Origin of the sequence: Streptomyces spinosisporus, from assembly GCF_022698145.1 — a bacterium.
GTDB classification, from domain to species: Bacteria; Actinomycetota; Actinomycetes; order Streptomycetales; family Streptomycetaceae; genus Streptomyces; species Streptomyces spinosisporus.
Genome location: NZ_JALDAX010000024.1, coordinates 1 through 56,728 on the forward strand (window position 1 = coordinate 1; position 56,728 = coordinate 56,728).

At 68.6% G+C, this 56,728-nt stretch carries 52 protein-coding genes and 7 pseudogenes (1 of these 59 cut by a window edge); 37 read left to right on the forward strand and 22 right to left on the reverse strand.

Going from position 1 to position 56,728, the window contains the following annotated elements; all coding sequences use genetic code 11:
- The 4 genes from MQN93_RS38940 to MQN93_RS38955 all read left to right on the forward strand — a co-directional run.
- A partial coding sequence (locus tag MQN93_RS38940; protein ID WP_242713198.1) for a CoA transferase occupies positions 1-706 on the forward strand: 706 nt, incomplete at its 5' end.
- Between the two features lie 16 nt (positions 707-722).
- Entirely contained in the window at positions 723-1,619 is an 897-nt protein-coding gene (locus MQN93_RS38945) for a fumarylacetoacetate hydrolase family protein (RefSeq protein WP_242713199.1), read from the forward strand.
- Positions 1,616-2,428: an enoyl-CoA hydratase-related protein gene (locus tag MQN93_RS38950; RefSeq protein WP_242713200.1), complete on the forward strand. Its 813-nt coding sequence runs from the start codon at positions 1,616-1,618 to the stop codon at positions 2,426-2,428. Before MQN93_RS38945 ends, MQN93_RS38950 begins: the two co-directional genes overlap by 4 nt.
- 32 nt (positions 2,429-2,460) lie before the next feature.
- Positions 2,461-3,663, forward strand: coding sequence for an FAD-dependent monooxygenase (locus MQN93_RS38955; protein ID WP_242713201.1), 1,203 nt, complete (start codon positions 2,461-2,463; stop codon positions 3,661-3,663).
- 66 nt (positions 3,664-3,729) lie between these two features.
- Here MQN93_RS38955 and MQN93_RS38960 read toward each other — a convergent pair whose 3' ends face one another.
- The gene (locus MQN93_RS38960) at positions 3,730-4,212 is read right to left on the reverse strand and encodes a MarR family winged helix-turn-helix transcriptional regulator (protein WP_242713202.1); all 483 of its coding nucleotides are present in this window, start codon (positions 4,210-4,212) and stop codon (positions 3,730-3,732) included.
- Between the two features lie 563 nt (positions 4,213-4,775).
- Here MQN93_RS38960 and MQN93_RS38965 point away from each other — a divergent pair.
- Positions 4,776-5,001, forward strand: a pseudogene (locus MQN93_RS38965) (IS481-like element ISMva2 family transposase); the annotation flags it as partial.
- Here the strand turns inward: MQN93_RS38965 and MQN93_RS38970 are convergent.
- The 3 genes from MQN93_RS38970 to MQN93_RS44315 form a co-directional block, all read right to left on the reverse strand.
- A complete protein-coding gene (locus tag MQN93_RS38970; RefSeq protein WP_242713302.1) occupies positions 4,935-5,171 on the reverse strand; it encodes a hypothetical protein in 237 nt (78 codons plus the stop codon). The pseudogene MQN93_RS38965 and the gene MQN93_RS38970 sit on opposite strands and share 67 nt — an antisense overlap.
- Before the next feature lie 1,109 nt (positions 5,172-6,280).
- Positions 6,281-8,401 (reverse strand): NACHT domain-containing protein, encoded by a 2,121-nt coding sequence (locus tag MQN93_RS38975; protein WP_242713203.1) that lies wholly within the window; start codon positions 8,399-8,401, stop codon positions 6,281-6,283.
- Between the two features lie 309 nt (positions 8,402-8,710).
- Positions 8,711-10,969 (reverse strand): ATP-binding SpoIIE family protein phosphatase, encoded by a 2,259-nt coding sequence (locus tag MQN93_RS44315; protein ID WP_242713204.1) that lies wholly within the window; start codon positions 10,967-10,969, stop codon positions 8,711-8,713.
- A gap of 569 nt (positions 10,970-11,538) precedes the next feature.
- Between MQN93_RS44315 and MQN93_RS38985 the strand changes: the two genes are divergently transcribed.
- The 3 genes from MQN93_RS38985 to MQN93_RS38995 all read left to right on the forward strand — a co-directional run bounded on the left by MQN93_RS38985 (position 11,539) and on the right by MQN93_RS38995 (position 13,818).
- A complete protein-coding gene (locus MQN93_RS38985; protein ID WP_242713205.1) occupies positions 11,539-11,877 on the forward strand; it encodes a ferredoxin family protein in 339 nt (112 codons plus the stop codon).
- Positions 11,874-12,842, forward strand: a complete 969-nt coding sequence (locus MQN93_RS38990; RefSeq protein WP_242713206.1) for an amidohydrolase family protein — start codon at positions 11,874-11,876, stop codon at positions 12,840-12,842. The genes MQN93_RS38985 and MQN93_RS38990 overlap by 4 nt, the downstream gene beginning before the upstream one ends.
- 145 nt (positions 12,843-12,987) lie before the next feature.
- Entirely contained in the window at positions 12,988-13,818 is an 831-nt protein-coding gene (locus tag MQN93_RS38995) for an IclR family transcriptional regulator (RefSeq protein ID WP_242713207.1), read from the forward strand.
- Positions 13,819-13,891: 73 nt separating this feature from the next.
- Here the strand turns inward: MQN93_RS38995 and MQN93_RS39000 are convergent, their stop codons facing one another.
- Positions 13,892-14,731, reverse strand: coding sequence for a 2-keto-4-pentenoate hydratase (locus MQN93_RS39000; protein WP_242713208.1), 840 nt, complete (start codon positions 14,729-14,731; stop codon positions 13,892-13,894).
- 403 nt (positions 14,732-15,134) lie between these two features.
- Between MQN93_RS39000 and MQN93_RS39005 the strand changes: the two genes are divergently transcribed.
- The 10 genes and pseudogenes from MQN93_RS39005 to MQN93_RS39050 all read left to right on the forward strand — a co-directional run bounded on the left by MQN93_RS39005 (position 15,135) and on the right by MQN93_RS39050 (position 24,928).
- Positions 15,135-16,589 carry an aldehyde dehydrogenase gene (locus MQN93_RS39005; protein ID WP_242713209.1) on the forward strand — a complete coding sequence of 485 codons (1,455 nt, stop codon included), beginning with the start codon at positions 15,135-15,137 and terminating at the stop codon, positions 16,587-16,589.
- A 241-nt stretch (positions 16,590-16,830) separates the two neighbouring features.
- Positions 16,831-17,829 carry an NAD(P)/FAD-dependent oxidoreductase gene (locus MQN93_RS39010; protein ID WP_242713210.1) on the forward strand — a complete coding sequence of 333 codons (999 nt, stop codon included), beginning with the start codon at positions 16,831-16,833 and terminating at the stop codon, positions 17,827-17,829.
- Positions 17,830-17,938: 109 nt separating this feature from the next.
- Positions 17,939-18,721 carry a 2-keto-4-pentenoate hydratase gene (locus MQN93_RS39015; RefSeq protein ID WP_242713211.1) on the forward strand — a complete coding sequence of 261 codons (783 nt, stop codon included), beginning with the start codon at positions 17,939-17,941 and terminating at the stop codon, positions 18,719-18,721.
- Positions 18,718-19,518 (forward strand): 2-keto-4-pentenoate hydratase, encoded by an 801-nt coding sequence (locus MQN93_RS39020; protein ID WP_242713212.1) that lies wholly within the window; start codon positions 18,718-18,720, stop codon positions 19,516-19,518. The genes MQN93_RS39015 and MQN93_RS39020 overlap by 4 nt, the downstream gene beginning before the upstream one ends.
- A 24-nt stretch (positions 19,519-19,542) precedes the next feature.
- Positions 19,543-19,767 (forward strand): annotated as a pseudogene (locus MQN93_RS39025) (tautomerase family protein); the annotation flags it as partial.
- Positions 19,764-20,504, forward strand: a complete 741-nt coding sequence (locus MQN93_RS39030; RefSeq protein ID WP_242713214.1) for an alpha/beta fold hydrolase — start codon at positions 19,764-19,766, stop codon at positions 20,502-20,504. The pseudogene MQN93_RS39025 and the gene MQN93_RS39030, both read left to right, overlap by 4 nt.
- Entirely contained in the window at positions 20,501-21,055 is a 555-nt protein-coding gene (locus MQN93_RS39035) for an aromatic-ring-hydroxylating dioxygenase subunit beta (protein ID WP_242713215.1), read from the forward strand. The genes MQN93_RS39030 and MQN93_RS39035 overlap by 4 nt, the downstream gene beginning before the upstream one ends.
- 33 nt (positions 21,056-21,088) lie before the next feature.
- On the forward strand, positions 21,089-22,369 hold the full coding sequence (locus MQN93_RS39040; protein ID WP_242713216.1) for an aromatic ring-hydroxylating oxygenase subunit alpha: 1,281 nt from the start codon (positions 21,089-21,091) through the stop codon (positions 22,367-22,369).
- 101 nt (positions 22,370-22,470) lie between these two features.
- The gene (locus MQN93_RS39045) at positions 22,471-23,535 is read left to right on the forward strand and encodes a DODA-type extradiol aromatic ring-opening family dioxygenase (protein ID WP_242713217.1); all 1,065 of its coding nucleotides are present in this window, start codon (positions 22,471-22,473) and stop codon (positions 23,533-23,535) included.
- 25 nt (positions 23,536-23,560) lie between these two features.
- Positions 23,561-24,928 carry an aldehyde dehydrogenase family protein gene (locus tag MQN93_RS39050; RefSeq protein WP_242713218.1) on the forward strand — a complete coding sequence of 456 codons (1,368 nt, stop codon included), beginning with the start codon at positions 23,561-23,563 and terminating at the stop codon, positions 24,926-24,928.
- A 105-nt stretch (positions 24,929-25,033) separates the two neighbouring features.
- On the opposite strand, the gene MQN93_RS39055 is transcribed toward MQN93_RS39050, so the two are convergent.
- Together MQN93_RS39055 and MQN93_RS39060 are read right to left on the reverse strand one after the other, a co-directional pair.
- Complete coding sequence (locus tag MQN93_RS39055) at positions 25,034-26,572, reverse strand: ISKra4 family transposase (RefSeq protein ID WP_242713219.1); 1,539 nt, start codon at positions 26,570-26,572, stop codon at positions 25,034-25,036.
- Between the two features lie 73 nt (positions 26,573-26,645).
- Positions 26,646-27,173 carry a hypothetical protein gene (locus MQN93_RS39060; RefSeq protein WP_242713220.1) on the reverse strand — a complete coding sequence of 176 codons (528 nt, stop codon included), beginning with the start codon at positions 27,171-27,173 and terminating at the stop codon, positions 26,646-26,648.
- A 268-nt stretch (positions 27,174-27,441) separates the two neighbouring features.
- Between MQN93_RS39060 and MQN93_RS39065 the strand changes: the two genes are divergently transcribed.
- On the forward strand, positions 27,442-28,341 hold the full coding sequence (locus MQN93_RS39065) for a hypothetical protein (protein ID WP_242713221.1): 900 nt from the start codon (positions 27,442-27,444) through the stop codon (positions 28,339-28,341).
- Positions 28,342-28,668: 327 nt separating this feature from the next.
- On the opposite strand, the gene MQN93_RS39070 is transcribed toward MQN93_RS39065, so the two are convergent.
- Entirely contained in the window at positions 28,669-29,304 is a 636-nt protein-coding gene (locus tag MQN93_RS39070; protein WP_242713222.1) for a TetR/AcrR family transcriptional regulator, read from the reverse strand.
- A gap of 335 nt (positions 29,305-29,639) precedes the next feature.
- Between MQN93_RS39070 and MQN93_RS39075 the strand changes: the two genes are divergently transcribed.
- From MQN93_RS39075 to MQN93_RS39085, 3 genes are all read left to right on the forward strand, one after another.
- Positions 29,640-30,995 (forward strand): aldehyde dehydrogenase family protein, encoded by a 1,356-nt coding sequence (locus MQN93_RS39075; RefSeq protein ID WP_242713223.1) that lies wholly within the window; start codon positions 29,640-29,642, stop codon positions 30,993-30,995.
- 289 nt (positions 30,996-31,284) lie between these two features.
- Positions 31,285-32,217: an alpha/beta hydrolase gene (locus MQN93_RS39080; protein ID WP_242713224.1), complete on the forward strand. Its 933-nt coding sequence runs from the start codon at positions 31,285-31,287 to the stop codon at positions 32,215-32,217.
- Positions 32,218-32,447: 230 nt separating this feature from the next.
- The gene (locus MQN93_RS39085) at positions 32,448-33,311 is read left to right on the forward strand and encodes a helix-turn-helix domain-containing protein (protein ID WP_372504524.1); all 864 of its coding nucleotides are present in this window, start codon (positions 32,448-32,450) and stop codon (positions 33,309-33,311) included.
- Between the two features lie 484 nt (positions 33,312-33,795).
- Here the strand turns inward: MQN93_RS39085 and MQN93_RS39090 are convergent, their stop codons facing one another.
- Complete coding sequence (locus MQN93_RS39090; protein WP_242713226.1) at positions 33,796-33,963, reverse strand: NAD(P)H-dependent oxidoreductase; 168 nt, start codon at positions 33,961-33,963, stop codon at positions 33,796-33,798.
- Positions 33,964-34,278: 315 nt separating this feature from the next.
- Between MQN93_RS39090 and MQN93_RS39095 the strand changes: the two genes are divergently transcribed.
- Entirely contained in the window at positions 34,279-34,491 is a 213-nt protein-coding gene (locus MQN93_RS39095; protein WP_242713227.1) for a hypothetical protein, read from the forward strand.
- A gap of 268 nt (positions 34,492-34,759) precedes the next feature.
- Here the strand turns inward: MQN93_RS39095 and MQN93_RS39100 are convergent, their stop codons facing one another.
- Both MQN93_RS39100 and MQN93_RS39105 read right to left on the reverse strand, forming a co-directional pair.
- Positions 34,760-35,155, reverse strand: coding sequence for a winged helix-turn-helix transcriptional regulator (locus tag MQN93_RS39100; protein ID WP_242713228.1), 396 nt, complete (start codon positions 35,153-35,155; stop codon positions 34,760-34,762).
- A 119-nt stretch (positions 35,156-35,274) separates the two neighbouring features.
- Positions 35,275-35,478, reverse strand: coding sequence for a hypothetical protein (locus tag MQN93_RS39105; protein WP_242713229.1), 204 nt, complete (start codon positions 35,476-35,478; stop codon positions 35,275-35,277).
- On the opposite strand from MQN93_RS39105, the gene MQN93_RS39110 reads away from it, so the two are divergent.
- From MQN93_RS39110 to MQN93_RS44085, 3 genes and pseudogenes are all read left to right on the forward strand, one after another.
- The gene (locus MQN93_RS39110) at positions 35,479-36,606 is read left to right on the forward strand and encodes an amidohydrolase family protein (protein ID WP_242713230.1); all 1,128 of its coding nucleotides are present in this window, start codon (positions 35,479-35,481) and stop codon (positions 36,604-36,606) included.
- Between the two features lie 53 nt (positions 36,607-36,659).
- Positions 36,660-37,121 (forward strand): annotated as a pseudogene (locus tag MQN93_RS44470) (MFS transporter); the annotation flags it as partial.
- A gap of 113 nt (positions 37,122-37,234) precedes the next feature.
- Entirely contained in the window at positions 37,235-38,014 is a 780-nt protein-coding gene (locus tag MQN93_RS44085; RefSeq protein WP_308404515.1) for an MFS transporter, read from the forward strand.
- Positions 38,015-38,123: 109 nt separating this feature from the next.
- On the opposite strand, the pseudogene MQN93_RS39120 reads toward MQN93_RS44085, so the two are convergent.
- Together MQN93_RS39120 and MQN93_RS39125 are read right to left on the reverse strand one after the other, a co-directional pair.
- Positions 38,124-38,647: pseudogene (locus MQN93_RS39120) on the reverse strand (GmrSD restriction endonuclease domain-containing protein); the annotation flags it as partial.
- Between the two features lie 327 nt (positions 38,648-38,974).
- Positions 38,975-39,667 carry a GntR family transcriptional regulator gene (locus tag MQN93_RS39125; protein ID WP_242713231.1) on the reverse strand — a complete coding sequence of 231 codons (693 nt, stop codon included), beginning with the start codon at positions 39,665-39,667 and terminating at the stop codon, positions 38,975-38,977.
- Positions 39,668-39,898: 231 nt separating this feature from the next.
- Between MQN93_RS39125 and MQN93_RS39130 the strand changes: the two genes are divergently transcribed.
- From MQN93_RS39130 to MQN93_RS39150, 5 genes are all read left to right on the forward strand, one after another.
- Positions 39,899-40,078, forward strand: coding sequence for a hypothetical protein (locus MQN93_RS39130; RefSeq protein ID WP_242713232.1), 180 nt, complete (start codon positions 39,899-39,901; stop codon positions 40,076-40,078).
- Positions 40,044-41,300, forward strand: coding sequence for an iron-containing alcohol dehydrogenase (locus MQN93_RS39135; protein ID WP_242713233.1), 1,257 nt, complete (start codon positions 40,044-40,046; stop codon positions 41,298-41,300). The genes MQN93_RS39130 and MQN93_RS39135 overlap by 35 nt, the downstream gene beginning before the upstream one ends.
- Before the next feature lie 103 nt (positions 41,301-41,403).
- Positions 41,404-42,873: an NAD-dependent succinate-semialdehyde dehydrogenase gene (locus MQN93_RS39140; RefSeq protein ID WP_242713234.1), complete on the forward strand. Its 1,470-nt coding sequence runs from the start codon at positions 41,404-41,406 to the stop codon at positions 42,871-42,873.
- Positions 42,874-43,023: 150 nt separating this feature from the next.
- Positions 43,024-43,218: a hypothetical protein gene (locus MQN93_RS39145; RefSeq protein WP_242713235.1), complete on the forward strand. Its 195-nt coding sequence runs from the start codon at positions 43,024-43,026 to the stop codon at positions 43,216-43,218.
- A gap of 54 nt (positions 43,219-43,272) precedes the next feature.
- Complete coding sequence (locus MQN93_RS39150; RefSeq protein ID WP_242713236.1) at positions 43,273-44,049, forward strand: GNAT family N-acetyltransferase; 777 nt, start codon at positions 43,273-43,275, stop codon at positions 44,047-44,049.
- A gap of 66 nt (positions 44,050-44,115) precedes the next feature.
- On the opposite strand, the gene MQN93_RS39155 is transcribed toward MQN93_RS39150, so the two are convergent.
- A complete protein-coding gene (locus MQN93_RS39155; RefSeq protein WP_308404516.1) occupies positions 44,116-44,718 on the reverse strand; it encodes a LysR substrate-binding domain-containing protein in 603 nt (200 codons plus the stop codon).
- Between MQN93_RS39155 and MQN93_RS39160 the strand changes: the two genes are divergently transcribed.
- The gene (locus MQN93_RS39160) at positions 44,717-45,415 is read left to right on the forward strand and encodes a fumarylacetoacetate hydrolase family protein (RefSeq protein ID WP_242713298.1); all 699 of its coding nucleotides are present in this window, start codon (positions 44,717-44,719) and stop codon (positions 45,413-45,415) included. The genes MQN93_RS39155 and MQN93_RS39160 overlap by 2 nt on opposite strands.
- Positions 45,416-45,504: 89 nt before the next feature.
- Here MQN93_RS39160 and MQN93_RS39165 read toward each other — a convergent pair whose 3' ends face one another.
- On the reverse strand, positions 45,505-46,437 hold the full coding sequence (locus MQN93_RS39165) for an SDR family NAD(P)-dependent oxidoreductase (RefSeq protein ID WP_242713237.1): 933 nt from the start codon (positions 46,435-46,437) through the stop codon (positions 45,505-45,507).
- Between the two features lie 109 nt (positions 46,438-46,546).
- On the opposite strand from MQN93_RS39165, the gene MQN93_RS39170 reads away from it, so the two are divergent.
- Positions 46,547-47,212, forward strand: coding sequence for a TetR/AcrR family transcriptional regulator (locus MQN93_RS39170; RefSeq protein WP_242713238.1), 666 nt, complete (start codon positions 46,547-46,549; stop codon positions 47,210-47,212).
- A gap of 178 nt (positions 47,213-47,390) precedes the next feature.
- Here the strand turns inward: MQN93_RS39170 and MQN93_RS39175 are convergent, their stop codons facing one another.
- Positions 47,391-47,657 (reverse strand): hypothetical protein, encoded by a 267-nt coding sequence (locus MQN93_RS39175; protein ID WP_242713239.1) that lies wholly within the window; start codon positions 47,655-47,657, stop codon positions 47,391-47,393.
- 25 nt (positions 47,658-47,682) lie between these two features.
- Entirely contained in the window at positions 47,683-47,829 is a 147-nt protein-coding gene (locus MQN93_RS39180; protein ID WP_234024496.1) for a hypothetical protein, read from the reverse strand.
- A 326-nt stretch (positions 47,830-48,155) separates the two neighbouring features.
- On the opposite strand from MQN93_RS39180, the pseudogene MQN93_RS39185 reads away from it, so the two are divergent.
- Together MQN93_RS39185 and MQN93_RS39190 are read left to right on the forward strand one after the other, a co-directional pair.
- Positions 48,156-49,252, forward strand: a pseudogene (locus MQN93_RS39185) (flavin monoamine oxidase family protein).
- Positions 49,253-49,398: 146 nt separating this feature from the next.
- A pseudogene (locus tag MQN93_RS39190) lies at positions 49,399-49,872 on the forward strand (dihydrofolate reductase family protein); the annotation flags it as partial.
- Between the two features lie 99 nt (positions 49,873-49,971).
- Here MQN93_RS39190 and MQN93_RS39195 read toward each other — a convergent pair.
- Positions 49,972-50,628 (reverse strand): TetR/AcrR family transcriptional regulator, encoded by a 657-nt coding sequence (locus MQN93_RS39195; protein ID WP_372504528.1) that lies wholly within the window; start codon positions 50,626-50,628, stop codon positions 49,972-49,974.
- A gap of 55 nt (positions 50,629-50,683) precedes the next feature.
- On the opposite strand from MQN93_RS39195, the gene MQN93_RS39200 reads away from it, so the two are divergent.
- Positions 50,684-51,577: an SDR family NAD(P)-dependent oxidoreductase gene (locus tag MQN93_RS39200; RefSeq protein ID WP_242713241.1), complete on the forward strand. Its 894-nt coding sequence runs from the start codon at positions 50,684-50,686 to the stop codon at positions 51,575-51,577.
- Between the two features lie 420 nt (positions 51,578-51,997).
- Positions 51,998-52,123, forward strand: a complete 126-nt coding sequence (locus MQN93_RS44090; protein ID WP_278191675.1) for a hypothetical protein — start codon at positions 51,998-52,000, stop codon at positions 52,121-52,123.
- 153 nt (positions 52,124-52,276) lie between these two features.
- On the opposite strand, the gene MQN93_RS39205 is transcribed toward MQN93_RS44090, so the two are convergent.
- The 4 genes and pseudogenes from MQN93_RS39205 to MQN93_RS39220 all read right to left on the reverse strand — a co-directional run.
- Positions 52,277-54,091: a leucine-rich repeat domain-containing protein gene (locus tag MQN93_RS39205; RefSeq protein ID WP_242713242.1), complete on the reverse strand. Its 1,815-nt coding sequence runs from the start codon at positions 54,089-54,091 to the stop codon at positions 52,277-52,279.
- Positions 54,092-54,567: 476 nt separating this feature from the next.
- Entirely contained in the window at positions 54,568-55,431 is an 864-nt protein-coding gene (locus MQN93_RS39210) for an SDR family NAD(P)-dependent oxidoreductase (RefSeq protein WP_242713243.1), read from the reverse strand.
- 68 nt (positions 55,432-55,499) lie between these two features.
- Positions 55,500-55,934: a MarR family winged helix-turn-helix transcriptional regulator gene (locus MQN93_RS39215; RefSeq protein ID WP_242713244.1), complete on the reverse strand. Its 435-nt coding sequence runs from the start codon at positions 55,932-55,934 to the stop codon at positions 55,500-55,502.
- Positions 55,935-56,687: 753 nt separating this feature from the next.
- A pseudogene (locus MQN93_RS39220) lies at positions 56,688-56,728 on the reverse strand (heavy metal translocating P-type ATPase); its annotated part runs 223 nt beyond the window's last position; the annotation flags it as partial.

The following is a 56,728-nucleotide window of genomic DNA, read 5'->3' on the forward strand; positions in this document are numbered from 1 at the left end:
CGGTGGCGGCGGCGCCTACATCGACGTGGCCCTGGCCGACTCGGTGGCGGCGTGGTCGTTGTGGGAGGTCGCCGACTACGTCGCGACCGGGGTGGAGCCCGCGCCGCTCGGTACGGCGCACCGTCTGGCCGCGCCGTACCAGGCGTTCCGCTGCTCTGACGGGAACATGCTGGTCATCGGCGCGGTCGACCGCGCCTGGGTGGCGCTGTGCGGGGTGCTGGGCATCGACCTCTCCGGCGACGCGCGCTTCGCGACGGAATACGAACGCTTCGTGCACCGCGAGCCCCTCGCGGACATCCTCCAGAAGCAGTTCGCCACCGCCGACCGTGGACACTGGATGGCGGCCCTGCGAGCGGCCGGGGTGCCGTGCGGGCCGGTGAACGGAGTCGGTGACATCGTCGGCGACGAGCAGTTCCTCGCACGGGGGCTGTTCGTCCACGACGAGCGGCGCCACGGCCAGCAGACCATCGTCAACACGCCGATCGTCTCCGACGGGGCACCCCGGGCGCGTGGAGCGGCGCCGGCACTGGGCCGGGACACCCTCAGGGTCCTCACCGAACTCGGCTACGACGAGCAGCACGCCAGGGCTCTGATCGAGGCGGGCGTGGTCACCGCGCCTCCGCACGAGATCGACGCCGGCCCACAACCCGACCCGTCCGCCACCGACGCGACAATCGAGCCGGTCACGCCCACCACGACCCGATGACACAGGAGACACAGCGATGACTGCACCTTCCGCCGTCGACTGGACCGGTGGCCTGGGACTGGCGCGGACCGCCACCGACGACGGGCCGGTCGTCGTGCTGCGCCGCGACGCCGATCCCGCCGCCGCGATCGCGCTCGTCGACGGCCAAAGGCACCCGGACCTGCCGGCCCTGCTCGATGCCGCCGCGGGCGATCCGTCGCGCATCACGGCCGGGGAAGTACTCGACGCCCCCGACCGGTCCCTGCTGAGCCCGGTCGGCCGGCCAGGAAAGATCATCTGCATCGGCCAGAACTACCTCGACCACGTCCGCGAGGGCGGCCGTACCGGCGGACCCGCGTACCCGGACCTGTTCCCCAAGTGGCACACGTGCCTCAGCGGCCCCTACGCCGACGTGCCGCTCCCACCGGAATCCGACCAGATCGACTACGAGAGCGAGCTGGCCGTGGTCATCGGCCGGCGGGTGCGTCGGGTCACCGCCGAGAGCGCCTCGGACGTGGTGTTCGGGTACACCGCCGCCAGTGACGGCTCGGTTCGCGACTACCAGGTCCACACCGGCCAGCGCACGGCCGGAAAGGCGTGGGACTCCCTCACCCCGCTCGGGCCGGTCGTCGTGCCCGCCGAAACGCTGGGCGGAGACCGCCCCGATCTCGCCATCACCGGGGTGCTCGACGGCCAGGTCGTGCAGGACGACCGGACGGCGAAGCTGCTCTTCGGCGTGCCCGAGCTCATCGCCTACATCACCACGGTGATGACGCTCGAACCAGGTGACCTCATCCTGACGGGGACCCCTTCCGGGGTCGGCGTCGCCCGTAAGCCGCCGCTGTGGCTCAGGGACGGTTCGGAGTTCGAGGTGCGCATCGAGGGCATCGGCTCGCTGCGCAACCGCTACGTCGCCGAGCGGGTGTCCCCGTGACCGCCACGACCGCCGCCGGGCCGGCGATCACGACCACGGTCCACGGCGGCGTCGGCACCATCGAGATCAGCAATCCGGACCGTCGCAACGCGCTGTCGGTATCGATGATGTTCGATCTCGCCGACACCGTGCACGCCCTGAACTCCGACGCCGACGTCCGTGTCGTCGTCCTGCGCGGCGCGGGCGAGGAAGCGTTCGTCTCCGGGGCCGACCTCAGCGAGTTCGGCGGACGGACGCAGGAGGCGCAGCAGCACTCCGATCAGGCGTCGGAGAGCATGTTCGCCCGCCTTTCGGAGGTGTCCGTCCCGTTGATCGCCCGCATTCACGGCTACTGCCTGGGAGCCGGCGTCGCCATCGCGCTCAACGCGGACCTGCGATGCGCCGACACCCGTGCGGTCCTGAGCATCCCGGCCGCCAGGCTGGGCATCGGCTATCCGCTCGCCCAGACCGCCGACCTCGTCCACACGGTCGGCCCCTCGGCGGCGGCCGATCTGCTCTACACCGGTCGCCGCGTCCCCGCCGTAGAAGCCCAGGCGCTCGGCCTGCTGGATCGCGTCGTCGAGACGGAGGGGCTCGGCGAGGTCGTCGACGAACTCGCCGCGACGATCGCCGGCAACGCACCGTTGTCGGTCCGTGCGGCCAAAGCGGCCATCAGATCGGTGCGCCGTACGACGGAGTCGGCGCCGGACCACGACGAGATCCGACGCGGCGCCCTGGCCGAGATCGCCCGCTGTGGCACCTCCGGAGACCTGCGCGAGGGGACCGCCGCGTTCCTCGAGAAACGCGCACCCCGATTCACCGGCCGCTGACCGGCCAATACCAACGACGAGCGGGAGTACTGATGCACATTGTCGTGATAGGTGCCGGAGTGGGCGGGATCGCGGTGGCGCTCGGCCTCCAGCAGCGCGGCCTGGACGTCTCGGTGTACGAGCAGGCATCGGCCGTGACGGCCGTCGGCGCGGGGGTCATCATCGCCCCCAACTCCCACCGCCTGCTCACCGACGAGTGGGGTATCGACGCGGTGCCGGGCGGTGTGCAGCCGCCCACGCTGCACCTGCGCCGCTGGCAGGACGGCACCACCATCAGCGAGCAGCAGCTGGGAGCCGTCGCGGTCCAGCGCTTCGGAGCCCCCTACGTCGCCATGCATCGGGCGGATCTGATCGACGCGCTCGCCGCCGGACTCGAGCCCGGCACCGTGAGCCTGCGCAAGCGGCTGACCGGTCTCGTCCAGGACGACAAGGGCGTCACCGTCTCCTTCGAGGACGGCAGGGTCGAGCGGGCCGATCTCGTGATCGCCGCCGATGGGACACGCTCCGCGTCGGCCGCCGCCCTCGGGGAATCGACGGTGGCGCGCCCGAGCGGCTTCGCCGCCTACCGAGGCTTCGCCCCCAAGCAGCTGATCGCGGAGATCGGCGAGTCGCACAACACCTGGCTGGGTCCGAACCAGCACTTCGTCCACTACCCGATCAGCGGCGGCGAGCTGCTGAACTTCGTCGCCATCGTGCCGACCACCCGCCAGGAGACGGAGGCGTGGAGCTCACCGGGCGAGGTCTCCGACGTCCGCCGGGCGTTCACCGGGTGGGACCCACGGGTGCGGCGGATCCTCGACGCGACCGAGGAGGTCACCCTGTGGGGCCTCTACGACCGTCCCGTCCGGGACCGGCTCGACTTGGGCCGGGTCGTCCTGCTCGGTGACGCCGCCCACCCGGTGCTGCCGTTCTTCGCGCAAGGCGCGAGTCTCGCGCTCGAGGACGCGGCGGTGCTCAGCGCCCTGGTAGTCGACGCACCGGCCCTCGGCCTGGACCGGGTGCTGTCGGCCTACTCCCGCGTACGGGTGCCACGCATCCGGAAGGTCCAGGACGCCTCGTTCCGCAACGCCACGATGTTCCACCTCCCCGATGGCCCGGAACAGCAGCAGCGCGACGCCTTCCTCGGCGACCCGGCCAGCCCGAGCCCGCTGCGTGCCAACGCCTGGCTGTTCGGCCACGACGTCCGCGACGACGCCGCCGCCGCGCGCGCGGATCTGTCCACCGTCGGGCCGTAGACGAGAGGCACGACACCTTCAGGGCATCGTCCCGGACACGTGGACGCCCGCGGCACCCGGCCCGGCTCAGGCCGTGTCCGGGGGCGTCCAGCCGGGCAGGCCGTCGATGACCTCGCCCAGCAGTTCGCGCAGCTGGCGGTAGCGCTCATCGCCCAGGGACCGGCGAATGTGCTGCTCAAGATCGCTGACGATGCGCTCGGCCTTGGTCAGTTCGTCCCGGCCACTGTCGGTCAGGTGCAGTTCCTGGATGTTGCGGTGACGTGGATGGGTACGGCGTTCGATGAGCCCCCGCTCGCTCAGCTTGCCGACGAGGAGAGCCACCGCCTGCGGGGTGACGCCCATGAGGCGGGCGAGTTCCGCGCCGGTCACCCCCGGAGTGGCCTGAAGGCTGATCAGGACCGAGTAGTGGGAGCTGGGCACCCCGACCTCGCGCAGCGGGCGCTCCTTCGCGCTCCGCACGCTCAGGTCGGCGCGGTGCAGGGCCCACGCCACGCGGGCGAAGACGTCCTCACTGGAGGGGGGCGCGTCATGCGCCGGACTGCCACTCATGAGGATGAGCCTACAGCCGTTAAAGCACATCAAGCGCTTGACGTGCAGCAAGCGCAGGGCGGTGTGCTCGCCGCCCTGCATCTGTTGGAAATGGGACATCGTCACATCGCACCAGTGAACGGGCCGATGCGCCCCGCGCCCGCACTCACGTGGCTGGGCGAGTCGCACGGAAGGCATTGGACCCATCCGCATGGCAAAGTTCACCAGAGCGCTCCCGAGGGGACCGGCTGGCGGCCCGCTCCGTTCACGAGGGCCCTTCGATCTCACCCCCGCTCACCGCGACTGCCGCATGATCCAGTCGCGCATCTCGGGACCTGGGCTGCAAGGAGTACGCGCCATGGGCTCACGACGATGACGAAAGGCTCAACCGGCCTTCTGAGCAGGCTCGCGAAACGGCGGCCACAGCCGGGCTCAGAGAACGCCGTCAGCAGGCGCGCTGGAGGAGAGTGAAGGCCGCATGGGCGGAGTCGTGACGTGCGCAGTCCCACGACTTCCTTGACCTGGATGTCGCTGGAGTCGCTTGACGGTCGCAGAGGATCCCGGTCGAAGTCGAGCTCGTGATCTGCCAATTGCGGCAGACCTATCCGAAGTGGGGAGCCCGGAGGTTCGCACACGAGCTGACCCTTCGGGGTGTCGCCAACGCGCCCGGCCGGTCGACCGTGCACCGCACTCCTGGTCCGCAACGGGCTGGTCAACCACCAGGTCCAGGTTCATCGACGCGTTTACAAGCGATGGCAGCGGGATGCTCCGATGCAGTTGTGGCAGATGGACTTGATGATCGGCAGTTTTAGATAGCCAGTCCCGGCGATGTCGCCGCTGAAGCGCAAGCTGGTACCAGCGAGCGGTGCGCTCGCCGCCTTGCTCGCCTTCGATCGCGCCTTTGTGGCCGGGTGCTTGCTGCTGTGCGGGGCGAACTCATGAGCCGCGCAGGCTCCGACCGCCCCCAGCGCCATCACCATGCCAATGATCATCTTCTAGTCGGCCATACCTGTTCTGTCCCCCTGCAAAGTCGTCATGGTGGTCCACCACCGCCTGTAGCTTGCACCCGCCCAGAGGGGCAAGTCCGTTGAGCGAGGATGCCGGCCACCCCACGCCTGAAGACCACTCCTCATGGCTCCGTCCCCGCAGGGGCCGACACCAACGCCGCCTGCAGGACATCCATCCCCGCGGCTAAATCTGGCGGTGCATCAACCCTTCCATACGCCGCCACACCTGCCGCGAAAGAACAATTGGATCCTCCCAGCTCATCCGCCTCAGCCTCGCCGAAATTAGACGCCTGATCACCCGCCTCACCCCGCCGATCCACACCCGTCGACCACATCTTGCACTGGTCAGTCTCGCGACACCGACGCCAGCATCAAGCCCGAAGCAGTCACTGCAAGCGACGCACCCACAGCTCCTGAACTGCCCAGCGATCAGAACAACCACCGTTGGAGTACTGACGAGTTGCTGCGCCGGTCCCCCCGCGGCTTGACTCCCTCTCGGCACCGACACCGAAAGCCTGCTCGCTGCGCTGTCGGGGCGGCTGTGCACGCACGCCCCGAACAGCAGTTGGGACATCGGCATGTGGTTCTACGACCTCACCGACCGGCCCGACCACGGACGCACCCACGATCGCAGGCTGTCCGTCGCCGGCGACCCGTGCGCCCTCCACGGGGACTCCGATCCCCACCCGGAAGACCTCTATGCGGCCCTCACCGACCCTGTCATCGGGCTGGCCTGCCCCATCCGCGGACGGCGGGAAGGAGCTCCCCCTTTTTCACGGCGGCCCAGGCCAATCACGACCGTGCGATGAACTCCCACAGACCAGGGCTCGCCCGGCCCCGCGTGAGATCCCGAACGGCATGCTCACCGGACACCACACATGTCGGCCCGTAGCCCCGGCGGTAAAGCGGGACTGGGTGACGGTACAGAGTCAGAGGGCGGAGTACTCGCCAAGACGGACATCGGCCCGATCCTCTGCGCCCGCTCCGCCCCCGGAGAGGGATGTCCGGCGCGTTCTCACTGCCCTGTTCGCTTTTCGCATTTGAGAGCCGTCGCGCCTCCGAGCATCCGTGTCAGCAAGCGATCAGCCATCATCCACACGTCTGGCGAGATGGCGTTGCAGGTCGATGTGCCGAAACTGGTACACCGCTCCCACTTGCCGCAGCACTCCCCGATGCTGGTGCGCGTCGGCGAGGAAGGCCATGAGGTTGCGGGGAATGTGGTGGCGGGAGGCTAGATGGAGCTTGGACGCGGTGAAGGGGCCCCAGACGGTTCTTGTAAAGGCGATGGTCAGGCCGAGCCAGAGGGCACCCGCCAACAGGGCCGCTTGAATCGCGGCGTTTGCCCCGCTCAGGACAAGGAGCAGCCACGGGCCGAGACCCGTAGAGGCTGCGACACCGAGCGTGAGGGTCCAAAAGACTCGTCTGTCTCGTGCCCAGAGCTCCACAGGGCCGACCGCTGAGGCCGTGTCGGCTGAGGTGACTCCCAGCCCGAAGGCAATGCACAGGCCCAGTGCGATCGTCGCGACCCGGACAGGGGGCAGCCCGGTGGAGGCGACGAGTAGGACCGCGGCGGCGAGCACGATGGCCGATGCCGGCCAGTTCGGTGCCCACTGCAGGCCTGATGCGGGCCGGCGGGGTTCTTCGTCGAAGGCCAACCAGCCTGGCAGTGCGAGGACGATCCCGGCGAAGACGCCGAGGATGGGGCCGACGATCAGGGCGAAAGCCTTGTCGTTGGCATCGGGAGGGATGATGGAGCAGACGGCCGTAGACACGACGGTGAGAAAGAGGCACATCGCGCGGGTGACCATCGCGGGGATGCTGCGTTGAACGCCTCGTTGCAGCTTCCACCAGGCCAGGTCAGGGCTGGCGTTATGGAAGCGGTGAAGGTAGCGCGCGAGGAAGACGAAGGTGTTCTGGGCCTGTTGAGGCGTCCACCGGCATGGATAGCGGGGATGGGAGCGGTAGGCAGCCGTGATGAACGCGGAGAAAAGGTGGCGCTCGACCGCGACCCGGGTGGGAAAGCGTGATGTTTCGCAGAGTTCTGCGGGGTTGGGCAAGTCCTGGGAGCTCTCGCCGGGGCGGGGGTTGTAGATGGCACGGGCCAAAAAGAGCATGAGCGGTGTGCGCAATGCCTCACCAACGGGCGTTGTGGTGCCCAGCTGAGCAGCGACCGGGCCCCAACGGTCAGCGGCGTATCCGCTGGCTCCGGCATCGCGCTGGACGTAGGCGGCGACATCTTCGGCATCCAGAGGACGCAGTTCGATGCCTGCCGCCCCGGCCAGCCTGGCCGGCACGCCGGAGTGGGGGTACAGCACGTTCCGGTATTCGCCGACGCGGCTGGACAGGACGACGGGATGCCCCATGGGAAGCGCTTCGTTGATCGCGCTGAGAGCTGCCGCGCGAAGAGGGGTAGGAATCTCGTCGAAGCCGTCCAGGACGGGGAGGATCAGGCGGCGGCCGAGCAGAGCACGGGCGCGATCAATCTGTCCGTACCGCGTGGGTGCAGGTTCAGCCAGGGTGGGGTAGTCCGAGGCGAGCCGCTCCGCCATCCACGCGTAGAGGTCCTGTCGTGTGGGATTCCACGTCGCCAGCGGAAACAGCACCGGAACGGCACTGGAGTGCGGGCCGGCGGCGCTCGTCATCCGTCGATGAAGCAGCCCCAACACCAGCCGCGAGAGGAGGACCGTTTTCCCCGCGCCGGGCCCTCCCAGCACCAAAAGTCGCCGTGTGGGAACCCTTTCTGCGAATACGCGCGTTATCTCCGCCCCGGATCCTTCCAACTCCGCTGGAGAATTCGCCCACCCCTCATGGACACCCAGCTCTCCAGGCCAGTCGGCAGCCGTCGCCCGGAGCAGCGGCCACGATTCGACCAGATCGTCCGGGGCAGCCCTCCACCGCACCGTCATGGGATGCGGATCGTTCACGCGCCGCACCTGGACCTCGGTCTCCCACTGATGCTGCACGGCCTGTGCCAGGTGCTCTGCGATGTCCCCCAGTGGCTGCTCGGCAGCACGTTCCGCACCCGAACGGAAGGTCACCCAGGACAGGAACAACGGAGCAAGCGTAGGCATCAGTGACACTGCAGTCGCGGCAGCCCCAAGGTTGAAACGGTCAGCGACCCACAACGCGCCGATCATCCCGCCCAACGCCAACACCAGGTAGACCGCACTCACTCGCCGCGCTGCGCTTTCCCATCCCCCCATGCCCGCCATCATCTCGCGCGCATCCAGGCCTAGGAAGGCAGATGGTGACGCCTGCACCCCGTGAAGGGGTAAGGCGGCCTTGGTGTCGCCCGGCGGGCCCAGCCCGCAACGGTCCCCTCCACTGAGGCGCGTCCGGCAGATCCGGGGATAGTGCGCCGGTAGAGCCGCAGTGCACCAGCGAGCAAATGCTCTGCTCTGCTGGTTCGTTGGGAAGCCATGGACGTTCCGACCGGCTGGAGTGAGGTCTGTGTGGCCGCCCTCGGCTCATCAGCTCGCTGGGGAGCCTGCTGCCCGCTCATTCATGGTCCTTCAAGAACATTGCTCGGGCAGCGTCATCTCGATCCATGTGGTCTTGCCCCGGCCGGCAGGTGAACTCCCCCATGACGTGGCCAGCGCGTCGACGATGAGCAGGCCTCGCCCGGACTCCGCTTCGGCATTCATCGCCTCATTGGCGACGATCACAGTAGGAACTGGGGGCTGCGGGCTGCTGTCCTGCACTTCCACCCGGACGCTTCCACCGTGACGGCGCATCCGGATGTCGACATCACTCTGTGCGTGGATCAGCGCATTGGTGACCACCTCGGACAGCATGAGTTGCAGGTCATCCAAGAGCACTTCCGACCTCCACCGTTTGAGCACCTCGCGCAAGTAGTGACGCGTGGAAGCAACGGCCTGGAGGTCGTAGCGCTGAATGGACAACCGCGCAACGTCCTGTTGCTCTCCCGGCTGGACGCCGTCGTATCTCATCAGCAAGAGCGCCAGGTCGTCGTCCAGCGTTTTGTGCCGCTGGCGATCGCTGATCAAGCCGTCGGCGAGCATGTCCATGTTCTCTCGGTTGCCGCCGGCCAGTCCCTGCGCCAGTCGCTCGAGCGCGGCGTCGGGGCCGAGCGCGCGGGTTTCCAGGAGGCCGTCTGTGTACAGGGCGATGATGCTGCCGGGTGTCAGAACAACCTCTCGTTGCTCATAGCGGTGGCCGTTGCCGAGACCCAGCGGGGGGCCGACCGGCACGTCAAGCGCCGTGAGCTCGCCCGCAGCGGGGCTGATCAGCGGTGGCGGATGTCCGGCCGTGGCCGTCTTGGCGGCGCCTGCGGCTGGGTCAAGCCACAGACAGCAGCAGGTGGCATAGCGGGAAGCGCCGAGCACACGCAACAACGCATCGATGCGTTCGAGGACAGTGGCCGGTTCGTGGCCTTCTGAGGCGTAGGCCAGGACCGCACTGCGCAGATGCCCCATCACGCCTGCCGCCTCTGCGCTGTGGCCCTCGACGTCTCCGATGGCAAGCCCGATCCCGCCGTCCGGTAGCGGCACTATGTCGTACCAGTCTCCGCCTACCGCTGCTCCTGCGGTGGCGGGGAGGTACCGCGACGTCACCACTGTCTCCGGTCTGAGGGGCAGGCTCGGCGGAAGCAGGCTCTGCTGCATGGTCCGGGCAAAAGCGTGTTCCAGTTCGTGTGCGCGAATACGCTCCAGTGCTTGGCCAATCTGCCCGAGCATGAGGGCGACCAGGGCGATCTCCTCATCTGCCGGAAAGCGGCGCCACTGCGCTGGAAACTCCAAAATGCAGCATCCGACGGCCCGGCCATTGGCGATGAGAGGCACGTAAGCCCGCGGGCAGGCGTCTGGGGCGAGCGCAGGACGTGGGGCGCCTGGGTAGGCAGGTGGATCGTTGGGCCGCAGCAACCGTGCTTCAACACGGGTTACGGCGTCGGTCTCGGGAGTGGTTCGTGACAGAGGGAGGCCGTCCACGCGAGCGACCTCCTCGCGTGGGAATCCGCTGGCCCCAACGACGAGTAGACGCTCGTCCTGGACGCGGCAGAGCATCAGCGCGCTGGCCCCGAAAGGAGCCATGATCTGGTCTTGCGCGGCAGTGAGGACGTCTCGGACATGAACGGCGGCAGCAAGTTCCGTGGAGAGGCGCTTGAGCTGGTAGAGGAAGGTGGTACCGGTGAGGCTTCGGCCACGCCGGCCGGGGGATGGCACAGCACCAGTAGCAGGCGGCTCCGTCGGAACGGGCGGGATGAAAAGCGGGATGGGCGGGGCCTCCATCGGCAGGCCGGCCTCGGCAAGGACCACCAGTTCACCCGCGAGCCCATCGGCAATTCGCTGTAGGTGCTGCAGTTCTTCCGCGGCGATCGGGGCGTCTGGGGCTTTGGTACGCGACCAGTGCACGCTCAGGCATCCAAAGGTCCGTCCTCCCGCGACGAGCGCGACAGACGCCACTGCCGTCGGAAAAGGATTGTGCAGGAAGTGTGCCGGCACCTGGCGGGTCAATTTCCGCATCTCGGCGGCTTGGACTGCGACAAGGCCACTGCTTTGAAACGCCCGAGCAGTCGGCAACCGCAAATCGTCGACATCCAGCTCTGAGGGAATGGTAAAGGCACAGGGAGTGTCCACTGCCATGGCGACCCCCAGAGCGGGTCGGTCCGCTACGGGCAGGTAGGCGGCGTAGGTGGTGGCGGCAAGCTTGCCGGCGAGGTCGAGCAGCGCCGAGGCGACGGCTACGTCCCGGGGCGAGCTAGGACGCCCCGGACGCCCGGAGGCTGGTACTGCCTCGATCCCGGTGCTCACTGTGCCTTACACCTCTGTGCCTATCGGGATGCTCTGGTGCATCCACGCTATCGCTGCTTCTTACAAGCCGCCCCTGTCCTGCCGGGACGTGCCCGTTACGGGTGGGGAGATGGTCGCTTTGCGATACCTCTTGGGCCAGGGCTGCACTCATCCTGCGCAGGTCTGCGGCGCGTGAGGCACTGCACGGACAGCTGAGTGGACCGATGCAATTGCTGCGCATGACCGTCTCGCCGAAAGTGGGCGGTGATTTGAGCCGACGAAGGGGCAGGCGATGGGGCCGCTATCCGTACGACATGACTTTCATCTCTCGCCTGCGACTGCCCGGAACTAGCTCTCAGCGGGCTGGTCGAACCGTGCTGCGGACGGGTTCTTGTATGCACGGCAGCCACCCTGCCTCCGTGCAGTCTGCTCTGATCGTTCTGCGCATTCCGGGATGAACGAAACCGTCACAGAAAAGCAATGTGAGCCCGCCCACGGATCGCATCCGTAATGTCTCGGCATTGCAACGCTACGCCTACATTCCTCATTTTCACCCCAGAGTCACCTCCACACCTTTGAGGAGAAGTATTGTGCCTTTCTACATCGGCGAAGCCTGCGTGGACGAGATGGACAAGTCCTGCACCGAAGAATGCCCCGTGGACTGCATTTATGAGGGAGATCGCAAGCTCTATATCAATCCGAGTGAATGCATCGACTGTGGCGCCTGCGAGACGGTCTGCCCGGTAGAAGCCATCTCCTCCACGTTGCGGGGCACGCCTGACACCGAGTGGGTCGCCGACAACGCCGCGTTCTTCACCGAGACCCTGCCGGGCCGCGCCGCGGCGCTCGGTAATCCGGGGGGCTCGCGTCGTACCGGCGCCCTCGGCGTCGACACCGCCAAGGTCACCTCTCTGGAGAGCCGAGTATGAGGACCATCGACACCCACACGCATGTCGTCCCGTCAGGCCTGATGGCGCCAGACCATGACGAGCGCTGGCCCGTTGTGGTCGAGCGGGACGACAACTCATCCGATGTGCTGATTGCCGGCCGGGTCTTTCGAACGGTACCCCGCACCGCCTACGACCTCGAGTATCGCGCCGAGCAGCTGGCGCCGGATCACGTTCAAGTGCTCTCCCCCATGCCGGAACTCTTTTCCTACTGGGGCAAGCCGGAGGCGGCGGCCGACTACTGCACATCCGTGAATGAGTGGATTGCCGCAGGAGTGAACAAGTTCCCGCACGCCTTCCGCGGCTTCGGCATCGCTGCGATGCAGGATCCCGATGTCGCGTGCGGCCAACTGTCACAGATCGCAGCTCTGGGACTGCCCGGTGTGGAGATCGGCAGCAACATCGCAGGCGTCGCCCTCCATGACAAGCGGTACGTCGAGTTCTTTGATGAAGCGGCCCGCCTGGGCCTGGTGGTTTTCGTCCACGCCTTCCATCCGCCGGGGATCGGCACTTTCACCGATCCGATGGCCGGGAACGGTGTGACCTTTCCCAACGAGATGGGTCAGGCCGTCGGTGGTCTGATAGCCGAAGGAGTTCTGGAACGCTTCGGCGATCTGAAGATTCTGGCGTCACACGGCGGCGGCTCGCTGGTCAGCCTGTTGCCCAGGCTGCAATTCATCGCGAAGAACTATGAACGATCCCGACTCCTGATGCCCCGCGATCCGGCTGATTACGCGCGAAAGATCCATTACGACATGCTCGTATTCTCCGCCCCCTTGCTGAGCCTGTTGCTGGACAGCGTGGGCGCCGGCCGAGTTGTCGTGGGTTCCGACAAGCCGTTCATGAACCATGATCCAGTGACGCTTCTTGAGCATTTCCCTCATCTGGGATCTGCCACGATCGAATCAATCCGGTGGGGCAACGCCGCACGTCTGCTCGGCATGTGATCACGGGCCTCTGATAGCGCTCTATGGCCCTGCGCTACCGGTTCTACTTATGCTCAGACGACACCGCTCAGCCACCCACGACCGTCTCCGGCTGAGCGGGGGTCGGAAGGTCCAGTACCTTGCACGGCCCGAAAGAGAGGCGTCTATGCGAGTCAGCGATCAGGAAGAAGATCGATCCGTCATCGGGCGTGTCATGACCATCTTGGATGCCGTGGCCGCGGAACCCGGTGAGGTGGGGCTGAGCGAGCTCGCACGACGAACAGGTATCAAGAAGGCCACAGTGCACCGACTGGCCACCGAGCTCGTCGAGCGCAGGATGTTGGACCGCGGCGCCTACGGCTACCGCCTGGGCTTTCGCACCTTCGAACTCGGGCACAGTGTCCAGGTCTCCCGGCTCCTACGCAACCTGGCGCTGCCCTACATGGAAGATCTCTACGAGATCAGTCACGAGATCGTGCAACTGGCGGTGCTGGACGGCACCGAGATCGTATACCTGGAGAAAATCACCGGGCACCGCAGCTACAAGGCTCCTTCGGGGGTCGGTGAGCGGTATCCCGCCTATTGCAGCGCGCTCGGGAAAGCCATCATCGCCTTCAGCTCCGATGCCGTCCTGGATCGGATCCTGGCCGCCGGACTACCCAAGCGAACCCCGCGTACCATCACCGATCCCGCGCTCTTCCGCAAAGAGCTTGGCCTCGTACGCGACTGCGGTGTCGCCTTCGACCGCGAGGAGGGCCATCGGGAAGTGTCCTGCGTCGCCGCCCCGGTGCTCAACCCAGAGGGGCTTCCGATCGTCGCTCTGTCGATCACTGGCCCTTCGTATCGCATGGGCTTGCCACGGCTGGCGACCGCGGTGCGTGAAGCCGCCGTCGCCCTTGCCCGTGTGGTCAATACGCATGCCACGCTTCAGGCCCTGCCACGCCGACACCAGCGGCGCGCCGAGGAACTGCGGGGCCCTTGCATCGACAGTGAGTAGCGGAGACGGCCATACGCCATGCGGCATACGCCGAGGCCGGGGCGTGGCGCGAACGGCGCCGGCATCACGGGATTCAGCTCCTGGCCTCGGCACGTGTCGCATTCCGCGTTTGAGGCAGCCGCCGCACGCCCACTCTGTACCCGGGCTGGAACTCTGCTTCCACCACGTCGCCGGGAGCCAGCTCCACAGCTGAGGTCAGCCCACCCGTGATCACCAGCATGCCTGCCTCCAATCCGGCACCCTCCTGGTGAAGTTGGTGCACGAGCCATACCAGAGAGTCGATCGGGTGGCCGGAGGCGGCTGCGGCTGCTGAGGTGCCCACTATCGTCCCGTTGCGGTAGAGGACGACGCCCGTGTTCACCAAGCCGTGCCGCAGGGCCGGCAGCCGTGGACCGACAACGACTTGTGCTGCCGACGAGCCGTCCGCAGTGTTGTCCTCGGCGGTGAACCGGTAGTCGGCCCACAGAGAATCGACCACCTCCAGGCAGGCCACGGCGTACTTCACCGCGTTCAATGCGTCATGGCGGGTGATCCGGCCGGCCAGCGGCCGCCCCAGCACAAGCCCCACTTCCGGCTCGATGCGAGGCTGCAGCAAATCAGGGTCTGTCGTGCTGTCGTTGGACACCAGCATCCGGTCGGTGAGCGGACCGTAGTTGGGCGTAGCGACGCCCATCTGCTCCCGCATCGGCTTGGAGGTGTATCCGAGCTTGAACCCGGCCGACTTCTGACCGTCGCGCAGACGACTCTCGTTCACCTTCCGCTGGATCCGATAGGCGTCGCGCAGGTCGAGCGGCTCCTTCTCGGACAGGGGGTCCAGCAACACTCGCCGACGACGGGCCGCCAAGAGCCACGACGCCCGTTCCTCGGCCCAACCGTCGTCACGCGCTCCGCTGGCAGCCAGGAGAGCCTTCACCGAAGAGGTTGTACGACTTACATAGGCCATGGCGTTCACTTTCTTCACTCGCCTTCCGGGGCATACCCAGCCTGCTCACACGCGGGTCCGTCCGGAAGGCAAGCGGTCCAGGCAGTGAACCGATGACCTTGTTCTGACTCGAGCCTGCCCAGAAGGTGATGCAACGCACGGCGAAGAGCCGGCACGGATACGGGACGCATCTCATCCGTGCATCGGGTCTTCCGGCGCCGCGAACTCTGATCATCTGGGGAGCGAGGTCCGGATCTCTTCTCCGTGCTGCGGCAGCTGGAACCCCAGCTCTGCCGCACCGATCACCGCACCGTATCCCCGGCCGGCAGCACGGGACGCCGCCGCCGACCACGCGGGCGCAGCGCTGCGCCCGCCGTTCTCAGGAGAAAACCCTGTGGTGGACAAAACGGAGTCGCTATACCTCGATGGGCGTTGGGTATCTCCCCTGAATACCCATCAGCCTGAACAGACCACCCTGGTGTGCGCCAGTACGGAGGAGAGCCTGGGTAGCGTCGCGCTGGCTGGTCCGGCGGATGTGGACGCTGCCGTGCGAGCAGCGCGCCTCGCCTTTGACGCGCCCGAGGGGTGGGCTCACTGGGAGCCGCAGCAACGTAGTGAGGCCCTCGACCGGCTCGCCGATGCATTGCATCGGCGTAGCGAGGCCATCGCCAGCGCCGTCTCCTCCCAAAACGGGATGCCCATCGCCGTCTCGCGTCAGATCGAGTCGGGGCTGACGGGGACGATCGTGCGGTACTACGCGGAGTTGGCCCGCACCACACCGACAGAGGAGACCCGCTCTCATCTGGTCGCCGGCACCACTACGGTGCGCATGGAACCTGTCGGCGTGGTGGCGGCGATACCGCCGTCGAACTTCCCGCAAAGTCTCGCCGCCACGAAGTACGCACCCGCGCTGGCAGCTGGCTGCACGGTGATTCTCAAGCCCTCACCCAGCACTCTCCTCGACGCCTTTCACCTGATGGACGCCGCCGCGGAGGCCGGCTTGCCGCCTGGGGTCCTCAACCTGCTCCCGGCATCGGCGGACAGTGCTGCCTACCTGGTGGGTCATCCCGGAATCGACGCGGTCGCCTTCACCGGTTCCACCACCGTGGGCCAGCAGATCGCAGAAATCTGCGCCCCCCTGCTCCGCCCGCTGACGCTCGAACTGGGCGGGAAGTCCGCCGCGATCGTCCTCGACGACGCCGACCTGGACCTGTCCACCATGGGCGAGCGGCTGTTCCAGGCCACCTTGCTGAACAATGGCCAGACCTGTTTCCTCAGCACCCGCATCCTGGCCCCCCGATCACGGTACGAACAGGTCGTCGACGTCTTCGCCGAGCTGGCCTCCTCACTGCGCGTGGGGAACGCGCTGGATACCGATACGCAAGTGGGACCCGTCATCAGCCAAGCTCAACTTGACCGGGTGGAGAGCTCCGTCGCACAAGCCAAGGCCGATGGCGCCCGCCTCGTTGTGGGCGGCGGCCGCCCGTCGGGGCTGGACAAGGGCTGGTTCGTCGAACCGACCGTCTTCGCCGATGTCGATAACCGCAGCCGCGTGGCCCAGGAGGAGATCTTCGGGCCAGTGCTGTGTATCACCCCCTATGACGACGAGGACGAGGCCGTCCGCATCGCCAACGACTCCCCGTACGGCCTGGCCGGCACGGTCTGGAGCACCAGCCCTGAACGTGCACACGCCATGGCCCGGCGTATCCGCACGGGTTCCGTCGGCATCAACGGCTACCTCCCCGATCCCGGTGCACCGTTCGGCGGCGTGAAGCGCAGTGGCATCGGCCGCGAATTGGGGCCCCAGGCCATGGCCTGGTACCAGGAGTCGAAGTCCATCTTCCACTGAGAAGAACTTAGGCGCCCCCTGAGCGCTGCGGAGCGTCTGCCCTTCCCTCGGACGCTTCGCAGCCTGTTCCACCGCGCCGGGAGGGACACAACAGCGTTGCCCCCTCGCCGCCGACGACCGCCCGAGCCGGTCCGGCGGCATCAAAGCCCCAAGCGCGGCCCACCGAGTGGATCGACTGCGTTGTCCCGGTGGGCACCTGCTCGGAATCGTGAAGTACCAGCAATGAAGCTAGGAGTTCGTGATGGCTGACCCTTCCGCCCAAGACCGCGAGGTCGATCTCCTCATAGTCGGCGCGGGACCCGCCGGCCTTTTCGCCGCCTACTATGGTGGATTTCGCGGACTGCGTGTGGCCGTGATCGATTCGCTCCCGCAGCCGGGGGGGCAGGTCATGGCGATGTACCCGGAAAAGCCCATCTACGACATCGCGGGCTTCCCTTCGGTGCGCGGCCGGGACCTCATCGACGGCCTGCTGCGCCAGGCTGCGCCGTTCGAGCCTCTGTATCTGCTCGGACAGCAGGCAACCGAACTGCGCCGCACCGACGACGGATCGCTGACACTTGTCACCTCGGCAGGGGAACGCGTCACTTGCCGCGCGGTGATCCTCACAGCCGGGGTGGGCACCTTCACCCCGCGTCAACTGCCGGCCGGCAGTTCCTACGAGGGTCGCGGCCTGATGTACTTCGTGCCGCGCCCTCAGGATCTTGCCAACCAGGACGTCGTCATTGTCGGCGGCGGAGACAGCGCGGTGGACTGGGCCTTGATGCTCGACGGTGTGGCCAGGTCAGTCACCCTGGTGCACCGCCGAGCTCGGTTCCGTGCGCACGAACACAGCGTGGCTCAGATGCTGGCCTCACCGTCCATAGAGGTGTTGACCGACCACAAGATCGTGGCTGCCAGCGGGACGCACAGCCTGGAGAATGTACGCGTCGCCGACAAACAGGGCAACGAACGCTCACTCAAGTGCCAGAGCATGGTCGCTGCTCTCGGCTTCATCGCCGATCTCGGTCCCCTTACCGAGTGGGGTGTCGAGCTGCGCGACCGACACATCCTGGTGGACACCACCATGGCGACCAATCTGCCGGGAGTCTTCGCCGCCGGCGATGTCACCGAGTATCCGGGCAAGGTCCGGCTGATCGCCGTGGGCTTCGGCGAAGCAGCCACCGCCGTCAACAACGCCATGACGTTGATCAACCCTGACGCCTCACTTTTCCCCGGGCACTCCACCGACCAGCCCTGCTAGTCCGCCCTTCCTACCGGTTCGGCGCAGCACTGCCTGCCGCCTCCGACACTGGTCCACCCGGTGGACCGACTGCATTGTTCCTGTTCACAGCCCTGGAGAGACTCCGAGTATGCGTAAAAACCAGCTACAGGAGGCCGCCCGTCGGCTCACCGAAGCCGAGCGGGACCGCCAGCCCATCAAGCCGCTCACCCAGACCTACGAGGGTCTGGACATCCCGGCCGCGTATGAAGTGCAGCGCATGGTGATTGCCGACCGCATCGCCAACGGTGCCAAGGTACGCGGACACAAGGTGGGCCTGACTGCCGGCGTCATGCGCGAACAGTTCGGTGTCTCCGAGCCCGACTACGGTGTGCTGCTCGATGACATGTTCCTCCTCGAAGGCACCGAGATTCCCGCCGGCAGCCTGCTCGCGCCCCGCGTGGAGCCCGAACTCGCCTTCGTGCTCGACCGGCCGCTCAGCGGCCCCGGAGTGACCGTCGCTGACGTGCTGCGAGCCACCGCGTTCGTCATACCCAGCCTGGAAATCATCGACTCCCGGATCCAGAACTGGGAGATCACCGTCTACGACTCCATCGCGGACAACGCCTCCTCGGCCCGCGTCGTGCTCGGCGGCACGGCCACCGACATCAGCGACATCGACCCCCGGCTGCTGGGGGTCGTGCTCCGCCGCAACGGCGAGATCGCCGAAACCGGCGCCACCGGCGCCGCCCTGGGCAACCCGGTCTCAGCGGTTGCCTGGCTGGCCAACAAGCTGGGCGAGTTTGACGTCACCCTCGAGGAGGGAGCCGTCGTGCTTCCCGGCAGCTGCACGCGCGCCCTGCCGGTCTCCCCCGGCGACCACGTACGCGCCGACTTCGGGCAGATCGGCTCGGTAGGAGTGGTGTTCGCATGAGCAGCAATCTGCAGGACGGGACGACCGCAGTGAACATCCATGACCTGGCCTCGCGCCTGATCGCTGCTGAAGACGCGCGGACGGACATCCTGCCGCTCAGCTATGACGTGGAGTTGAGCGTCGACAATGCTTACCGGATCCAGAGCGAGGTGCTGCTGACCAAGGAGGAGCGCGGCGAGCACATCATCGGCGGCAAGCTCGGCCTGACCTCACGGGCCAAGCAGATCGACATGAACGTGGACAACCCCCTGTACGCCTTCGTCACCTCGGGGATGCTGCACGACGCCACGACCCCGGTGAACCTGTCCCGGCTGATCCACCCTCGGGTGGAACCCGAGATCGTTTTCGTACTCAAGGAGGAACTGTCGGGCCCGGGCATCACCGCCGGAGACGTCCTCGACGCAACCTCTTCGGTCTGTGCCGGCCTGGAAATCATCGACAGCCGCTACCAGGCCTTCAAGTTCACCCTCCAGGACGCGGTCGCCGACAACGCTTCCTCCGCACTGTTCGTCCTCGGCAATGAGTTCGTCGATCCTCCCAAGGACCTGTCCCTGCTGGGCTGCGTGCTGGAGGTCAACGGCAAGCAGGTGGCCACCGCGGCCGGCGCCGCGGTCTGCGGCGATCCCGCACAGGCCGTCGCCTGGATGGCCAACGCCGCCGGCCAGCGCGGAGGCTCCCTCAAGCCCGGATGGCTGGTGCTGTCGGGAGGACTGACCGCCGCGGTGCCACTGCGCTCCGGCGACTGCATCAGTGCCGACTTCAGCCGCCTGGGCAGCGTCAGCGTGCGCGCCCAGTAAGCCGCGGCCCCTCAAGAAAGGACACATGCAATGCCATTCATCCAGATCACCATGGCCAAGGGCCGCACCGCGGACCAGAAGCGGAATCTGCTGCAGGAGGTGTCTGCGGCCGCTGCGCGCGCCACCGGCACCCCCGAGGCAGCGGTGCGCGTGTGGGTCGTCGAGGTTGACGCGGGTGAGGTCATGGCCGGGGGCACGATCCTGGCCGACAAGCAGGCTGCCGCAGCCGCCGACCGGGCCACGTCATGAGTACGTTCGTCCTGATGCACGGTGCCTGGCACGGCGCCTGGTGCTGGGACCGTGTGCTGCCGGAACTTCGGGCGCGAGGCCACCAGGCCATCGCGGTGGAGTTGCCCTCGGACAACCCGGCAGCAGACAGCGAAGCCTATCTGCAGGCCATCGATGACTGCATCGACGACCCGGGCTCCACGGTCCTGGTCGCCCATTCGATGGCTGGTCTGATCGCCCCGGTGTACGCCGAACGGCGTCCGGTGCGTGAACTGGTGCTGCTGTCCTGTCTCTTGCCGCTTCCCGGAGCCAGCTGGCGCGAGCAGCTGTCCACCTCCCGGCCCATGGCCGATGAGTTCTACAGCGAGTTCCTGCCTCACCAGCTCAAGGACGAGCAGGGCCGCAGCTTTTGGACACCGGACGTCGCAGCAGAGCTCTTCTACCACGACTGCGCGCCCGAGGATGCAGCCGAGGCTGCGTCCCGGCTGCGGCCCCAGGCTGCCACCGTGCTGAGCGAGACCACTCCCTGGGGCGGGAAGGTCCCCTCGCCGACGCGGTACATCGTGTGCGAGGCGGACCGTGCCGTCTCCGGCGACTGGGCCAGCCAGGCCGCCAGGACTCGCTTCGGCGCGCACATCACCCGCCTGCACACGTCCCACTCCCCCTTCTGGTCCCGTCCCGCCACGCTGGCCGAACTGCTGACGGCCGAATACGAGGGCCGTGAATACGGGCGGCCACCCCAGGAGTTGACGCAATGATCCCCACCGGCCTCACGTCCGCGACCATCGGGCACGCCACTCCCTCCGACGCCGTCCGGGTCCGCGACACCACTGTGATCAGTGCCGTCTGCCAGTTCCTCTACGACGAGGCCGCGCTGCTGGACGAGTGGCGCCTGGACGAGTGGCTGAGCCTCTTCCACCCGGATGCCGTCTACCTGATCCCCACGCCGGAAGACCTCAGCAATGACCCGGCGACCACCCTGCACTTGGTGCACGACTCCATGAACACGCTCGCCGGCCGGGTCGACCGGCTCAAGAGCAAGCACGCCCATGCCGAGAGCCCCCGTTCCCGAACCCGGCGCCACATCACCAACGTTCGCGTCTGGCAAAGCCCAGATGGCCTCGAAACACGCAGCGTCTTCCAGGTCACCCGGGTCCGCGGCGGAGTCGTCGACCGCTACGTCGGCGTCTACGAGCACCTGCTCGTCTCCACCACCGACAGCGACGTGCCCTGGCTGATCAAGCGCCGCCGAGTGGCCCTTGACCACAGCATCGAATCGGCAGGAGGGCAGCTGAGTGTGCTGCTCTGACCTGTCCCGTCCGCGCCAAGGGAGGCGTCGACCATGACCCCCAGCACCGACTCACGCAACACCTCCGCCAAGGAGTGGGTGGTCGAAGACGTCGCAGCGGGCACGTTCCGCATCGACCGGACCACACTGATCGACGAAGCCGTCTTCGAACGTGAAATGGCGTCAGTGTTCGGCCGATGCTGGCTCTACGTGGGCCACGAATCGGAAATCCCCAAGCCCGGCGACTTCAAAGCACGCGATGTCGGCAACCGACCGCTGATCTTCTGGCACGGCCACGACGGGGCCAAGCGCGTGCTGTACAACTCGTGCCGCCACCGCGGCGCCCTGGTGTGCCGCATTCCCGAGGGCAACGCCCGCGGCATGAGCTGCTTCTACCATGCCTGGACCTACAACAGCACCGGAGCGCTCAACGGCGTACCCGGCGACGAGGGCTACGGAGAGCACTTCGACCGGGCCGCCATGGGCCTGCTCTCGCCGCCCAAGGTCGACAACTACCGCGGGTTCTACTTCGTGTGTTTCGACCCCGGCGCCGTCGGCCTCAAGACGTATCTGGCCGGAGCGGCCGACTACATCGACCTGGTCGCCGACCAGGCCGATGACCTGGAGGTCGTGCCCGGCGCCCACGAATACTCCATGGACGCCAACTGGAAGCTGTTCGTGGAAAACAGCCTGGACGGCTACCACCTGCTGCCCCTGCACAAGACGTACTTCACGTACCTGGAGGAGCGAGAGGGCAACACCCTCGACCGCGACGACACCACCGAGGCGCTGGATCTGGGAAACGGCCATGCGGTCATCTGCGTCCACGGCCCGTGGGCGCGCCCCGTGGCCCGCTGGACCCCGGCCCTCGGCGAACACAACCGTCCCCAGGTCGAAGCGAAGTACCAGGAACTGGTGGAACGTTACGGCTCCGAGCGCGCGCAGATGATCGGGCTCACGGACCGCAACCTGCTGGTGTTCCCCAACCTGATCATCAACGACATCATGGGCGTCGTGATCCGCACGATCACGCCTACCGCAGCGGGACACACAAAGATTCACCAGTGGTCCCTCGCGACCGCCGGCGAGGACCCGGACCTGCGTGCGCGGCGCCTGGACAGCTACATCGCCTTCCAGGGTCCCGCGGGCCTGGCCACCCCCGACGACCTGGAGGCCTGTGAGGCATGCCAGGCCGGACTGCGCACCGCCCCGGACGTGACCTGGTCGGACATCTCCCGCGGCATGCACCGTGAGCACGCCGGACAGCCCAGCATGGCCAGTGACGAGCTTCAGATGCGCGCCTTCTGGCGACGCTGGCAGTCGCTGCTGGACTGACACCTTCGTGCAACTCCCGAGCGGGCTGGGCCATTGACGGCCCACCCGTGCTCTCTTTTCCTGCCTGGCCTCGGCAGCACCACCGAAGAAAGGTGAAGACCATGGCTGAAGTCCTCGGTCTTGGAGTAACCCACTATCCGCCGCTGAGCGGCACGAACGACAACTTGACCCGTGTGTTCCAACGCGCCCTCGCCGATTCCCAGCTTCCCGAAGCGCTCCGCGACCCGGCCAACTGGCCCGCGGAGGCGCGCGCCGAGTGGGCATCCGACGAGGGGCAGCAGGCCGGCCGCCGTCACCGGGAGGCCCTGGTCGCGCAGTTCGCCAAGGTCCGCCAAGCGCTCGACGAGTTCAATCCCGATGTCGTGGTGATCTGGGGTGACGACCAGTACGAGAACTTCCGCGAGGACATCGTCCCGCCCTATTCGGTGCTCGCCTATGACGACCTCACGGTCCGCCCCTGGGAGCACTCGGCCGAGTCCAACGTCATGGGCAACCACAACGTGTGGAACGAGCCCAAGGACCACGAGATCCGGGTCAGGGGCCACCGCGAGGCGGCCAAGCACTTCACGAGCGCCCTCCTCGAGCAGGACATCGACGTCTCCTACGCCTACAAGCCGCTGCACCACCCGGGCTTCCCGCACGCCTTCCTCAACACGATCCTGTATCTCGACTATGAGCGGCAGGGCTTCGACTACCCCGTCGTCGCCTTCCCCATCAACTGCTACGGCCGTCGAGTGATCAGCTACCAGGGCAACATCAGCGCCCTCGGCGACATCCGCGAGCTGGATCCGCCGAGCCCCTCGCCGGCCCGCGTCATGCAGGTGGGCGCGGCTGTCGCCCGCGCGGCAGCGGAAAGTCCCTGGCGTGTCGCTTTGGTCGCCTCCTCCAGCTGGTCGCACAGCTTCCTCGTGGAGTCCACTCACCATCTCTTCCCGGACACCGCTGCCGACCAGCGGCTGTACCAGGCATTGGTCGACGGTGACCTGGACGTGTGGCGATCCACCAGCCTCGCCCAGGCGGAGGCCGCCGGCCAGCAGGAACTGCTCAACTGGTGGGCCCTGCTGGGCGCCATGAGCGAACTGGGCCGCACCACGCCGACCTGGTCGGAGTTCGTGGGGTCGCACCTGTTCGTGTCCGACAAGGTCTTCGCGGCCTACCAGGCGTGAGCCACCAGCCCTCAAGGAGTTGTTCGTGACCACTGTGCGCAGTACCAATCCGCACGAGCCAAAGGAAACGGTCGCCGAGGTACCGGTGACCCCGATCGATGAGTTTCCGGCCCGGCTGGAGCTGGCAGCCAGCGCGGGCCGTGCCTGGGCGCGCACCGCCGCCCCGGAGCGAGCCGTCGCTCTCACCCGTGCCGCGGACGACATCGCCGCCAGCGCCGAGCGTCTCGCCGACCTGATCTCCCGCGAGGTCGGCAAGCCCATCACTGAAGCCCGGGGCGAGGTCGTCCGTGCGGAGCGGACTTTCCGCTACTTCGCGCAGAGTGCACTGTTTCCCGAGGGGGACGTGCTGCCGGGCAGCGAGGCGCGGACGCTGACCTACACCCGGTCCCGGCCACGGGGCGTGGTGGGGCTGATCACGCCGTGGAACTTCCCGCTGGCGATTCCCGCGTGGAAGCTGGCGCCGGCCCTGGCGTACGGCAACGCGGTTGTCTTCAAGCCATCCACGCAGGCCGTCGGTACCGCCGAGGCCCTGGCGGAGATCCTCAACCGGCACCTCCCCCCGGGCGTTGTGATGTTCGCGGTCGGGCCTGGCAGCGGGGCCCTTGTGGCCGAGTCGCCCGTCATCAGCGCCGTTTCGTTCACGGGGTCGACCGAAGTGGGTCGCCAGGTGGCGGCTGCGGTCAGCGCACGCGGCGGCATCGCCCAGGCGGAGATGGGGGGCCAGAACCCCACGGTGGTGCTGGCCGATGCCGATGTGGACGGGGCCATCGCCGGAATCGTGGGGTCGGCCTTCGCCTACGCGGGACAGAAGTGCACCGCCACCAGCCGCATCATCGTCCAGGACAACGTCTACGAGCACACCCGCGACGCCCTGGTCGAAGCGGTGAAGGCCCTCGTCGTCCTTGACCCCTCCGATCCGAAGTGCCAGGTCGGTCCAGTGATCGACAAGGCCTCCCGGGACGGCGCCCTGGCCGCCGTCGCAGCCAGCGGCGGTCGGATCCTGACGGGCGGGAGGAGGCCCGACGTTCCCGGCTCCTACCTGGAGCCGACGTTGGTCGAGGTCGCGGACGCCGACGACGTCCTGGCCACCGACGAGGTCTTCGCTCCCGTTACCGCCCTGCTGCGGGCCCGGTCCGTCCAGCACGCCATCGAGCTGGCCAACGCCACCCCCTACGGCCTGTCCGCCTCCCTCTATACGCGGGATCTGACTGCGGCTCTCACCCACACCCGCGACCTGGAGGCCGGAATGATTCGGGTCAACGCCCCCACCACTGGGCTCGACCACTGGGCGCCGTTCGGCGGCACCAAGGAGTCCAGCTTCGGGCCCCGGGAACAGGGCCTGGCCGCCCGGCAGTTCTACACCGAATCCACCACGGTGGCTGTCAGCCCTTGATCCATCGGACCGCAGTTGTGGCGGGCAGATGCCTTCTTCCGCCCGCCCGCCACAACAGCTCGGCAATCGGAATAGGGTGCGGATCCTCTGAAGTGATGGTCGGGATCAAGCAGTGAGGCTGTAGTTCTGCTGGTCGGGGCTGGGGTAGAGGCGTTGATGTTCGCGGGCCGTGTGGAAGATCCAGTAGTCCTCGAAGTCGCCGTTCGTTATTAATGCGCGGAGCTGGAGGACGGCTTCGGCTCCGTTGAGTCCCCAGCGGGCGCCGGTGATGTCGAGGCGGTCGGCGATCAGGTGGCGGCAGGCGCCTTCGACGGCGCCGGTGGCGATCGGCCAGCCGGCCGCGAGTGCGGTGTCGTAGTGGAGTTGGTCGAGGTGGCCGGTGAGGTAGCGGTGGCAGGTGGTGACGGCCTCGCGGCGGGTGGCGGGAAGCCGTTCGGCTGCGGCTTGGACGGTCATCTCGGTGGCGGCGCGGTCGGCGTGTCCGGCGAGGATCGCGGTGAGTTTGTCCGCGGCCCAGGTCTCGGCCTCGCGGCTGCCGACCGGGTGGAAGGCGTGGGCTGCCGTCCAGCAGTACTCGGCAACGTGCACGAAGTCGAGCAGGACGTTGAGGCGGATGTGGCGGCGGGCGGCTTCGTCCTGGATCAGGTCGAGTTGGTGGCGGGCGCCGTCGACGAGCACGATCCAGTCCCGCAGATGCTGCGGGTCACGGGCCTCGGCCTGGTCGAAGGCGTCGACGACGACGCGTTCCGGGGGACGGATCACCGAGGCGGTGCACCATTTGCGCTCCGCTTTCGGGCCCGGCCTGACCGGCCGGCTCTCGCTGCGGCCGCCGGGCGGATGCACGATGTCGTGCGGCCGGCGCGGGGCGGGCGCGGTGTCGAAGACGCAGGCCACGGTCGCCATGCGCCTGCGGTTGGGTTTCTCTCCCGGGGCCAGGCGTCCGCGCCGTCCGGCCGCCGCGGTCTTGGCCGCGGCCCGGCGGGTGGCCTCGCGCAGGGCTTCGGGGCGCATCACCACGCCTTTGCCGTCGACCTGGATGACCAGCGGCATCTCGCGGGTGCACGGGGTGGGGATCTTCACCGTGTAGTAGGCGGCGATGTCGACAGCGGCAGCGACCACCAGTTCTTCGAGGCGGCGCTTGCCCAGTACTCTTCCGCAGCGGCGCTCGATCGCGGCCTGGGCCTGGTCGAACGAGCCGCGGACTGCCTCCAGGACCGCGAGCCGGGCCAGGCCGCGGGAGTGCCGGCCGGCGGGCAGCGACAACACTTCGTCCGCCGGGTGGACGTTGGACACGCCCCGGCCGCGATAGGCGATCCTGGTCACCCGCACCGGCCCGAACACGCAGGTCAGCCAGCGGAGATGGTTGCTCTCCCGCCAGGTCCGCAGCTGGCCTTCCGGCCCGCGCACCACCAGCCGTCCCGCGCTGATGCGGGCCGCGGCTTCCTCCGCCCTCGCCCGCAGGTCGAGGTGATCCTGCATCAACTGCCGCAGCAACTCGCGTCCTTGCTGTTCGAGCAGCCCCTCCAGCTCGTCGTGGGCCATGCTGTGCGCCGGGGCGCCGGCCAGCGTCGAGACAAGGCGTTCGAAGGCATCACGGGAGGCGGCATACGCATCAGGCTCGGATAAGGCGTCATAGGGTTCCATCTGGGGCTCTTCTTCGGCTCTTTGGCGATTCGTTTGGGTGGTACCTTCGAATCTACGGAGAAGAGCCCCTTGGTCACCGGGAGTTGACCCGGTCGGCGTCCCCGTCATGGCGGGCGAGGGTGAACCGGCCCGGTGTGTCCTCGGCCAGCCAGCCCCGTTCCACCAGACGCTTCAGCTTCCCCCGCGTCCCCTCGATCTTCGCCGTGGTGGCCTCCAGCCCGATCCGGGGCACGATCTGCTTGGCCTGCAACGGACCCGAAGCATCAGCGACGATCTCCACGATGTCCCGGTAGACGTCCGGCAGCACCTCGGCGACCAGGCCCTCCCGCCACGGCGGCACCGCCATCACCCCGATGCCGTGAGGCGCCGGCGCCTCCGTGGGTTCCGGCGCATCGTGCATGTCGACCTCCGGCACTTCCTCGGCGGCCGACAGCTCCGCCAGCACCTGCATGACGGTCTCCCGTGTGATCTCCAACCGCGACAGATCCGCCTGGGCTTTCTCCAGCCGCACGGCTAACTCCGCAGCCTCGGCCTGGAGTTCTTCCACCCGCTGTCGGGCCGCGGCCTCCCGCGCCTGGAGTTCTTCCGGCAACGACACCATCGCGTCCCACCTCCACCTCGCCACGGTAGAAGTACGACGACACCGCCCACACGTCAATCAGCGTCTTCCCAGCTCAGCTATCCCTCGAAAGGATCCGCACCCATCGGAATACGGCAAGAGAACCGTGGTCAGCGAGACAGCGCCGTCGGCAGCGACAGACCCCCTGCCCCCGCAGGGCTGCACCGCCCGCGCGGCCAAGGCGGCATCACCGTCCCCGCCCGACAGGCACAACGGCATGTGGCCATTGTTGTCCTCAACCCTGGCGGCCGTGGTGCTCTCCTGCATCCTCATCGGCCTGTACGTCGGGTTCAGCAGCGCCGCCAAGCCCCACCGAGCGCCGGTCGCCGTCGTGACCAACCAGGAGCCGGCCCAGCAGGTCGGCGTCCTGGCCGGACCCGCGCTGCAGGCGCACCCGGTCGGGGACCGAGAGTCAGGGCTGGCCCTGCTGAGGAACGGGCGGGTGAGCGCGGTGATTTCGACCACTCCGATCGGCCTTCGCCTGGACGTGGCGACGGCGGCCGGTCCCACCACTGCCGTGAGTATCGAAGAAGAAGTGTCCGCGGCAGCCGCTAAGCTGCATCGGCCGCTGTCCACCCACGACACCGTTCCGCTGAGCCCAACTGACCGTCGCGGCCTGGCCATGTTCTTCACAGGTCTGAGTCTCTCGCTGGCGTCATCTTCCCTGGCGCACAGCCTGAACCGGGCTCACTCCCGTCCGCCCTGGCGGCAACGCGTCTGTGTCACCGGCGTCTTCGGGGCCCTGAGCGGCCTCGCAGGAGCACTCGTCACGGGGCCGCTGCTGGGCGCGCTTCCCGGCCCGGTACTTTCCGTGGCGACGACCTTGGCCTTGTTGTCGGTGACCGGTGCGCTCACGACCCAGGCACTTGTCCAGTGGCTAGGACCTCCCGGCCATGCGGCAACCACTGTGCTGTTCGTCGCCGTGGGCATGCCCACCAGCGGCGGCATCGTCGGCGTCCATCTGCTGCCGCCGCCGGCCCAGTTCGTCTCGGGACTGTTGCCTCCAGGAGCCGCCGTCCGGGCCGTCCGCAGCTATTGCTACTTCCATGGCGTGCAGGTCACCGTGCCGTTGCTGACGCTGGCCGGCTGGATCGCTGCCGCAGCCGTGCTGCTGTGGATGCGCGACGGCCAATACCGGCAATCGGAATGACATCTCGATTTCGATCAGCCGCTGGTGTCCACGCCCGGCAAGGTGCGGGGCATCTCACCAAGCAGGCCAACACCTGCACACATACGTCTGATTGGATCGCTTCGGCGGCCAAGGACCGCACGCACCAGCCGCATGCCGTGCCGGGCTCGCGCCTGCCGCCGCTTCGTCGGCGCCGCAGGGTGCATCGGCCGTCCCCTGACCCCGCCGTGAGGCGGTCCGTGATAGAGCGACCAACTGTCGTGTGTACCGGCCACGTGCGAATGCGGCCGTGCGGCCTTACCCGCCGCAGCCGCCTGTTCGGGGCGGGCCGGCGCAGTCGGCGGCCGGTCAGTGTGCGGTCGCGTTGCCGGCCAGGTCCCGGCTTCCCTGGATCGCGTGATCCGCGACCTCGCCGAGGGCATTGCGCTGCGGGAAGAAGCCGTCGCGGAACAGGCCGACGTAACCGTGGGCCAGGGCGATGTGACGCTCCATCAGCACCAGGGCGTCGGCCGGGGTCCGGCCCGTGGCGACAGCCAGGCCGAGCAGAAGGTCGATCAGTTCGCGCCCTGCGGCAGCCAGTGACTCATCGCGCAGCTTCTGCAGACGGGTGGCAAAGATGACGTTGAACCCGGCGCCCCGCTGGGCGACGTATCTCACGTAGACGCCGGCGGTCACGGCGAAACGCTCCACCGGTTCGTCGCCTGCCGCGTCGACAGCGTCACGCATCTCGGTGGCCAGTTCGCGTGCCGCCTGTGTCGCCATGGCGGCGACGATCTCGTCGCGGTCGGCGAAGTGCCGGTACGGAGCGGCGGTGCTGACGCCCACCCGCCGGGCGATCTCGGCGACGGAGAAGGCGTCGAGGCCCTTCTCTGCGAGCAGCGCGAAGCCTGCGTCGATCACTGCGGCCCGCAGGTCGCCGTGATGGTACGCACGCTTGCGCCGTTGACGCGGCTGCGTCAGGGGCGGCTCGTCGCTGTGGGGCACCGGTCTCCGTGAGAGGACGCGCGCCGGCCTGACCGGCCAGCAATGTTAGAGGGCTATCACATAGATAGTAGACCTCCTCGCGCCAGCCTTCAAGAAGTCGCCGACACGATAGCCCAGCCGCCAATGTAAGAGGGTTGTCACATTGCTCGTCGGCGCGTTAGCGTGGACGGCGGCACGGAAGGGCGCCGCATGGTCGGCTCCTTCATGCCGGCCCACGCGCGCCCTCTGGACGAGACCGTTGCCCTCGGATGAACGGGATGCCGGACGTACGCGGCGCGCCATCTGGGCCCCACCCACCGTCGTGCCGTGCGCACGTCATGAGAGGAAGCACCACCGTGCTCGAGTTGGACGAGATTCAGCGCATTTTCCAGGCCCAGCGCAGCCACCGCCGCGTCATGCGGCACACGACCGCCGCGGAGCGCGTCGAGCGCCTGGAGCGCCTGCGTGCCGAGATCCTCACGCGGCAAGGCGAGATCGGCCGGGCCATCCACGAGGACCTGGGCCGCCCGGCCGACAACCGGGACGAGCTTCAGACGGTCATGGGCAATCTCGACAAGGTCCGGGATGAGCTTGCGGACTGGATGGCGCCGCTGCCCGTCGAGAAGTCACCGGCAACGCCCGCCGCAGAACGCATCTTCGTCAAGTACGAACCCCGCGGCGTGGTGTTGCTGTTCGGCACCTGGGACTTCCCGATCGGGATGTTCTTCTCCCCCCTGATCCAGGCTGTCGCTGCGGGCAACGTGGTCCTGGCCAAGACCAGCTCGATGGCGCCGGCGACCGGTGCGGTGATCGAGCAGATCGTGCGCGCGGTGTTCGACGAGCGGGAGGTCGCGGTCTTCAAAGACAACGACGTCACCACGCCGGACGGGGTGCGCAGCACCAACGACGTGCTGCTCGACCTTCCCATCGACCACATCTTCCTCACCGGCAGCCCTCGCGTCGGAAAGATCATCGTCGAGAAGGCCGCCCAGCACATGGCGTCGTTCACGCTCGAACTGGGCGGCAAGAGCCCGGCCATCGTGGACCGCACCATCGACCTCAACCTGGTCGCTCAGGCATTTTTGGGCGGCAAGATCTACAACCACGGTCAGACCTGTCTGTCGGTCGACTACGTATGGGTTCCCGCAGACTTGCGTGATGCCTTCGTCGAGACGTACGTCGCCGCGGTCAAGCGGGCCTACTACGACGAGACCGGCGAGTTCCAGTGGCAGAGGGACGGCCGCTTCGTCGACAAGCGCAACTACGAGCGCGTCAAGGGCTACCTCGACGAAGCCATCGCGCGCGGCGCAATCGTCGCGTTCGGCGGCAGGACTGACGCGGACAACCTGGTCATCGAGCCGACCGTGCTGCTGGACGTCCCCCGGGACACCCGGATCGTCCAGGAGGAGATCTTCGGGCCCATCCTGCCGGTCTTGACCTACACGGATGAGGAGGAAATCTTCACCCACTCCGACTCGCTCGGGAAGCCGCTGGGCTTCTCCGTCTACTCCAGGGACGACGCGTTCATCGAGCGGATGCTCGACAACACCACCTCCGGCGGCGTCACCATCAACGGCCACGCCGTGCACTGGGCCGAGGAGAACCTGCCCTTCGGCGGCGTGAACTCCTCCGGCTACGGCCGCTACCACGGCGTATGGGGTTTCCGCGAACTGTCCAACGCCCGCTCCGTCTTCCACGTCGCCGTCGACTGAGCCCGAAGCGAGGCGGGCGGGCAGCCGGCTAGGTGGCCACCCACCTGGCGACGTCGAACGCACCTCACCGGCCCTGAGCGTAAGGCCAGACGCGGGTGCGGCCGCTGCGCCGCCGGGCAGCGGCCTCCTCTCGCCGGGGCCCGGTGGGGCACATTCCTGCCGGGGCAAGAACTCTCCCCTTATGCCGCACAACCGCGGCAGGGAGCCTGGTCTTCGTGTCCCGGCGAACTGCCGGGACACGAAGACTCGATCGGTTTCTGCATCGAAGCGTCATCTCGGAGAACCATCCATGCGTAGGGACGTCACGTTCGACAGCGCCGGCATCACGATCGCCGGCCACCTCTTCACCCCGGACGGCGAGCCGACCGAACCACGTGCCGCCGTGGTCATCGGGCACCCGGCCGGCGGTGTGAAGGAACAGGCTGCAGGCCTGTATGCCCGCCACCTGGCCGAGCGCGGGTTCGTCGCGCTCGCCTTCGATGCTGCCTACCAGGGTGAAAGCGGCGGGAAGCCGCGCGGGCTTGAGGACCCCGCCCAGCGGGTCGAGGATCTCAAAGCGGCCGTGTCCTTCCTGAGCACCCGCACCGAGGTGGACGCCGACCGGATCGGCGCCCTGGGAATCTGTGCCTCCGGGGGCTACGTCATCCCCGCCTCCGCCACCGACCATCGCATCAAGGCCGGCGCCACCGTCAGCGGCGTCGACGTAGGACGCAGCTACCGCGAGGGCCCCGATGGAACCCAGAACCCGGCGGTCATCCAGGGACTGCTGGACATGGCCGCCCAGGCTCGCACCGCCGAGGCGCGCGGTGAGGGGATCGGCTACTTCCCCATCTTCCCGGCCACCGCCGAGCAGGCCCACCGGCTGGGCGGCCAGCACGGCCTTGAAGGCTTCGACTACTACTGCACCGACCGTGCCCAGCACCCGCGCTCGGCCAAGGAATTCACCTGGTCCAGTATGGGCAGGATCGCCGCCTTCGAGGCATTCCGCTTCATCAATCTGATTGCCCCGCGGCCACTGCTGATGATCGTAGGCACCGAGGCCATCACCCGGCACATGACCACTGATGCATATGCCGAGGCGCATCAACCCAAACAACTGCACTGGATCGACGGCGCCAGCCACGTCGACCTCTATGACAAAGCCCAGTATGTCGACCCCGCTGTCGAGAAGCTGACCGAGTTCTTCGGCGCCGGCCTCTCGAAGGACACCCCGGCACCCTGAGCTCCAACAACACGACCAGACACACGAAGCAACCGCATCTTCTACCGGCCGCTCAGTCGAGCGGCCGGCGACAGCACAGAACATGATGTCCATGAAATTGCGCCCGAGAGGGACTGGCGGGGAACCCGTGCCGAGTGGTGCGCACAGCGGCGGCACAAAACCGGACGGACGTGCGAGAAGATGTATCCCTTCCACCTCAGCAAGTGTCATGCGGAGCAAGGATGACAGAGATGGCCGACAGGTCGACACGAGCCGAGTTGGGCGCATTCTTGAAAGCTCGCCGCGCTGAACTCACCCCTGCGGCAGTGGGCTTGGCCGACGATGGCACGCTACGGCGGGTGCCGGGCCTCCGGCGCGAAGAGGTGGCACGCTTGGCGTCGATCAGCGTCGACTACTACAGCCGGATAGAGCAGGGTCGATTGCAGGCCTCGGCGACGGTGTTGGGGGCACTGGCGCGTGCTCTCCGGCTCGACGCCGGCCAACAGACATACCTCTACGAGCTCGCCGGCAGGCCGACCGGTCGGCGAATCCGCCGCGGACCGCAGCGGGTTCGCCCGTCGACACACCGGCTGCTGGACCAGCTCGATCGTTCCCCGGCCATGGTGCTCGGGCGCTACAACGACATCCTCGCCTGGAACGCTGCCGCCACGGCGCTGTACCTGGACTTCGCGCAACTCTCCCCTCACGAGCGCAACTACACCCGACTGCTGTTCCTGCATCCCAAGTTCCGCGACCTCCACGTCGAATGGGAAACAGCAGCCCGCGTCAGCGCGGCAACGCTACGCCTCGAAACCGCCGGCAACCCCGACGATGCGCGTCTGGCGGATCTGGCAGGCGAACTGTCCGTGCGCAGCCCGGAGTTCCGGCAATGGTGGGGCGGGCGGATCGTGTCGTCCGCCAGCTACGGCACCAAGCACTTCCAGCATCCGGTGGCTGGCCCGCTGACCCTGGAGTGCGACACCTGGGCCAGCCCGGATGCCCCGGACAAACGGCTCATGGTCCTGACCGCCGAACCAGGCAGCCCGTCCGCCGAGGCACTTCAAATCCTCACCTCGTGGAGTGCAGACGACACCTCAACGCAATCCGCCCCGTGATCGTTTTCGCGTACCGCTTCCGTCGGCGCGGGCCGACCGGCGTCCTGTGGACTTACCAGGGCGCAGTTGGGCATTGAAGGAAACCGTCCAGGTCACGCGTAGGACGGGCCGGGCCATAAAGCCTCTGCCAGAGCCCTTCTTGGCATCGCTGAACTGGAAAGCAGTGCCGACCTGGTGGAGGCCGATGCAGAAGCGGGCGCCGGGCAGACCGTCGCCCTGTGTGGAGGACAGGGCGGGCTGCGGCCGCGGGCATCCTGCAAGCCCGGGGCGGCGCTGAGCCTCACGATGCCTCGTTGATCGTTGGCCGAGGGCGGCAGCCCAACGTCCCCCACACTCGCGTCTGTCCGTCTGCTTGTGTGCGGCCGATCGGTGTCAGTTACCGGCCAGGGCGAGTCAGGCTTCACGTGCTTGCCCTTGGCGGCGGCGCACTGCTGATCGGCCAGGTCCCGCAACGCCTCCATACCGGGCGTGGAGGCGGCCAGCGTCAACTCGCGCTTGACCAGGGTCGCGTCAACCTGCCGGTCGGGCCCGCTCCAGCGATCACTAGATCGACCCAGGTCTTGAAGTGCTGAGCGACGCCGAAGTTGTACAGCGGCACCGCGAGAATCACCGCGTCGGCACCGCGCAGTTCCTCCATCAGCGTGGCTGCCAACGCCCGCTGCGTCGCGCTGGGCCCGGCTGCGGTCGGCCTCGGGGGTGAAGCCGGCAGTGGCCGCCAGCGCCCAGGCGCCGGCAGGCAGCGGATCATCGCCCACGTGACGCCGCGTCACCGTGGCATCGGGGTGGGCGGCGCTCCACTCGGCCTCGCCAGAGAAGCCTGCTCAGCGCTGGCGGAAGCGGCCGGGATGACGCTCGCATCCAGACAGAACAGGTTCATGGCAAGACTCCTCAAAAGCCATACGGTGCATGCGCAATGACGGGCGGGCGCCTCAGACCGAGCGCCCCCACCCACTAAACGCACTTGCGTATGCTGCTCGGCCAAGCCGGGCTGGGCCTGCCGGACCTGGATAGTGTGGCCATCCAGCTGACCGGCGCATTGGAAGGCCCGCTGCTGTTCTATCTAGCCCTGCCCGAACCCGACACGCCCCCCTCACCGGCCGCAGGCCGCCCGCTCGCCGACAGTTGGAGCATCCTGATTCACCGTCTGCTCCACACAGCCCCCGGCAGCACAGCCACCTGATCCTTCAGGGCAAGCCGCTCGGCGCCTGCGGCAGTTACCCTCACGATCCCTCTCGTCGATCGCCCGCGCCCGACCCTTGGGCTGCCGCGCGCGGGCGGTGGCATCAGGCTCGCGGCGGCAGGACAGCGCGGTTGGATTGCAGTCACCGCGTCCAGCACATCGGCAGCGCCTTCCCCACTGTCCGGCCCCACTGGCACGCGGCCCCGCCGCCGCGCTGCGGACGCCCTGGCGGGGCTGTTGTTCGGCCGTCCGCTGGCATGCCGTCTCGTCACTGCTCGGCGCGAGAGCTGACAGCAGCGTCATACTTCTCACGATCGCGGCGGATCTCGTCGAGATTCGCCTCGGTCCAGGCGACCAGTTCGGCAAGGATGCCGTGCAGGCTGCGTCCACGCTCGGTCAGCGCGTACTCGACGTGCGGCGGCACGGTGGGCTCGACGGTGCGGCTGATCAGGCCGTCACGCTCAAGGCGGCGCACCGTGGTGCTCAGCATCCGTTGGGTGATGCCATCGACCGCCCGTCGCAGCGCGTTGAACCGGAGCGGACCGTCATCGAGTCGGCAGATGACGGTCACCGACCACTTGTCGCCGATGCGGTCCATCACATCGCGCAACAGCTCATCACGGTCGGAGCGTTCACCTGATTCAACCATCGCCGGCTGGGCCACCTGGTACCTCCCGTGATACCTGGGCAGTTCAAAGTCCCTCTCTTGTGTGCCACTTACATGGCGGTTCCAATCGTATACCGGTACCTGTTGTATACCGACTAGAGATGGAAGTCGTCGTGTCAGACACTCCCGTGCCCCAGCCCCTCCTGCTGCGAGGCGGTCACGTCCTCTTCCCGGACGGGATGAGCCGGATCGCCGATGTCCTGATCCGGGATGGCCGCATCGCCGGCCTTGGCGACCCTGCCGCCGCTGTCGGCGACGAAGAGATCATCGATGCTGCAGACCAGCTGGTGATGCCGGGCCTTGTGGATACGCACCGGCACATGTGGCTGGGAAGCCTGGCAGCCAGCTCCAGCGACATCACGCTGTTTCCGTACGCGCAGCAGGTGAACGAGGGACTCGGTGACCCATTCACCGCCGAGGACGTGTATGCGGGCGTACTGTGGGGCGCGGTGCAAGCCATCAACGCCGGGGTCACCACCGTCGCCGACTGGGCCCACAACCTGGGGTCCGACGCCGACATCGACGCCAATCTGCGTGCTCTGCACGACAGCGGCATCCGGGCCCGGCTGTACTTCGGCGGCAAGGCCAGTGCCGGCGGGGACTACTCCCGCTATGAGGCACAGACCCGGCACCTGCAGGCCGCCCACGCGGCGCGCCGGCAGGACGACGGCCGCATCGCACTCGGGCTCGCCCTGCGCGGCCCGTCCATGGCGACACCGGCGGAGAACGAGTACGAGTTCGCTCTCGCCCGCGAGCTGGGGCTGCCAATCTCCCTGCACGCCGGCATGGCCGGCCTGCCCGGCACGGTCGATCAGCTCGGGCGCCAGGACCTTCTCGGACCTGATGTGAACTATGTCCACGCCAACGAGTTCACCGAGCAGGAATGGAAACAGGTCGCGGAATCGGGCGGAACCGTGTCGGCCACCCCGACCGTCGACATGACCATGGGTCTGGGCACCCACCCCGCCGTGGGCGCCGCACTGGAGCACGGTGTGCCGGTCGGCCTGGGCGCCGACACGGTCGCCTACGGGCCCAGCGACCTGTTCGCAGAGATGCGCCTGGCACTGGCCGCCGAGCGGTCCCGGACCAATGCGCAGCCCATCAACCGGGGCGAGATGCCCGCCGAACTGCGCCACGGCCACCTTGACATGCTGGACCTGGCCACGCGTGGGGGCGCCCGGGTACTCGGCTTCGCCGACCAGGTCGGAGAGATCGCAGTCGGCCGGCAGGCCGACCTCATCACGCTCGACCTGTCCACCCCGCATCTGGACAGCTTCAACAACCCCGTACTCGCGGCGTTCCTCAGCGCCGGGCCACGCGACGTCGACACCGTGATCGTCGGCGGGCGAATCCTCAAGCGGCGAGGCACACTCACCAACGACCTCCTGCAGCGGGCACGCCGGGAGGTGCGCAGTTCACGGGCCCGTATCCGCGGGCGGTCGCTGTGAACGCAAGCGATACAGCCATGGAGCCTGCCCCCTCCCCGGTGCGGCCACTGCGCATGATTCTGGTGCTGTGCTGCGCGGCTCAGTTCATGGTCGTGGTCGATGTCACGATCATGAACGTGGCCCTGCCAGACATCCGCACCGGCCTCCACCTGGGCGTGACCGGCCAACAGTGGGTGATCAACGCCTATACCCTGACCTTCGCCGGTTTCCTCCTGCTGGGAGCACGTGCCGCCGACCTGATCGGCCACCGCCGGGTGATGCTCGCCGGACTGAGCGTGTTCACACTCTTCAGCATCCTGGGCGGCCTCGCACCCAACGGCGGCTGGCTCATCGCCGCCCGCACCGTCCAGGGCATCGGCGGGGCGCTGCTGGCGCCCTCGACGCTCAGCGTGCTGACGACCGCGTTCACCCAGCCGGACGCCCGTCGCAAAGCCCTGGGCGTGTGGACGGGAACCGCGGCCGCCGGCGCCGCCGCAGGCATGGTCGCCGGAGGCATCTTCACCGACCTCCTTGACTGGCGCTGGGTCCTATTCGTCAACGGTCCGATCGGCGCACTGCTGCTCGCGGCCCTCCCCCGCTATCTCGACCCCGCAGAGCCACACTCCCGGACGCGACCACCGCTGGACGTGTGGGGGCCCTCTTGGCCACCTGCGGGCTGTCCTCACTCGTCTACGGAATCGTCACCGCGGCCCAGCACGCGTGGACGGCGCCGCCGACACTGGGAACACTGGTGCTCGGCGTCGTCCTGCTGGCGGCCTTCACGCTCGTGGAAGCCCGTATGGGCGACACCGCACTGGTCCCCCTCCGAGTGCTGCGCATGCGCAGGCTCATGCTGGCCAACGGCGTCGCGGCCACCATCGGCGTGGCTCTGTTCGGCATGTACTTCTTCGTGTCGCTCTTCCTCCAGGACGTCAACCGCTACACGCCTCTGAGGGCCGGGCTGGCGTTCATGCCGGCCGGCCTGGCAACGATGACCGGGACCCTGGTGGGATCCCGGACAGTGGTACGACTGGGAGCCGCCAGGCAGGTCATGATCGGCCTGGCGGCCGCGGCGGCGGGCATGTGGTGGCTGAGCGGCAACGACGGCCCAGTCGGTTACGCCGGCCACATCCTGGTGCCGCTGGTCCTCGTCGGTCTCGGTCTCGGCTCAGCCTTCGTGCCGACCACGGGCACCGCGACCTCGGGCGTTGCCGCATCCCAAGCCGGCCTGGCTGCCGGACTGGTGACGACCAGCCGACAGATCGGGGCCGCACTCGGCCTGGCGGTGATGACCACCGTCGCGGGACATGCCGGACCCGCCACCGGGGACGGGGTCGGATCCGCGCTGCGGGTCACCTCCGGTGTTCTGGCCGCAGGCGTCGTACTCGGAGGGGTTCTTGGATACCGCAGGCAGGAAACGGCTCTCTGACCCCCGGCCGGCTCGCTGCCCTTCACGAGCCTGAGCTGACGTGCCCAGCGGCGGTTCGGAGCGGGGCCTCGCGGCCCGTGCGAGGCGGGTGGCGGGGCCGGCGGCATGCTCAGGGGGCGGGTTCGTGGGTCACCGTCTGGTCCGGGCAGCTTGTGGCCGCATTCTTGAGGCCGGCCAGTTCGCTGTCGTCGACGGACAGGTTCCAGCGGAGCTTGGTGCGCACCCCTTCGGCGAGGTACCGGCAGTGGACCCCGGCGGCAGGCGGCACAGCCAGTCGGTCGGGTCCTGGTCGGCCTTGCTGGGGTTGGAGCGCGCGGTGACGGCGACGAGGGACTGCTCGGCGCGCTGATCGTTGGCGTATGCCTCGCGGCGCTGCGCAGTCCACGCCGATGCATCGCTGTCCCAGGCCTCGGCGAGGGCCACCATGTGGTCGATGTCGAGACCGGACGCCGACGCGACAACGGTGGCGTCGTAGTACGACCACCAACTCCCCCCGCTCAGGCGGCAGCCGGCCCCCACGGTGGGCGCGGTGACCGCCTCATGGATGAGGACCTCGGCACGCGTGTTGCAGCCGTCGGCCGGATCGTCGCCGGCATTCCAGTGCCGGAACTCGGCGCGGCTGTAGCCGTCGCGACACGCGAAGCGGTTCGGGGTCGATGACAGCCTCAAAACGACACTCGGCTCGACTGAGGGCCATCGTGGGCGACAGAACGGATCCTTCCGCTGCTGAGGTCGCCGACAGGCAATCTCCAGGGCCGGACCCACATACGGCTACGTCCAGACGTGTGTGGAACGCTTCCTGTATAGGGGCGGCTCTGAGCACCCCATCGACGCGCTGGACCTGGGCGACGAGAGCCCGGCGCCAGGGCGGCGGCCCTGTCGGCGGGACGGGAGCCCGGGACGTCACGGGCTTGGGTCAGCGGGGTCCCCGCCGATGGCCGGCGAGGTCTCCACGGATGCTCAGCGACTTTCCTGCCGATGGTCGGCAAAGTGGCTCTTGAGCCGCGCCAGCGACTTGGCCAAGTGGGACTGCATGGCAGCGGTCGCGAGGATCTCGTCGCGCGTTTCGATGGCCGAAACGATGGATCGATGCTCGGCCAGGGCGCGGTCCGCGATGCGCCAGTCCTTCGGCAGCCGGAAGAGATGCAGGTGCACGTGCATCCGGTCGAAGGTCTCACGGACGATCGGATTGCCGCTGGCCTCGGCGATCAGGGCGTGGAACCTGGAGTCGAGAAGGGCGAACTCGCGGTAGCTGTCCTCGCTGACGCCACGGGCGACTTGGGCCATACGACGGTCCAGGTCGGCGATCTCCGCCACCTGGTCCGTCGTCGCCAGGCGCGCGGTACGGCCGGCGGCAAACGGCTCCAGCAGCGCGCGCACCTCGAACATCGCCTCGAACTCCACCTCCGTGAGCTGCGGTGCGGCATGGAATCCGCGCAGGTGGGTCTTACGGACCAGCCCATCGGCCTCGAGACGTGAGAGCGCCTCACGGATCGGAGTCGGCGAGACGTCGAACTCACGGGCCAGAGCTTCCACGGTGAGCCGTTCACCCGGGGCGATGTCGGACGACATGATCAGCGCCTGCAGGCGGTCGTACATCACATGGCTCATGGACACAGGACTGCCGGCAGGCCGGTCCTGAGTGGTCGACATACGACGCTCCCTTCATACGGCGCTCCCTGCGACGGCAGCCACATGGTCGCACAACGGCGCCACACTCGACCAGCAATCCGATCGGATCATCGAGCGCACCTATTCATCGACAACCGCGATATGCGCTGTGTGCCCATATCTACGAATCATTGTGCCCCCAGTTCCGCGGGCATCCAACCCACAACCCCTTGCTATCCGATCGGATCAGCGCGTACGGTCAACGCCCAGCGGGTGCCGACAGCCGACACAGCCGCCAGCACGGCGCTCCACCACGCCCCGCCACGCCGCACCGCGCCCTGGGGCCACGACCACGACCACGACGGCGATCCCAGCACCGGCAGGTTCATCGACACCCCACGCACCGAGGAGACAGCCCATGACCGCTTCCGCCGTCCCGTCCGCGTCCGGTGATCCCGGTCTCGGCGTCCTTCGTCTCCCCCGCGCCATCGTGCTCGGCGCCGGTCAGCGTCATGCTCTCGGGGCGCTGGTGGCCGGGATCGGCCGGCGGGTGCTGGTGTGCACCGATGAACGCATGGCGGCGGGCGCCGAGTTCGAGCAGGTGCGCGCCTCACTCACCGACGCCGGGGTGCGGGTGACCGTCTGGGCGCACACCGAACCCGAGTTGCCCGTTGCGGGGATCCTGCGCTGCGTCGAGCAGTTGGGCTCCACCACCGTCGACGCGGTCCTGGGGCTGGGCGGTGGCAGCTGCCTGGACATGGCCAAGGTGGTCGCCCTGCTGCTGGCCCATGGCGGGCAGCCGTCGGACTACTACGGTGAGAACCGGGTGCCCGGCCCCACCGTGCCGGTCATCGCGGTGCCGACCACGGCCGGGACCGGCTCCGAGGCAACGCCCGTGGCCGTACTCGGCGACCCCGACCGGGAGATGAAGGTCGGCATCTCGAGCCCTCATCTGATCCCGCATCTGGCCGTCGTCGACCCGGAGCTGACCTACACCTGCCCGCCGGCCCTGACGGCCGCGGCCGGCATCGACGCCGTCGTTCATCTCGTGGAGTCGTTCACCGCCGTCCGCCGCGATCGCAGTCCGACGCTGGCGAGCGAACGCGTGTTCATCGGCAAGAACGCACTCACCGACGCGACCGCGCTCCAGGGGATCTCCCTGATGGCCAGGAGCCTGCCCGTCGCCTACCACAACCCCGAGGACGCACAGGCGCGCCAGGACGTCATGCTCGCGGCCCTCTACGGCGGCATCTCCCTCGGCACCGCCGGCACTGCGGCGGCGCACGCCCTGCAGTATCCGATCGGGGCACTGACGCACACGCCGCACGGCATGGGGACCGGGTGCCTGCTGCCGTACGTGATGCGCTTCAACCTCCCCGCGCGGGTCGAGGAGTTCGCCCAGCTCGCCGCGGCGATGGGTGTCACCGTCTCCGGGACCGCTGCGGACCGTGCGCGGGCGGGCATCGAGGCCATCGACGCACTCGTCAAGGCCGTCAACGTGCCCAGTACCTTGCGTGAACTCGGGGTGCAGCGCGCCGATCTGCCCGCCATCGCCCGGCACAGCCTCGCCTCCGTCCGCCTCGTCGAGAACAACCCCCGCACCCTCGACGAGCAGGCTGCCCTCGCCATCGCCACCGCCGCGTTCGAAGGCGACCTCAGCTTCCCCGCTCCGTGAACTCCTGCACGGACCCTGTCGATTCCTGCGGGACCCCCTGTGAACCCGTGCACAGACCACCAGACGGACCGCCCCGGACGCATCCCGGAAGGACCCACCTGCCATGAGTACCGGCACCACCGCGGGCAGCACCGACGTCTCCCGCACCTCGCGCGATCTTCTGATCGGCGGAAAGGCCGTTCCCGGCGCCTCCCGCCCGGCCATCGACGTCATCAACCCCTCCGACGGAAGCGTCATCGCCCAGGTCGCCGATGCCACGCCCGCCGAGGCGATCACGGCCGTCGACGCCGCCCGGACGGCGATGACGGCCTGGAAGAAGACCGCGCCCCGGGCCCGGGCCGAGATACTGCGCCGCTGCTTCGACCTGATCATCGAGCGCGAGGACGAGCTCGCGCACCTCCTCGCGCTCGAGAACGGCAAGGCGCTCACCGACGCCCACGGCGAAGTCGCCTACACTGCAGAGTTCTTCCGCTGGTACTCCGAGGAAGCCGTGCGCACCATCGGCACGCTCACCACCGCGCCCTCGGGCGCCAACAAGATCCTCGTGCAGCACGAGCCCAGTGGCGTCGCCGTCCTCGTCACGCCCTGGAACTTCCCGGCGGCGATGGCGACCCGGAAGATCGCCCCGGCCCTGGCCGCGGGATGCAGCGTCGTCCTCAAGCCCGCCCCTCAGACGCCGCTCACCGCTTACGCGATAGCCGACATCCTCGCCGAGGCCGGCGTGCCCGACGGTGTCGTCAACGTCGTCACCACCTCCACGGCCGGCGACGTCGTATCGGCAATGGTGCACGACCCGCGCGTACGCATCGTCTCGTTCACCGGCTCCACCGCCGTCGGGCGCAGCCTGCTGCGCGAGGCCGCCGACCACGTCCTCAAGTGCGCCATGGAGTTGGGCGGCAACGCCCCGCTCCTTGTCCTGGCCGACGCCGACCTCGACACCGCACTGGACGGCGCCATGGTCGCCAAGATGCGCAACGGCGGTCAGGCCTGCACCGCCGCCAACCGCAGCCTCGTGCACCGCAGCCTCGTCGAGCCCGTCACCACCGAACTCGCCGCGCGCATGTCGCAGCTCGTCATGGGCGCGGGCACCGATGCGGCCACCCAGTGCGGCCCGCTCATCGACGACGCTGCCGTGACCAAGGTGTCCGGCCTGGTCGGCGACGCACTCGACCGGGGCGCGCGGCTGATCACAGGCGGCACCCTGCCCGGCGGCCCCGGCTCCTTCTACCCGCCAACGGTCCTCACGGACGTGCCGCGCGACGCCGGCATCCTGCGCGAGGAGATCTTCGGTCCGGTCGCCGCGATCGTCCCCTTCGACACCGACGAGGAGGCGATCGCGGCCGCCAACGACACCGAACACGGGCTGAGCGCCTACGTCTTCAGCGCCGACCTGGCCCACGGCCTGAAGGTCGCCGAGCGGCTCGAATCCGGCATGGTCGCCATCAACCGCGGCCTCCTCTCCGACCCGGCCGCGCCCTTCGGCGGCACGAAACAGAGCGGCCTGGGCCGCGAGGGCGCCCGAGAGGGCCTGCTGGAATTCACCGAGAGCAAATACATCGCCGTCAGCTGGTGACCGGACCGTCCCGGGTGCCACGCCGCCGGGCGAGGCGGCCGCCTCCAGCGGGGCCGGGCCGTGCGGCCCGGACGAACGGCCACCACGTTGTGACGTGAACAGAACAGCCCTACTACAGCCCCGCTGCCGCCGCGCCGCCAGGATGTGCCCGTGGAAACAGTGCTCGTCCTCGGACTTCTCGCCCTCGTCCTGGCCGGCTTCGTCTGCACGGTCTGGGGCACCTTCGGCGGTCCCCGCTGGGTCCGTGTCACCTCGACCGTCCTGCGGGAAACGGCCCGACTGGTCCTGCGCAGCACCTCAGGCCCGGGGCACACCAACCGCTCCACATCGTCCGACCCGGACTAAGCTCCCGCCGCTGTACGGTACTTGCCTCCTGATCCCCATCCCCGAGGAGCGCCGATGAGTGACGCCTCCGTCCGCGTGACGTCCGTCCATGACTTAGCCCCGCAGGCGCGGAACCTGCGTGCGCACTGGCTGGCCTGGGGCGGCTCCAGCGGTGTCCACGACGACCTGGTCCTGTACCGCAGCGGCTTGCAACACCGGCTGCTCAACGGGGTGTTGAGACTTCGCGGTAAGGACGTCCAGGCCGCCGCGGCGGAGGCCGAGCGGCAGCTGGCGGGCGTCCCCTGGCGGTGGTGGGTGGGGCCGGACAGCGACGCGCATGTGTCCGACGCGTTGCTCAAGCGCGGTTACGAACGCACCGGGTCCATGCCGATCATGTCCACCAGGCTCGACCGGCCCCCTGTCCCGGACCTGCCGGCGGGGCTCACCATCGAGTCCTCGACCGGGCCGGAAGGCGCGGCCGAGTACGTCGACGCCTACGCCTCGTCCTTCGGCATGACGTCCCTCCAGGACGGCGTGGTCACGGCCGAACGCAACCTGCGCACCGACCTCGGCGTTCTGATCCGCATGGTCGGCTACCTGGACCGCCGTCCGGTGGCCTCGTCAGCAACGCTGATCAGCAACGGAGTCGCCGGCCTCTACTGGGTTGCGACGGACCCGTCGCACCGCGGCCGCGGCATCGGCACCGCCCTGACCGTGGCAGCCATGAACATCGCACAGGACCACGGGGCTCAGGTGTGCACGCTGCAGGCGAGCGCCATGGGTACCCCGGTCTACCGGCGACTGGGATTCACGCAAGTGAGCGAGATCGGGCTCTTCACTCCCCCCGCCTGACCGCGAAGGAAGCCGCCTCACTTCAGCCGGACCCGGTCGGCGGGGACCGCATCGTTGCCCCGCACGTCAGATGGTGCCGGTGAGCAACGCCCCGGCGTGCCTGAGGAAAGCGGCGACCAGGCGGCTGCGGTCGCCGGTGCGCGTGGCGAGGACGACCTGGCTGGGCGCGATCCCGTGCAGCGGCACGGTGGTGAGGCTGGGGTGCAGGCCGGTGGCGTGGTCAAGGGGCGGTCCGATGGCCACGGCCTGTCCGGCGGCGATGAGTTCGTGCTCGTCCTCAAGGGCTTCGAGCAGCGGTCCGTCGGGCGCGGGCCGCCCGTCGGGGCGGGGGTCGAGACGCCAGTAGGCCTTCAACTGCGGGTCGGACCGGCGTACATGGGGGATCGGCTCGTCGGCGATGTCGTCAAGCGTGACCGATCCCATGCCGGCCAGAGGGTGGTCCCGCGGCACGACGAGCACGCGCGGCTCGTCGTAGAGGACCCTCACGCGCAGCTGGTCCGGGGGGAACGGCAGGCGGGTCACCACCGCGTCGACACGGTGTTCCAGCAGCGCGGGCCGTGAGGCGTTCCAGGCGAGCAGGCGGGTGTGGACCTCGGCGCCGGGGTTGTTCTCGTGCAGGGCACGCAGGGCCGGCGCGATGACCAGCCCTCGGGTGTAGCCGATGGTGATGCTGCGAGGCGGGCTGCGTCGCGGATGCGGGCCGTCGCCTGGACGGCGGCGCGCAGCAGTTCCCTGGCCAGGGACAGGAACACCTCACCAGCCCCGCCGAGCCGGATGCCTTCTTCTTCTCCGACCAGCGGCGATCAAAGGGCCGCAGGACGACATCCCCGTCGCGCCGGGCGCGACGTCATGGGACTACGAGGTCGAGGTCGCCGCGGTGATCGCTCACGGCTGTTCGAACCTCGACGCCGCCACGGCCGAGCAGCACATCGCCGGCTATTTGGTCCACTGCGACTGGACTGCGCGCGACCTCTCCGCCGGCCAGATGGGCTTTGTGTACAGCCCGTCCAAGAGCAAGGACACCTCCACCAGCCTCGGCCCGTTCCTCGTCACACCCGACGAGCTGGAGCCCCACCGTTCGGGCAAGGGCTATGCACTGCGGATGGACGCCCATGTCAACGGCCGGCATTACGGCGGCGGCAGCCGGGACGAGATCCACTGGTCGTTCGGCGAGCTGCCGGCACACGCCTCCCGCGGCACCACGCTGCGGGCCGGTGACCTCCTCGCCGGCGGCCCGGGCGGTACGGGCTGTGTCCTGGAGCTCGCCGGCCGGCGCGACTGCCTGGCGCCCGGCGACACCGTCCGCGTCGACGTGCAGGAACTCGGCGCCGTCTCCGCACGGATCACCGCGCCGGAGCAGCCCTGACCTGCCGCCCCGCGCGTCCCTCCACACACCGCCCGCATGCTTTCGACCCCGCCGGGAGCGGCCGGGCCGCGCTGCATGCCGGCAGGAGGTCAGGCGGAGTGCGCGGGGTGCTGGCGGGCCGGTGTGAGGGGGAACGTCACGCCGGTGAGGTCTTCGGAGACGGCCCACAGCCGCTGCTGTACGGCGATGTCGTGGGACTGAGGGCTGGAGGTGACCAGCCGGGGGTGCCCCTTGACCTGGGAGTGTCCGTCCGGGCCGTAGTACTGGCCGCCGAGCACCGCGGGGTCGGTGGCGGCGCGCAAGGTCGGCAGGGCGCCCATCGCGGGCGGCTGGGTGATCAGTGGGGCGAGCCAGGTGAGCGGTACCCGGACGGCCGGGGGTGTGTTGCGGGCGAGTTCGGTGCTGGACATGCCGGGGTGCGCGGCCACCGCGACGGTGGTGCCGTGCGGGGCGAGGCGGCGCTGCAGTTCGTAGGTGAACATCAGGTTGGCCAGCTTGGACTGGCCGTAGGCGGCGACGCGGCTGTACGACCGTTCCCACTGCAGGTCGCCGAAGTGGATCGCGGCCCGGATGCGGTGGCCGGTGCTGCTGACCGTCACCACGCGCGAGCCGGGGACGGGCAGCAGCAGATCGAGCAGCAGTCCGGTGAGGGCGAAGTGTCCCAGGTGGTTGGTGCCGAACTGCAGCTCGAAGCCGTCCTGGGTGGTCTGCTTCGGGGTGTACATCACGCCGGCGTTGTTGATCAGCAGGTCGATGCGGTCGAGCCGGGACCGCAGGGCGGCCGCAGCGGTGCGGACGGAGTCCAGCGAGGTCAGGTCCAGTGCCTGCACCGTCACGTCTCCGGTCATGCGTGCGGCGGCCCGCTCGCCCGCCTCGGTGTTGCGCACGGCCAGCACCACGGAGGCGCCGTGCTCGGCGAGGGCCTTGGCGGTCTCGTAGCCGAGGCCGGTGTTGGCTCCGGTCACCACGGCGACCCGTCCTCGCTGGTCCGGGATGTCCGCCGTTGTCCAGTGCTCGCTCATGCCTGACTCCCATCCAGATAACGTACCGGAGGTACCTTGTACATCCGAGCGTAAAGTACCTCCGGTACGTTGTCAAAGTACCGGGGGTACGCAAGTTAGGCTGGTGATCGTGACTTTCCAGCGGGCCCGGACCGAAGAACAGCGGGAGCTGCGCCGACGCACGATCCTCGACACGGCGTCGGCCATGCTCGACGAGATGCCCGTGGCCGCGGTCACCCTGAACGAACTCAGCCGCCGCGTGGGCCTGGCGAAGCCGAACGTGCTGCGCTACTTCGAGTCCCGCGAGGCGGTGCTGCTGGAGCTGCTGGACCGCTACCTGCAGGAGTGGCTGGCGCAACTGGCGGACGAGCTGGCCGCCGGCGTCGACAAAGGCGCCCCCATGGCCGAGCGGGCGGAAGCGGTCGCCGGCATCCTCAGCCGGACGCTCGCGGATCGCACGGTCCTGTGCGACCTGTTCGGCGCACAGGGCAGCGTCCTGGAGCACAACGTCTCCGTCGAGGTCGTGACCCGCTACAAGCGCGCCTCCCTGGACCGCCTGACCACCATGGCCTCACTCCTGAACAAGCACCTGCCGGAACTGGGCGAGGACGCACGGCTGTTCAGCCTGCAGACCCTGGTCCTGGCCGGCGCGCTGTCCGCGTACAGCACTCCCCCGCCCAGCCTGCGGGCGGCCTACGAGGCCGAACCCGAGCTGGCCCGCTTCCATATGAAACTGGCCGAGTCCTTGCAACTGGCGCTGCGGACCACCCTCTTGGGCGTTCTCCCCCGCACCTGACCGGCGTGCCGTCGGCTGCGTGCCGTCGGCGGCGTGCCGGGCGATCGCCGCCGCGTGCGCCACCGGCCGGTCGTGCGATCAGCCGCCGTCTCCTGACCGCCCGAACAGCCGGCGGCGAGCAGGCACACAGCAAGCACCGGTACGAGTCCGGCCTTGCTCCAAGAACCGCGCCTGGACATCACTTGACGGGTTCGATCCGCAGGACGGCGGAGGGTTTCTGGATCTTGACGACCTTCAGGCTCATGACGTCGTTGACGGTCGCGGCGGGTCCCACGCCGCAGTTCATACTGACGCCGCCACCACCGTTCGAGGTCACGCCACCGCCACCCGAACAGCCGCTGATGCTGTAGCCGTTGCCCGTCAGGGGCGCGACCATCCCGACCCCGTCGCCGGTGATCTCCGTGACCTCGATCGGTCCCAGTCCGTACCGTTCCAGAACTGTCACGACGTCTCCCTTCGCGACCTTGATCTCACAACTCCCGTCGGCGCACGGCCCGGTCGGCGAGGGCGACGGCGTGGGCGTGCTCGTACGGGCCGGTGAAGACGCGGTTGCCGAGGCGCCGGACCCGCCTGCCCGGTCCTTCCCTGAGGACTCGGCCGAGGAATCGGAGGAACACGACGTGAGAGCGCCGCATACGACGGCCGCGACGAGGGCGACCGCAGCGGTGGATGACCTTCTGCGCATCATGACCGCCATGTAAGCCCACCCTGCCCGGGACCCCTCCCGGCCTTCGGCACGGCGTCCCGTCCGTGACGAGCGTTGCCGGTCTCTGCCCTTGCCGCCTGCCCTTCCCTGCAGAAACGTGCGGGATACACCAAGGTCTCGTACGCCGTGACGGTCCGTTGGCACGCTTCCCCCCGTCGCGCAAGATCGTAAGGGGGCCTCTCCGTGGCAGAACCTCAGGTCGGGACGGGAAGGAGCCGACGCGCGTTCTTGCGCAGTGTGGGTGTGACCGGCGGTGCCGGTGCCCTGTTCGTTCGCCACGATGAGGGCGCTCGGCCTCGCGCCTACGGCCGCCTACGCGGCGGAGAAGGACGCACCGCTCCGCGCCCCCAGCCGCGGACGGTGAGGTTGCGGCCGGCTGACCGACGTCAACGGTTTCAGCCAGACCGCGCGCTTCAGCAAGGGCCAGTACACGAACGCCAGCCCCGCCCAGTGAATGCTCACGCTCGACTACTGCGGTGAACTCGGCGTGCCCATCGAGGTCTTCACCAACACCAACGCAGGTGCGCTCATCTACAACGAGACCACCGGCGTGAAGGCGCCGGTTCAGTACCTCACCGCAAAGGCCGACGTCTACGGTTTCATTGCCAAAGAACGGCTGCTCACCTTCCTCAAGAGCTACGGCTCCCTCGGCTCGGACTACCGGTACACCGGGACCGAACACCGCGGCTTCAGCATCGACGTGGGCCGCTACTTCTCCTCCGAGTTCGGCTACGACCAGGCGATGCTGATGCTCCAGCCCGTCGGCGGCATGGACCGGATACCGATGGCGTTCGCCCGCGCCATAGGCGAAGAGAAGATCCGCACCGGCGCAGCCGTCCTACGCCTCCAAGATCGGCCTGGAGTACCGAAGCCGGTGGCGGGAACGGGAATTCAAGATCTTCGGCCGGATCACCGAGACCGACCTCGATCTCGACCACATCTGGTACCCCTCCTACGGCCACCTGGCCGAGCGCGGCCTGATCATCGGCTACTACAACACCGGCGCCCACTCCGACCTGTACTCGGCCCTCACCTCGGCCCAGCGCCTGCAACGCGCCCTCGACCAGGGCGTCAAGACGCACGGCAGCAAGTACCGCAGCGAACTCGCCGCCTTCTACGCCCACCATTGGAAGCTCGTCCCCCACCTCGAAGGCGCCTGGCACTCCATGCCCGACGGCCCGGGCGCGCCGGCCTATGCGCCCGTCAACACCGCCCAGGGACACGTCTACTTCGCCGGTGACCACCTCAACTACATGGACGCCCGGCAGCACGGCGCGGTCTCCTCCGCGCGCAAGGTGGTCACCGCGCTGCACCAGCGCGTGCTCGCCTCCTGACGCGCCCACCCGGTACACCACGCCGCGCCACCACGCCGGCTGCGCTTCCAGCACGAGGACGAGCGGCGCGCCGGGAGCGCACACCGATGAATTCTCTGCGCCGCCCCGGTCCACCCTGTCGGGTACTTCCGAACGGAAGGCTCCCTGAGCTGTTCCAGTGGTGGCTCGAGTGCGAGCAGGCGAGTGACCTGACGCTGTACGGGCGCAAGCTGTGGGAGGCGATGAGCTCCTACTGGCCGACCGGCGACCAGCAGCCGGACGCCACCCCGGCGGAGATCGAGTTCGCGCGGAACTAGCGGGACACGCCGAAGGTCGTGTTCTCCTCGACGGTTCGCGAGACCGGCTGGAACAGCCGCCTGGTCACCGGCAACGCGGGCGCCTAGATCACCCGTCTCAAGGCCGGGGACGGCGGCCCGATGAACATCGGCGGCGCCGCGCTCGCCGGTGCGGCCATGCGCGCCGGGCTGATCGACGAGTACGTGATCGCCACCCATCCGGTCCTGGTGGGCGGCGGCACGCCGTTCGTCGCCTCGCTGGACAGCTGGGTGAACCTGAACCTGGTGCAGACGCGGGCCTTTCCCGGCGGCGTACTCGCGGCCCGGTACGAGACGAGGCGCTGAGCTGCTGATGTCCTCGCTCCTCGCGCGGCTGCGGCCACCGCACGCGCGAGCGCCGCGGGCGAACCATGCGGGAGGAGCGGCGGACCACCCGCGGCGCCGTCATCCGTCCGCGGTTCCCCTGAGCAGGGCGCCGAGCACCCGCTGCAGTCGCGGTTCGACTTCGACGACGGCGTGGGCGAGGCGCGGGTCGCTGCGGTAGAGGGCCTGGATGTGCGGGCCGGGGGTCGCCATCTGCCACAGGGCGCCCGCGAGGCTGGTGGCGGTCGCGATGACGTCGACGGCCTGTGTCTCGTCCAGTCCGAGCAGCCGGCGCAGTTCGCCGCCGATGCGCTCGACCTCCTCGAGCGTGACGAGCTTGAAGGCCCTGACCGACTCGACCGACACATTGCGTTCGAGGTTGAGCGGCGCCTGGGCCAGCAGGTCGCAGAAGAGGGGCCGGCTCGCAAGGGTGGCGGCGAGCACCCGGCCGACCGACTCCGGGGTCGCCGCGCCGGTCTCCTGCAGCCGGTGGCACAGATCCGCGGACCATTCCCGCCAGCCCGCCGCGGTGATCTTGAGGAATATCTGCTCACGGGTCTCGAAGTAGCGCAGCAGGGCGGACTTGTGCATGCCCACGGCGGCGGCGATGTCGGTGAGCGTGATCTCCCGGATGCCGCGCTCGGCGCCGAGCTTGCGGGCTGCTTCGAGGATCGCCTCTTCACGTTGCTGCTTGGCCTGTGCGCTGCGGGCGCGCTGGAATCCGGACGCGGTCACCAGCCCATGATAGAGCAACCGCGTTGCGTTATTAACAAAACGGTGTTTCACTAAGGGCATGGAACAAGCTCAGCACCAGCAGCAAGTCTGGTTCGTCACCGGCTCCTCGCGCGGTCTCGGCCGCGCCCTGGTCACCGCCGCCCTCGACGCGGGCGACCTGGTCGTCGCCACCGCGCGCCGCCCCGGACAGCTCGACGATCTCGTCAAGCGCTACGGCGACGACCGCATCCACCCGGTCGCCCTCGACGTCACGGACGCCGACGCCGCGCGCGGCGCGGTCGACGCGGCTGTCAGCCATTTCGGCCGCATCGACGTACTCGTCAACAACGCCGGGTACGCGAACGTGTCGCCGATCGAGACGACGGACGACGCCGACTTCCGCACCCAGTTCGAGACCAACTTCTGGGGCGTGTACCACGTCACCAAGGCGGCCGTACCCGTCCTGCGCGCGCAGGGATCGGGCACGGTCGTACAGGTCTCGTCGGTCGGTGGACGCGTGGGCGGATCGCCCGGCATCGCGTCCTACCAGGCGGCCAAGTTCGCGGTGGACGGCTTCAGTCGAGTCCTGGCCGTGGAGACGGCACCGTTCGGCGTACGCGTCATGGTCGTGGAGCCGAGCGGATTCGCCACCGACTGGGCCGGGTCCTCCATGACGGTCCAGCCGGTGCCCGCGGAGTACGAGGACACCGTCGGGCTGATGAACCGGCGCATGCGCCAGAACGACGCCGGAGCCGCCGGCGACCCGCAGCGCGCCGCCGAGATCATCGTCGGCGCGGTCCGCCGCAACAACCCGCCGTCACACCTCCTGCTCGGCGTCAACGCCGCCGAGATGGCCATGGCGTACTCCCGGCACCAGCTCGCGGAATCCGCCGCCTGGCAAGGCGTCAGCCGCTCGGCCGATTTCGCCGAGCCGTACCCTGCCCCCTTCCCGCCGGACGAAGCGGCGGCGTGAGCGGCGGGCAGCGCGTCGCTCCGCCAGGTCAGACGACCAGGACCCGGCGCCCGCGCGTGTGACCGGCCCGGCTGCCGATGCGGGCTGCCGCGTATCAGTCGGAGATCGCCGTCGGGCGGTTCGGACGTTCCACGCGCCACCGGGACGGCACCGAGCTCCACTTCGTTCCGTCGCGGCAGGTCGCCGAGGGTGCGCGCGTCAGACATCGGCGGACTCCTGTGCCGGAAGGTGTCCCATCCGTACGGCCATGGCCCGCGCGGTGGCGGCCACGATCGGACCGACCCGCCTCCGCCCGGTCGAGCCGCACCGACGGACCGCCGATCGCAAGGGCCGCCTGCGGCAGGCCGTCGAAACCGGCCACCGGGGCGGCGACGGAGGTCGGGCCGACCTCGGGCTCGCTCTCGATGAGGGACCAGCCGCGTGCGCATACGTGCTCCAGCTGCGGTCCAACTCCTCCCGCGCGTCACGCTGCCCGCCGCCCCGGGACGCGACGCCGAGACGAAGACCGGTCAGCCGCTGCTGTCGGTGCCCGATATGCAGGCGTAGACGGTGCCCTGGCCGGAGTTGTTGACCACGGCCGCCGTCGCGATGGCCTCGGCACACGCGCCCAGGGACGCCGAAGGCGCCGGAGGCCATGCCGTCCGGCGCCTTCGGCCGTCTCAGGGCTCGAACATGTCCCGTGGGGCAGGCCGCCCGGCGTCACACTCCGGTCACGGTCACTCCCCGCTCGGTGAGCACCGTGTGCATCGGAACGGGCCGGCCGTGGTACGCCTCCCAGGACATGCTGTACGGCAGCGCCGCCTTCTGCAGGGACGGCAGGTCGAGGAGCGGGCTGACGTCCTCAAGGGCGCGGCACTCCAGCAGGTCGACGTCGTTGAGGCCGGGCAGGCCGGACAACGCGCCGGCGTCCTTCAGTTCGGGCAATCCGAGACGCAGGACGCGCAGGCTCTCGTGGCCGGCCAGGCCGGACAGGTCCCGCCAGAGGGCGCCCGACATGGTGAGGTCGACGAGCGTCCCGGCCGGCAGGTCGGTCACCTGCGGACAGCCCTCGATCACCAGCTTGCGCAGACCGGTGCAGTCCTCCAATGCGCGCAGTGAGCCGAGGTTCGGCACCTGGTAGAAGGTCAGCTCTTCCACCGGGGCGCCGGCGAGACCCCCCGGGTCCGCCAGGACCGGGCAGTGCTGGACGCTCAGTTCGTGCAGCGCGGGCAGTTCGCCGAGACCGTCGAGGCCGCTGAGCGACGGACATTCGTAGAGATCCACCTCGCGCAAGGCAGGCAGCTCACCGAGGTGGCCAGGGGCACGCAGGGAACGGCAGGCGCGGGCCGACAGGCTGCGCAGCAGCTTCTGTCGCCCGAGGCCTTCCAGGCTGACCAGGTTGTCGCAGTCCTTGACGTTGATGGATCGCAGGTCCGCAACGCCCGAGAAGGGCGACAGATCACGCAGTCGCGGCATGTTCCGCAGGTTGATGACTTGCAGCGACGGCAGGTGGGTGAGGGCGGAGAAGTCCTCGAGTTCGGGACAGTCCTCGAGAGAGATCACGGAGAGACCGCGGACGGTTTCGAGTCCGTGCAGTGTGGTGAGCCCACCGGACTCCGTGACGAACAGCCTCCGCAGGCCGGTCAGCGCGGACAGCCCGGTCAGGTCGGTCAGTCCGTCGCAGCCCGTGATGTTCAGCCAGTCCAGGCCGGGGTGAGCGCCGAACCCGTCGAGTGTCCTCAGCCGAGGGCAGTTCTCCAGGCCCAGGTCGGTCAGGGCGGGCAGCGTGTCGATGCCGGTCAGCTCCCGCAGACGGCCACAGCTGCGCAGCTCCAGCTTGGTCACGGCGGGGAGGTCGCGCAGTCCGGTCAGGTCTCGGATCGCGGTCCAGCCCAGGTCGAGGTGGGTGAGCCGGGTCAGCCCGGACAGCGGTGAGACATCCCGCAGGGAGCGGCAGCCACGCAGCGTCAGCGCCTCCAGCGCGGGGAACGCCGTACCGAAGCCGTCGACCGACTCCACCTTGGTCATGCTCAGGTCCAGCTCGCACAGCTGCCCGAGGGTCAGCAGCGGTGCCGCGTCCGACACGGCCCGGCAGCGGTGCAGGCTGAGCCGGGTCAGCCCGGTGAGGCGGCCGAGCGGGGTCAGGTCCTCGATCCCCGCGCAGCCGCCGAGGTCGAGCTCGGTGAGCTGCGTGAGCTGCCCGATCTCGGTGATGTCGGTGATCTCCGCACAGCGGTCGACGTGCAGGGAGCGCAGCTGGGTGAGGTGGCGCAGGCCGGTCAGCGAGGTCATCCGGCGCAGGCGCAGCGAGGTGCGGTTCTCCCGGACGAAGGCGGGGACGAGGAGGGCTGCGCAGAAGCCGTCCGGGTCGGCCGCGTGGGGCCACATCCGCAGCAGCAGCTCCGAGGAGTACTCCGACGCGGCTTCGTACCGGGCGGTCAGCTTAAGCGCCGTCCCGTCGTCCGGGATCAGGACGAGCTGCCCGATGGCCTTGCGTATCCGGGCGGGCTTGCCCGTCTCCAACAGCCTTTGCAATTCGCCCAGTTGATTGTCGAGGTCATGGCACGCGACCCTATCGGTCCGGTCTGACAACGGGACGCCGACACGGGCAACCCCGAGGGCAGGCCGGCCGGCGTCCGGACCTTCCGCGCCCCTGTCCACCTGGTACCCGCGCGCGTCCTGTTGCCCGCGTGCGGCACATGGCGCGCTGTTGCCCGCGTGCAGCACATGGCGCGCGGCTCAGCGACGCACCAGCACCACGTGCGTGACGTTGGGCGAGCTGACCATCTCGGCCACCCGGTAACGACGGCGGGTCAGCTGTCCGCGCGGGGGCGGTCGGCTCAGGCCAATGGACAACGCCCTCTCCTTGCGGGTCGTTAAGGCGCCGCTGAGCAGTACAAGGGTGGCCAGGAAGACCATCGCGACCCCCAGTCCCATTACCGCCCGAGCCGCGATCAGCCGCGCCGAGGAGCCGGCATAGCCGCCGGTGAAGAGCCATTACCGGCGCCCCTTCATCGGACCGGATAGCCCGCGATCGTCTCGTGATAGGTCTTCCCGCCGCTCATCCTGAGCAGCCGGGCGACATGCCGCCTGGTCAACGCGGCTGCGATCAGATCACCGATGCGGGGCGACAAGGCCTCACCGAGCAGCAGCATGTTCGCCATGCGCGGCAGCACTACCCGTCGCTTCCCTTGCCGGACCGCGGCCACTACGGCTCGGGCCACGTCGTGCGCCGACAGCGGCGTCATGTGCCGGAACGGGGGCGGCATCTCCGCCTCCTTCGCCTCCCGCAGCAGGTCAGTGGCGGTGAGCGCCGGATAGATCACCGACACGCGGATCCCACCGCCGGACACCTCCTGGCGGAGGCTGTCCGAGAAGGCAGAAACCCCGTGCATCACGATGGCGTACGAGCCGAATCGAGCGAATGCCTTGCGCCCCATCACGGACGACATGTTCACGATCGCCCCGGACCCCTGCTGCCGAAACACCGGCAGCACGGCCTGCGTTACGTTGATCATTCCGAAGAGGCTCGCACGCATGGTCTGACGAACGTTGTCTTCGAACGCCGCCGACTCGACACGGCCCACCTTCCCGATCCCGGCGTTGTTCACCAGCACGTCGATCCGCCCGAAGCGTGCCACCGCTGCGTCCACCAGGGCCGTCACTGCTTCGGGAGAGGTCACGTCCGTCGGCACGGACAGCGCTTGTGACCCCAGAGCGCGCACTTCACCCTCGACCCCAGCCAGCCCTTCGGCCGAGCGGGCCGCGAGAACCAGCAGAGCCCCCTCCCGGGCGAACGCCAGTGCAATGGCCCTGCCGATCCCCCGGGATGCACCCGTGATCAGTACGACCCGGTTCGCGAAGGAGACACTCATGACAATCTCTCTCTCGTTGTGTATGCAACATTGCTCGTAAAAGGGGGGTCATGGTCCGCCCCCCGGCGCTATGCGCTCGGCGGATAACCCATGTCGCTCGCGATTCCCCGGATCGCCGTCACGCCGGCCCCCAGAAGCTGAGCCGCCCGCTCCTGGGCCTGCCGCCAGTCCGGCACAACGGATTCGATCTTGGCTCGGCCCGCGTCAGTCAGGACGACTTCGCGCATGCCCTTCGCGTCGGACGCCGCAGCCTCGATCCAGCCCTGCTTCAGCAGCAGACGCAGGTTCCGGCTGACCGTGGACCTCTCCAGCTGGAGCACCTCCCCCAGCCTGGCCGGCGGACACGGGCCCACCTTGCCCAGCGCGGCCAGCAGGTTGACCTGGGCAATCGTCACCCCGTGAGGCTCAAGGGCGCCGTCGTAGAGACTGGTGACCGTCCGACCTATCAACCGGATACGCACCGCCAGGCAGTCCTGCACGATTTCATCGACCGAGGCACTCACCCTCCAATGTTGTGCCTACAACAACCTTCCGTCAAGCACCCGCCTCCCCCTCCCCCCTGCCTACCCGGACTGAGACATCAGCCGGCCCGCCGCACGTTGGCCGGATCCCGCCGCGGACCGTTTTGAACCACCGGCGCATGGGCCCACCGGCCAGAACACCACATGGTGGCCCGGGCCTGACAAGCGCCCGCCAGCGCTGCTGTCTCCACCAGCCACTGCCCGGCACTCCCCCGACCGAGCCTGCGCCTGTCAGGTCGGGCACCGACTCCAGACGGGGGCGCAGGTCGGCCACGCGATCGGGGTCGAGCGGTCCCAGCTTCGCCAGGATCGCGGGAATCGGGGAGGACGGGGCGCAGGTCACGAGATGCCTTCGGGGCGACGGTTTTTGGGCACCGTGATGGTCACGAGACCTGTGCCCGTTCCGCTATGCGCCCTACGCAGTCGAGCCGCGCAGCCCCCGAGCCCCAGGAGCCCGAAGGCGAACTGCATCGAGGACGTCCCGGTGGCACGTCAGGTAGGGAACGCTCGGCGGGTTCACGCTCGATCAGTCGGCGCGAACCCCGCCTCGCGGCCAAGCGCCACGGTCGTCGGGAACCGCATCACGTAGCGCGTCAGCGCGAGCTCCAGCACGGTCGAGACGCACCATGCAGCCCGCGCTGGTAGCGCATCACCATCGACGGTCGATCTTCGCGTCACGTGCGACGTCCCGAACGGTCGCCCTTGTGGTTGTCCGGTCGCCTCGGCTGCGGTTGCTCACGAGGCGTCCCCGGCGGCCCGCGGCCATGCGGCTTCCC

What these genes read in the sequence shown, in the direction of transcription:
- MQN93_RS39140 (WP_242713234.1), top strand. Translation starts at nt 41,404, where the DNA reads ATGAGTACCGGCACCACCGCGGGCAGCACCGACGTCTCCCGCACCTCG.
- MQN93_RS39045 (WP_242713217.1), top strand. Translation starts at nt 22,471, where the DNA reads ATGGCTGAAGTCCTCGGTCTTGGAGTAACCCACTATCCGCCGCTGAGC.
- MQN93_RS38955 (WP_242713201.1), top strand. Translation starts at nt 2,461, where the DNA reads ATGCACATTGTCGTGATAGGTGCCGGAGTGGGCGGGATCGCGGTGGCG.
- MQN93_RS38960 (WP_242713202.1), bottom strand. Translation starts at nt 4,212, where the DNA reads ATGAGTGGCAGTCCGGCGCATGACGCGCCCCCCTCCAGTGAGGACGTC.
- MQN93_RS38945 (WP_242713199.1), top strand. Translation starts at nt 723, where the DNA reads ATGACTGCACCTTCCGCCGTCGACTGGACCGGTGGCCTGGGACTGGCG.
- MQN93_RS38990 (WP_242713206.1), top strand. Translation starts at nt 11,874, where the DNA reads ATGAGGACCATCGACACCCACACGCATGTCGTCCCGTCAGGCCTGATG.
- MQN93_RS39150 (WP_242713236.1), top strand. Translation starts at nt 43,273, where the DNA reads ATGAGTGACGCCTCCGTCCGCGTGACGTCCGTCCATGACTTAGCCCCG.
- MQN93_RS39055 (WP_242713219.1), bottom strand. Translation starts at nt 26,572, where the DNA reads ATGGAACCCTATGACGCCTTATCCGAGCCTGATGCGTATGCCGCCTCC.
- MQN93_RS39020 (WP_242713212.1), top strand. Translation starts at nt 18,718, where the DNA reads ATGAGCAGCAATCTGCAGGACGGGACGACCGCAGTGAACATCCATGAC.
- MQN93_RS39060 (WP_242713220.1), bottom strand. Translation starts at nt 27,173, where the DNA reads ATGGTGTCGTTGCCGGAAGAACTCCAGGCGCGGGAGGCCGCGGCCCGA.
- MQN93_RS39210 (WP_242713243.1), bottom strand. Translation starts at nt 55,431, where the DNA reads ATGAGTGTCTCCTTCGCGAACCGGGTCGTACTGATCACGGGTGCATCC.
- MQN93_RS39125 (WP_242713231.1), bottom strand. Translation starts at nt 39,667, where the DNA reads ATGTCGACCACTCAGGACCGGCCTGCCGGCAGTCCTGTGTCCATGAGC.
- MQN93_RS39035 (WP_242713215.1), top strand. Translation starts at nt 20,501, where the DNA reads ATGATCCCCACCGGCCTCACGTCCGCGACCATCGGGCACGCCACTCCC.
- MQN93_RS39080 (WP_242713224.1), top strand. Translation starts at nt 31,285, where the DNA reads ATGCGTAGGGACGTCACGTTCGACAGCGCCGGCATCACGATCGCCGGC.
- MQN93_RS39200 (WP_242713241.1), top strand. Translation starts at nt 50,684, where the DNA reads ATGGAACAAGCTCAGCACCAGCAGCAAGTCTGGTTCGTCACCGGCTCC.
- MQN93_RS39165 (WP_242713237.1), bottom strand. Translation starts at nt 46,437, where the DNA reads ATGAGCGAGCACTGGACAACGGCGGACATCCCGGACCAGCGAGGACGG.
- MQN93_RS39085 (WP_372504524.1), top strand. Translation starts at nt 32,448, where the DNA reads ATGGCCGACAGGTCGACACGAGCCGAGTTGGGCGCATTCTTGAAAGCT.
- MQN93_RS39160 (WP_242713298.1), top strand. Translation starts at nt 44,717, where the DNA reads ATGCTGCGAGGCGGGCTGCGTCGCGGATGCGGGCCGTCGCCTGGACGG.
- MQN93_RS39015 (WP_242713211.1), top strand. Translation starts at nt 17,939, where the DNA reads ATGCGTAAAAACCAGCTACAGGAGGCCGCCCGTCGGCTCACCGAAGCC.
- MQN93_RS39135 (WP_242713233.1), top strand. Translation starts at nt 40,044, where the DNA reads ATGACCGCTTCCGCCGTCCCGTCCGCGTCCGGTGATCCCGGTCTCGGC.
- MQN93_RS38975 (WP_242713203.1), bottom strand. Translation starts at nt 8,401, where the DNA reads ATGGGGGGATGGGAAAGCGCAGCGCGGCGAGTGAGTGCGGTCTACCTG.
- MQN93_RS39110 (WP_242713230.1), top strand. Translation starts at nt 35,479, where the DNA reads ATGTGGCTGGGAAGCCTGGCAGCCAGCTCCAGCGACATCACGCTGTTT.
- MQN93_RS39040 (WP_242713216.1), top strand. Translation starts at nt 21,089, where the DNA reads ATGACCCCCAGCACCGACTCACGCAACACCTCCGCCAAGGAGTGGGTG.
- MQN93_RS39010 (WP_242713210.1), top strand. Translation starts at nt 16,831, where the DNA reads ATGGCTGACCCTTCCGCCCAAGACCGCGAGGTCGATCTCCTCATAGTC.
- MQN93_RS39030 (WP_242713214.1), top strand. Translation starts at nt 19,764, where the DNA reads ATGAGTACGTTCGTCCTGATGCACGGTGCCTGGCACGGCGCCTGGTGC.
- MQN93_RS38995 (WP_242713207.1), top strand. Translation starts at nt 12,988, where the DNA reads ATGCGAGTCAGCGATCAGGAAGAAGATCGATCCGTCATCGGGCGTGTC.
- MQN93_RS38970 (WP_242713302.1), bottom strand. Translation starts at nt 5,171, where the DNA reads ATGGTGATGGCGCTGGGGGCGGTCGGAGCCTGCGCGGCTCATGAGTTC.
- MQN93_RS39095 (WP_242713227.1), top strand. Translation starts at nt 34,279, where the DNA reads ATGCTGCTCGGCCAAGCCGGGCTGGGCCTGCCGGACCTGGATAGTGTG.